Origin of the sequence: Enterobacter sp. RHBSTW-01064 (assembly GCF_014103035.1) — a bacterium.
GTDB classification, from domain to species: domain Bacteria; phylum Pseudomonadota; class Gammaproteobacteria; order Enterobacterales; family Enterobacteriaceae; genus Enterobacter; species Enterobacter mori.
Genome location: NZ_JABXOU010000002.1, coordinates 1 through 55,929 on the forward strand (window position 1 = coordinate 1; position 55,929 = coordinate 55,929).

A 55,929-nucleotide genomic window follows, 5' to 3' on the forward strand; every position below is an offset into this window, starting at 1 on the left:
GTGGGAGAGGGCTGGGGTGAGGGCATCATAAAACGCAGAAAACCAAGGAATGAGAATCGAACACCCCTAACATAACCTCCCCCCCCAATCTGCTAAAGTAGCCCAAACTCATTTTTCAGGAAGAAACCATGCGCCAACGTACCATTGTCTGCCCCATCATTCAGAACGACGGGGCCTATCTGCTGTGCAAAATGGCCGACGATCGCGGCGTATTTCCCGGCCAGTGGGCGCTGTCCGGTGGAGGGATGGAGCCGGGTGAAACGATGGAACAGGCGCTGCGCCGTGAGATCCGCGAAGAGCTTGGCGACGCGCTGGAGATTACCGAGGTAAAACCGTGGGCATTTCGCGATGACACTCGGGTGAAAACCTACGCTGACGGCACCACGGAAGAAATTTATATGATTTACCTGATCTTCGACTGCATCAGCGCCAACCGTGAGGTGACCTTCAACGAAGAGTTTCAGGAGATCGCCTGGGTTAATCCGGAATCGTTAAAACAGCTGGATCTCAACGAAGCCACGCGCATTACCTTCGCCCAAAAGGGCCTTCTTTAATTGCCCACTGCCCCGGCGTTTTACCGGTCCATGCTCTAAAAACCTCAATAAATGCGCTGACGCTGCTGTAGCCGCTGGACAGCGCAATCCACCCTACCGGCTTCCCCGCCGCCAGCCACTCCATTGCCCGCATGACGCGTGCCAGCTGCCGCCAGTTAACGAAGTTCATTCCGGTCTGGGCACTAAACCGACGGTTAAACGTACGCACGCTCATCCCGACATGGCTGGCATGACTCTCGACCGTCTGATTATCATCGACAAACTGCAGCAAATGGCTGACCACGTTCTTCAGACGCGGATCCGTCGGCACGGGCAGAGAAAAGTGAGCCTGGGGCGTCAGGGCAAGCTCATCCAGCAGCAAAGTCAGCTTTCGCGGATCGTACTCACTCTCTGCACCACATAAACGGCTAAACAGTGCATGGGTGAGAGCGTCGGGCTCGAACAGCGCGGGCGAATCGGGAAGCATTCCACACCAGGCGGGGTCCAGATAGATAGCGCAGCCTTCTATCGCGCTTTCAGAGAAGGCGGCGTGCTGCTGGCCCGGCGGGATCCAGCCGATATGTTTTGCCGGCACGACCGAGCGCGCCTGCTGCGTCTCAATGACAAGCAGCCCCGTTGCAATGCGCCACAGCTGGCCGGTGCGATGACTGTGCCGGGGCGTTCGATACCCGCCGGGATGAAGGAGCGTTTCAACACTGATCATATCATTTTGACCGAAAATCGTTATTCATCGACGCATTACAGGAACTACGTCTTCGGCTGTCAAGGATAATGACGATTCAACCATTTGAGGAGCCCGCATGAGCATTATCACATCCCTGGTAGCCCACCCTGACAACACCGTGCAGCGCAAGGAAATGGCTAGCCTGTTAACCAACTTATTCAAAGGCGACGTCGATCCGGCAGAGCTTTTTACGCCCGATTACCAGCAATTTACGGACGGTCACGCGCTTGATTATCAGGGTTTTGTGCAGCACCTGAACCACGTTCGATCGCAGATCCGCGAGATAGCATTCAGGGTAGAGGAGTTCACCTGTCACGATGGTCTTTTGGCAGACCGGCACTGGGTTACCGTAACATATCCGGATGGTCGGCAGGCAGAGATTGAGGTGTATATGTTTGCCGCACTGCGAGAAGGAAAAATCTGTCGTATCCATGAGGTCACGCTGGTGATTGGCGGAGAGGCATCAGACCGCGCGCTCGCCCACGCCACGCATTAAGCTCACCCTAAACGCGAACGGCGCATAACAGCATTTGCCGTTATGCGCCCCCTCTTACAGCGAGATTTTCAAACGTCGAACCGCTTCTATCAGCTGTTCATCCGTTGGCGTCACAAACGACATACGCAGCGTTGTCTGGTCAGGTTCGTTGCAGTAGAAGAACTCACCCGGTACAAACACCACGCCGTTGCTTAACGTCTTCTCCAGCCAGCGCGTGGTGTTCATGCCGTTGTTCATTTTCGCCCACAGGAACATGCCGCCCTTCGGTTTGTGGAACGACATCACATCGCCCAGCTCGGCCTCCAGCTCAGTGGCAAACGTCTGGTATTTCTGGCGATAGGCTTCGCGGATCATCTTAATCTGCCCCGCCAGACGACCGGTTTTCAGGTACTCATAGGTCATCAGCTGTGACAGCGTGCTGGTGTGCAGATCGGTGGTTTGCTTCAGATTAACCACCGCACGTTTCAGCCACTCGGGGACCAGCACCCAGCCCACGCGAGTTCCCGGTGCGAGGATTTTAGAGAAGGTGGAGGTGTACACCACGTTCTCTTCATTGCCGATATCTTTGGCGTGAGCTATCAACGGGCGGAACACTTCGTCGGTGTAATTAATTTCGCTGTACGGGTCGTCTTCGATAATCACGAAATCATAACGTTTTGATAATTCCACCAGCTGTTTACGGCGCGCTTCGGAAAGCGTCACGCCGCCGGGGTTACCAAAGGTTGGAACGATATAGACCGCTTTGATGGCTTTCTTTGCCACCAGCGCTTCAAGCTCATCCACCTTCATACCGTCGCCGTCAGTGCCAACGGATTCAAAGTTGGCCTGCGCCAGGCCGAAGACCTGCAGCGCGGCGAGATAGGTTGGACGCTCAACGACAACGGTGTCACCCGGGTTGATTAACGCACGCGCCAGCACGTCAAGTGATTGCTGCGAGCCGGAAGTAATAACGACATCATCGGCCTTACAGGCGATACCACGCCCCTCGCAGATGCGTTTAATTTCCTCGCGCAGCCCCGGGACGCCTTCCGTCAGGCCGTACTGGAACGCCTCGCCAAAATGCTGTGATAAGACGGAATCGGCAGCAATTTTAAGCCCTTCGTGATCGAACAGATCGGGATTAGGAATACCACCGCCCAGCGAAATCACCCCTGCCATTTTGCTATGTTTTAATAATTCACGGATGGCAGAGGATTGCAGGCCCTGCGCGCTGTTGGCGAGTTTGTTTGCAGACATTCTTTGATTACCTTCTTTTTTTATATTGTGCCCAATCTTAGCAGAATATGGGCGATAAATTCCGTAAGCTTAGGCAGTTGACGTAAATCCTGACGCCACAATAAATGCACCGGCCTCGGCGCGGGCGTGTACTGCTCCAGCACCCGCAACAGCCTGCCGCTTGCCAGCTCTTCCGCCACCAGCACCTCCGGTTGCAGCAGTAATCCTGCACCTGCCCGCGCCGCCATGCGTAATCCATAGCCATCGTTGCATCTTAAAATCGCATCGCGCTTCCAGCGCACTTCTCCTTCCATGCCCGGTAGCCGCCACTCGTTACGGGCGGTCCACACCGTGTGCGATAGACACAGATGATTCACCAGATCGGCAGGCGTCTGTGGCGTGCCGTAGCGCGCTAAATAGTCCGGCGCGGCGCAGATCACCATCCGGTAAGGGCAGAGGTACTTCGCTACCAGATCGTCGTTTTGAATGTCGCCAATGCGAATGGCCAGATCGACCCCTTCATCCACCAGATCGACCATCCGGTTGGTGAGATCCAGCTCCACACGCACCTCCGGATACCGCTGTAAATAGGTGGCGGTGAGCGGTGCAATCACGCAGCCACCAAACGACGTCGGTGCCGTGACGCGCAACGTTCCGGCAGGCGCAGCACGCAGCCGCTCGACTGCATTTTCAGCAATGGAGACCTGCTCCAGCACCCGCTTCGCCTCCTCGAAATAGACGCGCCCGGCGTCGGTCAGGCTTTGACGGCGCGTGTTGCGCTCCAGCAGTCGCGTGCCGAGCTGGGTTTCCAGCAGGGCAATATACTTCCCCACCATCACCGCCGACATCTCCAGACGTGATGCAGCACCAGTAAAGCTACCGCTTTCCACCACCGCAATAAACGTCTCCATACCGCGAAGCTTATCCATATTCCGAACCTCTGGTTAGCAATCTTCTAACGTTAGCCCAGTTTATCTGACTTTTTATTTATTAAAGAATGAAGTCTCACAACATAAGGAGTCTGCTATGAAAATCGTCATTATTGGTGCCAGCGGTACGGTCGGTCGTGCAGTAACGGAAGCGCTGAGTCGTCGTCACGAAGTCATCCGCGTGGGTCGCACGCAGGGCGACGAGCAGGTGGATATCACCTCGCAGGCGAGCGTCCAGGCGCTGTTTGAGAAAATCGGTCCGGTGGACGCGATTGTCTCCGCCAGCGGCAGCCTTCACTTTGGCCCCCTCGCGACCATGAAGGACAGCGATTTCAACCGGGGATTGCAGGATAAGCTTTTGGGGCAGGTGCGCCTGGCGCTGACCGGCCAGCACTACCTGAACGAAGGCGGCTCGATTACGCTGATAAGCGGCATTGTGGCGCACGAGCCGATTGCGCAGGGCGTGAATGCCACCACGGTCAATGCGGCGCTGGAAGGGTTTGTGCGCGCTGCAGCCTGCGAACTGCCGCGCGGGATCCGCATCAACCTGATTAGCCCGACGGTACTCACCGAATCCGTCGAAGCGTACGACGGCTTCTTCCCGGGCTTTGAGAGCGTTCCCGCCGCGACCGTGGCGCAGGCCTACCGCCGCAGCGTGGAAGGCGTGCAGAGCGGACGCGTGTATAAGGTGGGTTACTGAGCCTTACGGGCGGCGATCAGCACCAGCATCGGGCGCTCTGCCTCTTCGGCCAGCGCGGGCCAGGCGTCAATCTGCGCCTGCGTTGGCCCCCACTCGTTGACCTCGCTTATCGTTAACCCGGCCCCGATCAGCGCGTTAAGCGTGGTGCCCAGCGTGCGGTGATACTTGATAACGCCGTCCGCCAGCCAGTTGCTGACGCGTTTGCCTTCTTCCTGATAATGGTTCACGCTCCAGAACCGCTCGCCACTGTCGTCGGTCAGCCAGCCTTGACGGGTAGCGCAGGTGTAAATGGGGTGCTCCATGGAAAAGACCAGGCTGCCGCCGGGCTTAAGCGCGCGCTGAACCTTCGCAAACAGGGTATCCAGCGCCGGCAGGTAGTGCAGCGCCAGCGAGCTATAGACCAGATCGAGGCTGTTCTCGTTGAGCTCGAGTGATTCCAGATCGCTACGCTGATAGTGAATCTGTGGGTCAGCGGTAAGCTCCCCAGCGCGGGCGAGCATCTTTTCGGAGATATCAACGCCCGTGACGTCAGCAGCGCCCAGCTCGCGCGCCGCGCGGCAAAACCAGCCGTAGCCGCAGCCGAGATCGACAACCGATTTGCCGGTTAAATCAGGCAGCATGGCCTTAAGCGCGGGCCACTCCGGCGCGCCGTCGAGGCCCTGAACCGAGCGCGGAAGCTGGGCGTAGCCTTCGAAAAATGCCGGGTTGTCGTAGATGTTTTGTGCCATGGCAGATCCCTCTTAAAGAATGTGCATAGCAGTATACTGCATTGTCGGGTGGCGGCTTCGCCTTACCCGACCTACAAAATCTCCGAACCGTAGATACTGTTATGCTACGCAAGCATTTTCCTGATGCAACGTGGCATCGAACGGGCGTCCTGATTTCAGGACGCCATACGCCACCTGCGCCAGATTACGCATCATCGCTCCGATTATCAGCTTCGCACCCTTGCCGTTCTTTTCCAGACGCGCCCTGAACGCTTTTCCCCACGCCGTTTTGTACAGCGCCACCATCGCAGGCATATACAGCGCCCTGCGAAGCGACACATGTCCCGCCTTGCTCATCCTGCTGGCCCTGTTTACGCTGCTTCCTGACTCATGCTGCCGCGGCGTCAGCCCTGCGAACGCCGCGAACTGCCGCGCCTGACCGAACCTCTCCTTCAGACCCACATACGCCAGCAGCACCGCGGACGTCTTTTCACCGATACCCGGTATGCTGTCCAGCAGTTTTCGACGGTGTTTCAGGTCCGGGTCGTCATCCGTCAGGTCCTTTATCTATTTCTCCAGCCGCTTCAGCTCCGCTTCCAGCCACAGAAGGTGCGCATCGATGCTCGGCATCTGCACCTCCCGCGCCGTCTCACGGCGGTTCAGCTCCTGCGTGTGCATGTCTGTCAGGGACTGATGCCGCAGCACCAGTGCCCGCAGCGCACGCTCCACCGGGTGCGGCGCTTCCCACGCAACCGGACGCTTCTGCCGGCAGAACTCTGCCAGCATACGGGCATCGACAGCATCGGTTTTACTGCGCAGGCCTTCGCTCTGCGCAAAGGCTTTACCCAGAGCAGGGTTGATGATGGATACGATGAAACCGGCATCACTGAGGGACGCCGCGGCGTCTTCCATATAGGTGCTGGTCGCTTCCATGCAGACATGTGCCGGAGCCACATTATGGCTGCGGAGCCAGCTGAGCAGCTCCTCGTGACCTTTAGGTGTGTTAGTAAACTTTTTGCTGCGGTGACGGCCATCAGGTCGCAACACATCGACATCCAGCTTAGCTTTGGAGACATCGATACCAATAAAGTGAAGTTCCTGTTCCATAGTGAAACCAACCTTGTGAATGCGGATTACCGGGAAAACCGGTCCATGATACTGTCCGGTTTGTCACTTGTGGAGAAGGGGCAGTCCACTGCAGAGATCTACAATACAGGCTCGTGGCCTAAGGCCGGGTACGGCATGTGGACTGCCTGACAGAAAGAACTGGCCGGTTCTTTCTGCACGGGATGATAATACAAGGCCGGGTAAGCGCAGCGCCACCCGGCACCACATTAGCCCACCGAGCCCCAGACGAGGTTGCCCTTGTGGAACGTCGCGGTACGCGGTGAAATGCGCGCCACCGCTTCGGCGGAACAGGAGGCATCCACCAGCACAAAGCTGGCGTCGTCCTGCGCTTTCGGCCACACGCGCTCGCCTTTGTCGTTCAGCGGCAGCACGTCGCCGGTGGCGATACCGAGCGCGCGGGAGAGCGTCTGCTCGTTCGGGCGGATGTAGAGTTGCGCATAAAGATTCGCTTTTTCCAGCATGTCCCCCAGACCGTAGGGCGACCAGTGGTCGATCACGCTGTCGGTCCCCGTCATCACAAACACGCCCTTCTCGCGCAGCTGCTTCAGCGGCATATGCAGGGTGCCAATCGGCACGGTGGAGGCGATGGTCACCTGCTGCGCCGCCATGCGGGTGGCGATCTCATCCACCTGCTGCTCGTTGAGCGTCGCCAGCGCGAAGGCGTGGCTGATGGTCAGTTTGCCCTTCAGCTCCGGCGTTTTCTCCACGGTTTCGACCATGTAGTTCACCGCCGCCACGCCCGCCGGGCTGGTTTCGTGCAGGTGAATATCCACCCCTTTGTCGTAGTCCAGCGCGATCTGGAACATCAGATCGAGAGATTTCTCCATCGCTCCGTCAACGTTAGTCGGGTCCAGCCCGCCCACGTAGTGCGCCCCGGCCTGCATCGCCTCGCGCATCAGCCTTTCAGAATTCGACAGCAGCAGCCCATGCTGCGGGAAGGCGACGATTTCGCAGTCAAAACCCGCTTTGCGGCGCGCCAGCACTGCCTGCAGATTTTCCAGGTTTTTCAGGCCGGAAACCGGCTCAATATTGCAGTGGCTGCGGGCAATGGTAGAGCCTTTCGACTGGATCAGGTCGATCAGCTTTTCCGCGCGCTCCTGGGTGTAGGGCTGCAGCTCCGGCAGCATTTTTTGTTCCAGGCGGATCATGTCCTGAATCGTGGTACCTGCCGGACGGTTCAGCGAGCGCCACGGGCCGCCGTAAAAGGTTTTATCCAGGTGGATGTGCATGTCGCGCATCGCCGGGAGCATCAGCTTGCCGCCCGCGTCATAGTGCGGCAGCGTGGCGTCGGCATGGATTTTATTGTCGCGCAGGGCGACGATCTTCCCGTCGTTAATCTCCAGCGTTTTCAGCTCGGTGCGGGTGCTTGTCGCCACGCTAGCGTCGAAGTTGAACCCCGCCTCCAGCAGCACGTTGTCGAGGTAGTAATGCTTTGCGGTGATGCTCATCGGTTTGCCGGTCTCGCAGGTTGGCTTTGCGGTATCCGCAGCATACGCGACGGAGCCGGTAGCGCCAAACAGCGCGCAGGCGGTAACCATTTTGCCGCTCTGGCTAATAAACTCGCGGCGGCTTTTGTTTTCACTCATCTTATCTTCCTTCATTAACAATATGGGTACCGGTTTCCCCGCGCAGCGCCGCGGGCAGGCAGTCCGGCGAGGTGATGATCACCCGCCTGCCGCCGTGGTGTAAAAATTCCAGCGAGGCGACGATTTTGGGCAGCATGCTGCCCGCCGGGAAGTGACCCTCTTCCATGTAGCGCGCCATCTGCGCCACGGTTACGGCGTCCAGCGCCTGCTGGTTTGGCTTGCCGAAGTTGACGCACACCTTTTCCACCCCGGTGGTGATCACCAGCACGTCGGCGCGGATCTCGCGCGCCAGCAGCGCGGTGGATAGATCTTTATCAATCACCGCGTCGACGCTCTGATACTCCCCCTGCTCACTGCGAACAACGGGGATCCCCCCGCCGCCCGCGCCGATCACCACAAAGCCTTTTTGCGTCAGCGTTTTGATGGCGTCGGCCTCAACGATGCGCAGCGGCTGGGGTGAAGCCACCACGCGACGGTAGCCCCGACCGGAATCCTCAACAAAATGCCAGTCCGGGTGCGCGCTCTGCAGCTCGTCGCGCTGTGTCTCGCTGAAAAACGCACCGATCGGTTTCGTCGGGTGCGTAAAGCCGGGATCGTTTTTATCCACCTCTACCTGCGTGACGACCGTGACCGCTTTTTGCTCGCCGCGCGCGGCAAGCCGGTTGTTTAGCGCCTGCTGGATCAGGTAACCGATGCCGCCCTGCGTATCCGCCACGCAGTTTGCCAGCGGGGTCAGCGGCAGCCCTTCCCGCTCGTGGGCGATTTCGGCACGGCGCAGATCCAGCCCCACCTGGGGGCCGTTGCCGTGGGTGAGCACGATGTCATAGTCAGAGGCCAGCATTTCCAGCACCGACTCGGCCACCGCTTTCACCGCCTGCGCCTGATGTTCAACCGACTGGCTGGCGTTGTCTTTGATAATGCTGTTGCCGCCGATGGCGACGACCATAAGCTCTTTCATACGTTTTCCTTCGCAACGGTGCCAGATTCAGCGCTCGCAACTTCCCGGCTATCGAGAAAATGCTTCACCACAAACATGCCGCCCATCATCAGGTAGGCCGTGACGAACATCAGCGAACTGCCTTCGGCAAATCCCACCACCGGGGCATGGATCACCCCAAACAGCGCCAGCAGCGCCCCGCCCGCAGCGGCGACAGCCCCGCGCAGCGGTTTGTTGATGATGGCGAAGATGGCGATACAGCCCCACAGCATGCTGGCGAGCGGTGCGCCGTTACCGAGATGCATCAGCCCTTCGTAGTAGATCCCTTTGCTGTGCAGCACGTCGGTGCCGATTTTCCCCGCGCTGGTGCCTGCGGCGCTCATCACGCTGTTCATCATGGTCAGCGCCCAGTTGGCGATCCACGGGAACAGGCAGATGAAGATGACGGGCACCTCCACTTTGGGCGTTTCCCTCACCACCTGGTTGGCCGTCACGACGCCGATAAACACCAGAATCGGCACGATGGCGGTCATCGGTATGATGGCGAGCATAAACGCCCCTAGCCCGAACAGCGGCACGATGAACATGGTCACGCCCGAGGCCAGCGTGTAGCCGATGCTGGCTCCCATCGCTTTCCAGCCGGGATGGCCGACGTAGACCGTGACCGGGAACGGGTTCCCCATCAGGCATCCGAGCATGGAGGCCAGGCCGTTCGCCAGCATCACCTTGCGGGTCGGGTATTCATCCCCTGCCGCGTGGGCGCTTTCGATGTTCTCGAGGTCAAAGATGTAGTTCGCCAGCCCCAGCGGAACGGCCGATGCCAGATACGGCAGCGCGTGCGGCAGGCCCTGCAGGAAGCCTTCTACGTGCACCTGCGGCGGGTTAAAGCCGAACGATGACATGGACGCTTTAATCGCTTCCGGGCTTTGCAGACCCGAGAGCCACGCTAGCGCCGTTCCGGCAACCAGCAACAGCAGACCGGTCGGGATTTTGGCGAAAATGGGCTTTTTACCGAACCAGTTAATAAAGATGAGCAGCAGCACGATAAACGACACAGTCGGCGCTTCGAACGCCTGCAGCATCGGGTTCATCGCCAGCAGCAGCAGGCCCAAACCGGAGAGGCACGACAGCAGCACGGTGCGCGGGATCATCTTGCGGATGGTTTCCCCTAAAAACGAACCGCCCGCGAGGATCATCGCTTCTACGAAACACCACACTAGGCCAATCTGAATGGCGAACTCCGCATCGCCCGTTTGCTGATACACCGGCATCAGCACCAGGAAGGTCACGGTAAAAATTGACGGCGCGCTGGGGCCGGACGGCAGCGCGGTGACGTCCGTTCGCCCGGTGGCGCGCGCCATTTGCATGCCGAACCAGGCGTAGCAAATACTTGCGACCAGCACCGCCAGCCCGAAGGCCGGCGCGATGCGTCCATAAACAATCTCCTTCGGGATGCCGACGACAAAAATGAGCAGCCCCATCATGGTCAGCAAATTGGTCAGGTTGTTGGTCATCAACCCGAAATACGCCGCCCAGTCACCTCTTTTCCACTCCAGTTTCATGTTTTTCATGGATGCTTGCCTTATAAAAAGTAGCGATCGCGGAAGGTCAACAGCGCCTTTTCAAAACAGCTAAACGGCGGGTGAACGATGCCCGCCCCAATCATGCCGATGCCCGCGTCTTTATGGGCAATGGCGGTGTTAATCACCGGCAGAATGCCGCTGCCCGCGACTTTAGTGATGTCGATGGCGGTTGGGATGCCCATAAACGAGAGCAGCGGAATGGTGACGTTCGGGTTTTCGCCGAGGGTGATTTCGCGCATCTGACGGGAGAAGTCGATGGCTTCATCCACCGTCCCACCCACCAGCGCGACAATCGCCGGGGCCGTCGCCATCGCAAAGCCGCCAATGCCGTAGGTTTCGGTGATGGCGCTATCGCCGATATCCAGCCCGGAGTCTTCCGGCTTATAGCCCGCGAACATCGGACCGATCACCTGCTGCGCCGGGCCGGTGAACCACTGCCCCGGCAGGCCGGAAATGCGCAGGCCGAACTCGTAGCCGTTGCGCGCCATGGTGGTGACGACGGTGCTGTACTCAATGCCGTGCGCGGCGTCCAGCGCGGCCTTACACATCGCCATCCACGTCGGGCCGGAGAAGTAGTCGCTGCTGGCGACAAACTCGAATACCTCGCGCTGCTGCTCCACCGGATAGCCCGCCTGGATCAGCCCCGGCGTCAGCGCCTGGATCAGCAGCGTGGTGCCCGCGTTGTTGCGGTTGTGGCACTCGTCGCCCATGTGCAGCGCCTGTGCCAGCATCAGGCGCAGGTCGATTTCGCCAATAATCTTCATCGCGTCTCGCAGCATCGGGCCGAGCACGTCGCGCATCCAGTTCAGGCGCTCGATCACGCTCTGGTCGTTGGCTCCCATGCGCAGGATCTTCGCCATCTGCTCGCTGAGGTTGGTGAACGCGCGGTTGCCGTAGGTTTTGTTTTCAACGATGTGCATAAACATCGACGCGGAGGTGACGCCCGCCATCGAGCCCACGCAGTCATGCTCGTGGCACGGCGAGAACGTAATATCTCCGGAGGCGGCGAGCCTTGCCGCATCGTCCAGATCTTTCGCCAGCCCTTCAAACACCAGCGCCCCGGTGACCGCCCCCTTCATTGCCCCGCACATGTTTTCCCAGGAGACGGGCGGACCGGCGTGCAGAATGGTGGTGCGGGTCATGCCCGGCACAACGTTAATGGCCTGGTCATAGCCCACCAGCACCGGATGGGACTGAATAATGCGCTCAAGGGCGATGTGGTTAGCGGCGGCGATTTTCTTCGCCAGCGGTTTTTCCGCCAGCTGGTCGAGCGCCTCAACGACCTGCATATTGCCCTGCCCCGGCGGCGTCCAGTCGAGCTGGGTGACGGGAACGTGCTGTTTTTTGAGGTCATCGCTAAACATCGCAATGCCGACGTTAATGACGTTCAGCGGCTGGTTGAATAAGGTGGTCATTATGCTTTCTCCCCTTTGCAAACAAATTCGCGTGCCAGTAATCCGGTATTGGTGCTGCTGCTGGCCCAGATGACGCCTGCGTCGGTCAGCAGCTGGCACTGCTGCGCCAGCGACTGCGGATCCTGGTCGGTGCCGAGCACGTAGCCGAGAATGTCCAGAGGACGGTTATCCGCCTTCGCGATGGCCTGCGCCTCCTTAATGGCATCAAGCATCACCCCCACCGGATCCTCATGCGCGCCGAAGCCCAGCACGAAGTCCATCACGATGACGCCCACCTCAGGATCGCGAGCCTCCTGCAGCAGGCGGCTGATGCGGTTGGTCGGGTCGATCATCGGGTGCGGCTTGCCGTTGGTGAAGTCGTCGTCGCCAAAGTCGAGGAAGGTGTGGGCTTTACTGACGCTGATGTCACTCAGGCACCTGGCCGGATCAGGCTGAATGTTGCTGTAGACGTCGTCGAATTTCGCAAGCGCCGCAAACATCGCCTCGTCGCACAGGGTGCCGCCGCAGAACAGGCCGCGAATGTACTTCTGCTGCGGGGTCAGGCGGGCGCGCACCTCTTCAATCAATGGCCAGTTGAGCGGATGCAGGTCCAGGGACTCTTTTTTGATGCCGGTAAGCAGGACCGCCTTCAGCGCCGCCTCTTTGGTGCCGCGCGCAAACTGCAGGCCATCTTCATCGGCGGGCGGTTCGCTGCGGCCGAGGAAGCAGACGACCACCGGCTTGCGGCAGGCTCTGGCGCGGGCCAGCACTTTTTCTGCCACCGCAGGGGCCGGTGGCTTGGAGATGAGTGCAATCACCTGGGTGCCCTCGTCGGCTTCCAGCATGTCGATGGCGTCGAGCATCATCAGGCCGCCAATTCTCTCGCTGAGATCGCGCCCGCCAGTGCCAATCAGCTGCGACACGCCGCCGCCGAATTCGTGAATGCGCACGCTCAGCTCCTGGCTGCCGGTGCCGGAAGCGCCGACGATGCCAATCGAGCCGCGGCGCACCGCGTTAGCAAAGCACAGTCCCGCGCCGTTGATGATGGCGGTGCCGCAGTCCGGCCCCATCATCAGCAGCCCTTTCTGGTGCGCCAGCTGCTTCAGCGCCAGCTCGTCGTCGAGCGACACGTTATCGGAAAAGAGCATTACGTTAAGATCGTTTTCCAGCGCCTGGCGCGCTTCGCGGGCGGCGAAAGTACCGTTGACGGAAATCACCGCAAGGTTTGCGTCCGGGCGATGGGTTTTGGCGCTGGCAATCGTCGCGTAGCGCGCTTCATGGGATCCTGCGCTCTCTTTACGCGTGAACAGCGCTTCGATAGCCGCCAGCGTTTCATCATTCGCCGCGTCGCCTTTAATCACGATCATCAGGTCGCCGTTTTTGGCTTCCGCTAATTCCGGCGTTAATAGCCCGAGGTTTTTTAATACTCCTTTGTTCATTTCCGTTGCCATGGCCACAAACGCCTGCTCGACGCCCGGTAATTTATTGGCTTTGGTGGAAACGGACATTAATGATACGGAGTCGAAATAGGTGTTCTTTTTTATGACGATTTTCGTTGGCATTATTTTCTCCTGGATGCGGATAAAAGGGGGCCGCCGTCGTGCAAAATGCACGTCGGTTAAAATACTTTTTGAATTAACGGCCAGCCGGAAATGGCTGGCCGAATGCGTTATGCGCCTGCCGCCAGCAGCAGGTCGGCTATCGCATCGAAGCCTTTTTCTCGCGCCAGCTCGAGCGGGGTTTTGCCGTATTTGTCGGTCATGTGCGGGTTCGCGCCGTGATCCAGCAGCAGCTTGACGATCGCCTGCTGCTTCGCGCCGCCGTCGTTAAGCACGATCGCTTCCAGCAGCGGCGTCCAGCCGACAAAATTGGTGTGGTTGACGTTGATATCCGTTTTTTCCAGCAGCTCTCGCACAATCTCAACGTGCCCTTTTTCACTGGCTGGCGTAATGCCCACACCGCCAAAGCGCGTCAGGCGGTCAAGATCCGGGTTTGCCGGAAGCACAAGGCGCAGCAGGGTAATATCGTTGGTCAGGCAGCTAATCAGGAAGGGGTTAAAGCAGGTCTGGTCCTGTTTATCAATATCCGCACCGGCGGCAATTAATAGCTCCACGCAGGAATAATGCTTTTTCAGGCTGGCAATAATAACCGCGGTTCTTTTCTGGCGGTTGGTGGCGTTAATATCCACGCCTTTCTCCAGACAGGCTTTTAGCGCAACGCTGTTGCCCTCTTCTGCCGCCAGCAGAAATTCAGTAACGAGTTCGTTCGCAGACATATTCAGACTCCCGATGTTTTTATTTCTGTTGACCTGAGAATAGCAACAGCCTGGTCATAAAAGAATCCGCTTAAAAATGATTCATCGACAGTCAATTCATTGTTGAGTTAAATTCAATAAACCGGTTAAAACGTGCGTCTGTGCAACCTTTTTCTTATGTTACACCGCGTTTTAGCGCGCGAAGCTGCATTATGCTTATGCCTGACGAAGCCTTACCGAGTGCGGGCTGCGGCAAATAGTCAGAACTGTGACCGGCTTCAAATGCGTTGTAACACCGTTGTTAAAATATGTTCAAAACTGATGGCTGACGGGAGTGAGATATGAATTCCATCTTTACCGAAGAGAACCTGCTGGCCTTCACCACCGCGGCGCGCTTTGGCAGCTTCAGCAAAGCCGCCGCCGAACTGGGCGTGACGACCTCCGCCATCAGTTACACCATTAAGCGCATGGAGACCGGGCTGGACGTGGTGCTGTTTGTGCGCAACACGCGCAGCATCGAGCTGACCGAGTCCGGCTTTTACTTTTACCGCAAGGCTACCGACCTGCTAAACGACTTCCACGCCATCAAGCGCGGGATTGATACCATTTCGCAGGGCATCGAGGCGCGGGTGCGCATCTGTATTAATCAGCTTTTATACACGCCGCGCCACACCGCCAGGCTGCTGCAGGTGCTGAAAAAACAGTTTCCGACCTGTCAGATCACCGTCACGACCGAGGTCTACAACGGTGTCTGGGATTCTATTATCAACAACCAGGCCAATATCGCGATTGGCGCACCGGACACGCTGCTCGACGGCGGCGGGATCGATTACACCGAAATTGGCGCTATTCGCTGGGTCTTTGCCATCGCGCCGGAACATCCGCTCGCCTTTGTTCCCGAACCGATAGCGGAGAGCCAGCTGCGCCTGTATCCGAACATCATGGTGGAAGATACCGCGCATACCATTAACAAAAAGGTTGGCTGGCTGCTGCACGGTCAGGAGGCGATTCTGGTGCCGGATTTCAACACCAAATGCCAGTGTCAGATCCTGGGGGAAGGGATTGGCTTTTTGCCGGAATACATGGCGAGAGAGGCGGTGGAGGATGGACTCCTGGCGACGCGACGCATTAACAACCCGCGCCAGGATTCGCGCATGCTGCTCGCCACGCAGCATGCCGCGACCGGTCAGGTGACGCGCTGGATCAAACAGCAGTTTGGTCCAGAAGGTGTACTGACCGGGATCTACAGCGATTTACTCTGGCGTGCTTAGCTTTTGGTTTGCACCCAGAACGCGTGGATAAGGCCGGGGAAGTAGCCCAGAATGGTCAGCAGGATATTCAGAATAAATGCCCAGCCAAATCCTTTACCAAGCAGCACCCCCAACGGCGGGAGAATAATCGTAAAAACAACGCGCCAAAAACCCATAATGACTCCGTGCAAGCTAACTAATTGAATAAAAAGAGAACACTCTCTAAGCGTAGCCAGTTTACCCGGCTGTGCCATTACCCCGCCGTTCTTTTACCCTCTTTTACGATTTTGACACTGGCTTAACGCGCACCTTTACTTTAGTATTTACTTAATTAAGAAAACACTAAAATACCATGACTGAACTTGAACAGCTTCAGGCCAGCGCTGAGCAGGCCGCAGCATTGATGAAAGCGATGAGCAACCCGCACAGGCTACTGATCCTCTGCACACTTTGCGGCTCACCGAATACCAGCGCGGGCGATCTGGCGCGCGCGACGGGGCTGAGCGCGTCCGCCACGTCCCAACATCTTGCGCGCATGCGCGAGGAAGGCCTGATCGGCAGTACGCGGGATGCCCAACGCATTCTCTACGCCATTAAGAATGACGCTGTATATCAGATTATCAGCACCCTCAAACACCTCTATTGTCCGTAAGGAGCCGCCATGCCTCTTCCTCTGATTACGCCACAGCAGGCAACTGCGCTTATTGCTGAAGGCGCTAAACTGATTGATATTCGCGATACCGATGAATATGCCCGCGAGCATATTGCCCTCGCCCACTCCGTCCCGCTGGATTCCTTACCCGGCGCACTTCAGGCTCAGGCAGGGGAAACGGTGATTTTCCACTGTCAGTCCGGTGCGAGAACGTCGAACAACGCCGCGCGTCTGGTACAGGCGGCCTCTCCCGCGCGGGCATACGTCATTGAAGGTGGCATTCAGGGCTGGAAAAAGGCCGGGCTGCTGACCGTCGAAGATAAATCACAGCCTCTGCCCCTGATGCGGCAGGTACAAATTGCAGCGGGGCTGCTGATCCTGCTCGGCGTGGTGCTGGGCTACACGCTCTCAGACGGCTTTTTCCTGCTGAGTGGTTTTGTGGGGGCGGGCCTGCTGTTTGCCGGTCTGACCGGTTTTTGCGGCATGGCGCGGCTGCTGAAGATCATGCCGTGGAACCATCGTACCTCGTAAGCAGTACCAGACCGTTTAATGCTGTACCCTTTGCATGACGTGGGCTAAGGTGAAGATCGCTAAATGAGAGGAGGTACTATGTTTTCTGTTGGTGATTATGTGCAACCGCGTCAGGGCGGTCCAAAACTGAAAGTGCTCGACGTGAAGGACGACAGCATTGTGGTCGTGCAGGCCAGCAATGAACAGGGCGAGACATTTACCCTGAAAGCCGCAGAGGTGACGTTATATACCGAAGCCGGTGATTTTGGCGTCTGCTGAATGTAAAACCGGGCGGATACGTCCGCCCGGCTCAAGACTTAAATCAGAAAATCATCCAGTGTTTTACCGTTTGCCAGCGCATTGGCGATCGCCTTTGGCGTGCGGCCCTGGCCGGTCCACGTTTTCTCTTCGCCATTCACATCGATAAAGCGATATTTCGCTTCACGCACTTTGCGTTTTTTCGCCGGTTTGCCCGCCTGCACGCGTTCAGTACCGAGCAAATCGGAAGGTGAAATACCGTCGGCTTTCATCCGTTCCAGCAACGCATTAATTTTATCCTGCTGCTCTGCACGTTGCTGCTCGAATTCCGACTGCTCGTGTTGTTTTTCTTCAACAACGATCCTGACCTTCTCCAGCATTTCTTCCAGAATGTCGACGGATAATTCACGTGCCATTGCACGCAGCGTACGGATATTATTAAGATTCTGTAACGTCAAAGACATAATAATTAAAAACCTTTTCTTTGGAGTAAACCGGAAATCAGCCGACAGAATAATTCATTTTAAACGCAATATCTACCCATCAGCGCGACAGGACAATTTTGTAAATATTTTAAAATAAATAATTTATATATCTACCGAGAGAACCGCATGCGTCTCGGGAATAAATTGCCGCATCAATATATACGGTTACCTTTAAGCCAAATCGTAGAGTATCACGCGGTTCCCAGAGACGCGGTTACGGCCTCTGAAAGGGTTTTGCATAACCAATTGATTTATAGATATAAAAATACATTAAGGAGAGAAAATAACGAAGCGAGCAAAAAACAGACAAACTTAGAGCATTTTGTGGAAAAAATGCCAGCAAATAAAAATTTATCACTAGTTGTTAGTTCAAAGCCAGAGATATACGCTATACACGTCAAACAAACCAATCTAAATCACTAAGATTTACCGTTAAAACATCACCTTTTGTGCTTCTCAAGGAGTTCAGACATGTTCTCACCGCAATCACGCCTGCGCCATGCGGTAGCGGATACCTTCGCGATGGTCGTCTACTGTTCCGTCGTCAACATGCTGATTGAAATTTTCCTCTCTGGAATGACCTTTGAGCAGTCACTTTCATCTCGTCTGGTGGCCATCCCGGTCAACATCGTTATTGCCTGGCCTTACGGATTATATCGCGATGCGATTATGCGCTTTGCCCGTCGCATGAGTCCGGCAGGTTGGATTAAAAATCTGGCCGATGTGCTGGCGTATGTCACATTCCAGTCACCGGTTTATGTGGCTATTCTGCTGACCGTGGGCGCAGACTGGCATCAAATCGCGGCGGCGGTCAGCTCAAATATCGTGGTTTCGATGTTAATGGGTGCGGTCTACGGCTACTTTCTCGACTACTGCCGCCGTCTGTTTAAAGTCAGCCAGTACAGCCAGGCAAAAGCATGAGGTGGTGCGACTGGCTCATGCCAGTCGCAGACTTACTGAATGTCGCCAAACAGTCCCTTCAGAAAACGCTCCAGCGCCATCCGTGAACTGAAACCGTGCGGAATACCATAATGCTCATGCGTCTCACCGCCTAAATAGAGCGGAAATTGCTGATAATGATCGCAGGTTTTAATATCCGAGGCAGGCTCAGCAAAGGACAAACTTCTGTCTTTCAGGGTCGGGTGAATAATGAGAGCGGTACGCCCCATTCTCGCTTCACGGTTTACGTAAACATAATTCTCGCCACGGCGATATCCATACGCTTTAGATGTCACCTCATCCATGGTGAATCCCTCTTTTTCAAGAACGCGCGCCACCTCATCGGGTCGTAAATACATATCTCTTCCTCGTTATCTTTTCCTGCCCGGCAACCTTACAGTATTCAGCATTAGCAGGGCTTTCAGAATATTCCATAAACTGTTCAATAAGCCGTGACTCGCTTCAGATATTAAATTTCTGAACTAGACTAAACGGGAACGCAAAATTATGGAGGATCCTATGTTTAACAGACCGAACCGAAACGATATTAATGATGATGCGCAGGATATTCGTAATGATGTCAGCCAATTAGCGGACACGCTAGAGGAAGTGCTGAAGTCCTGGGGAAGTGACGCGAAGGATGAAGCAGATGCCGCAAAACGTAAGGCTCAGTCTCTGTTGCGTGAAACCCGTGCCCGGATGCATGGTCGTTCTCGCGCTACGCAGGCGGCCTGCGACGCGGTGAGCTGTGCCAATACCTTCGTCCGTGAAAAACCGCTTTGTGCACTGGGTACGGTTGCCGCCGTCGGTATTTTTGTTGGTGCCCTGCTCAGCCTGCGTAAGTAAACACGACTTATCAGCCCCGGTTGCCTCAGGCGCCGGGGCTTTTCTTTGTCCGAACGCCTGTAAAACCCGTACAGCACGCCCTGCCCCGTTGTGCTCATCACCCGGGCATTATCAATCTAAAATTCCCATATCTTGTATGGTTGATAATTATCATAACTACATCTAGTATTCCTTTAGCAGCAGAGACACAACCCGACGCGTTCAATCGCGCCGTTTTCTAATTCTAAATGGAAATACGAATCATGAGCATTATTATTTACACTCGTAACGATTGTGTTCAGTGCCACGCAACTAAACGTGCAATGGAGAGCCGCGGCGTCGCGTTTGAGATGGTGAATATCGACCTGGTGCCCGATGCCGCCGATACCCTGCGCGCGCAAGGTTTCCGGCAGCTTCCGGTGGTCGTTGCCGGAGAGACCAGCTGGTCTGGCTTTCGCCCGGACATGATCAACCGCCTCGCCGCTCAGGCCGCCCGTGCATGAGTGGGCTGGTTTTCTTCTCCAGCAGCTCGGAAAACACGCTCCGCTTTATCGAGCGCCTCGGGCTGCCTGCGACCCGCATCCCGCTTAACGAGCGGGAGCGAATTCAGGTAGACGAACCTTACATTCTGGTGGTGCCCAGCTATGGCGGCGGGGGTACGGCGGGGGCGGTTCCCCGTCAGGTGATCCGCTTTCTCAACGATCCCCATAACCGCGGGCTAATCCGAGGCGTGATCGCGGCGGGGAATCGTAATTTCGGCGATGCCTTTGGCCGCGCCGGGGATGTCATCTCTCAAAAATGCGGCGTGCCGTATCTCTATCGCTTCGAACTGATGGGGACACAGCAGGACGTAGAAAACGTGCGTAAAGGAGTGAACGAATTTTGGCAACGACAACCGCAGAACGCGTAATGCAGGCAACGCCTGATTACCACGCATTAAATGCGATGCTCAACCTCTATGACCGCGAGGGGCGCATCCAGTTTGGTAAAGACCATGATGCGGTGGACGCCTTTTTTGCCGCCCACGTTCGGCCTAACACGGTGACGTTTGGCAGCCAGCATGAGCGTCTCGACTATCTGGTTAAAGAAGGCTACTACGAAGAACGCGTGCTGACCCGCTACGACCGCACCTTTGTGGTGAAGCTGTTTGAACGCGCGCATGCCAGCGGTTTTCATTTCCAGACGTTTCTTGGCGCGTGGAAGTACTACACCAGCTATACCCTGAAGACCTTTGACGGCAAACGCTACCTAGAGAGCTTTGAAGATCGCACCGTGATGGTGGCGTTAACCCTGGCGCAAGGGGATGAAGCGCAGGCTGAACGCTTGATGGAGGAGATCCTCTCCGGCCGCTTCCAGCCCGCCACGCCGACCTTCCTCAACTGCGGCAAGGCCCAGCGCGGCGAGCTGGTCTCCTGTTTCCTGCTGCGCATCGAAGACAATATGGAGTCGATTGGCCGAGCGGTGAACTCGGCGCTGCAGCTCTCTAAACGCGGCGGCGGCGTGGCGTTTCTGCTCTCGAACCTGCGCGAAGCGGGCGCGCCGATCAAGCGCATCGAAAACCAGTCCTCCGGGGTTATCCCGGTAATGAAGATGCTGGAAGATGCCTTCTCCTATGCCAACCAGCTCGGCGCGCGTCAGGGCGCGGGCGCGGTTTACCTGCATGCGCACCACCCTGATATTCTGCGCTTTCTGGATACCAAGCGCGAAAACGCCGACGAAAAAACCCGCATCAAAACCCTGTCGCTCGGCGTCACGATCCCGGATATCACTTTCCGACTCGCCAAAGAGAATGCCGAGATGGCGCTCTTCTCGCCGTATGATATCGAGCGTATTTACGGCAAAGCCTTTGGCGACGTGGCGATAAACGACCTGTACGACGAGCTGGTGGCCAACGATCGCATTCGTAAAAAGTACATCAACGCCCGCGATTTCTTCCAGCGGCTTGCGGAGATCCAGTTTGAGTCCGGCTATCCCTACATCATGTACGAGGACACGGTGAACCGCGCGAACCCGATTGCCGGGCGCATCAACATGAGCAACCTGTGCTCGGAGATTTTGCAGGTCAACAGCGCCTCCACCTACGACGAAAACCTGGACTACGCGGACATCGGGAAAGATATCTCCTGCAACCTCGGCTCGCTGAATATTGCCCACACCATGGATTCCCCGGACTTTGGCCGCACGGTGGAGACCGCCATTCGCGGGCTGACGGCGGTGTCCGACATGAGCCACATCCGCAGCGTGCCGTCTATTGAAGCGGGCAACGCCGCGTCCCACGCCATCGGCCTGGGGCAGATGAACCTGCACGGGTATCTGGCGCGGGAAGGCATCGCCTACGGCAGTCCGGAGGGGCTGGATTTCACCAACCTCTATTTCTACACCGTCACCTGGCACGCGCTGCACACCTCGATGATGCTGGCGCGCGAGCGCGACCAGCGCTTCGCGGGCTTTGAGCAGTCGCGCTACGCGAGCGGAGAGTATTTCAGCCAATACCTTGAAGGCGACTGGCAGCCGAAAACCGAAAAAGTGCGCGAATTGTTTGCCCGCGCGGGGATCGTTCTGCCGACGCGCGAGATGTGGCAGCAGCTGCGTGACGAGGTGATGCGCTACGGCATTTATAACCAGAACCTGCAGGCGGTGCCGCCGACCGGATCGATTTCCTACATCAACCACGCCACGTCGAGCATTCACCCCATCGTGTCGAAAATTGAAATTCGTAAAGAAGGCAAAACCGGGCGCGTTTACTACCCTGCCCCGTTCATGACCAACGAGAACCTGGCGCTCTATCAGGACGCGTATGAGATCGGCCCGGAAAAAATCATCGATACCTACGCCGAGGCGACAAAGCACGTGGATCAGGGGCTGTCGCTGACGCTCTTCTTCCCGGATACCGCCACCACGCGGGATATCAACAGGGCGCAGATCTATGCCTGGAAGAAAGGCATCAAAACGCTCTACTACATTCGCCTGCGCCAGCTTGCGCTGGAAGGCACCGAAATCGAAGGCTGCGTGTCCTGCGCGCTGTAAGGAGAAAGGATGAAACTGTCACGCGTGAGTGCCGTTAACTGGAACAAAATCCAGGACGATAAAGACCTGGAGGTATGGAACCGCCTGACCAGCAACTTCTGGCTGCCGGAAAAGGTGCCGCTTTCGAACGATATTCCGGCCTGGCAAACGCTGAGCCACGCCGAGCAGCAGCTGACGATCCGCGTCTTTACCGGCCTGACGCTGCTGGACACCATTCAGAATACCGTCGGTGCGCCAGCGCTGATGAGCGACGCGCTGACGCCGCACGAAGAGGCGGTGATGTCGAACATCAGCTTTATGGAAGCGGTACATGCCCGCTCCTACAGCTCGATTTTCTCCACCCTGTGCCAGACCAAAGACGTGGACGCGGCCTATACCTGGAGCGAAGAGAGCGCGTCATTGCAGCGCAAGGCGGAGCTGGTGCTGGAGTATTACCGCGCCGACGAGCCGCTGAAGAAGAAGATCGCCAGCGTGTTCCTGGAATCTTTCCTCTTCTATTCCGGCTTCTGGCTGCCGATGTACTGGTCGAGCCGGGGCAAGCTCACCAACACCGCCGACCTGATCCGCCTCATCATTCGTGATGAAGCGGTGCACGGGTATTACATCGGCTATAAGTATCAGAAAGGGCTGGAGAAAGTCAGTCCGGAGAAACGCGAGGAACTCAACGATTTTGCCCTCGATTTGCTGATGGATCTGTACGACAACGAGTTGAGCTATACCGAAGAGCTGTACGCCGGAACGGGCTGGGAGGACGACGTGAAGGCGTTCCTCTGCTACAACGCCAACAAAGCGCTGATGAACCTGGGCTACGAGGCGCTGTTCCCGCCTGAAATGGCGGAGGTGAACCCGGCGATTCTGGCCGCGCTGTCGCCTAACGCCGACGAAAACCACGACTTCTTCTCCGGGTCTGGCTCGTCGTACGTGATGGGCAAAGCGGTGGAGACGGAAGATGAGGACTGGGATTTTTAATGTATGAATTAACGTTCATTAATTAAATATAAATCTCATTATTTCCATACCAATATTTCACCAGGCACTACACTGTAATTTCCCCGTCATATTCGCCTGAACCACACCGATTCAGGCGAAATTTCCCGATGCAGCAGCAAAAAATTGAGAAAAATTCAAAAAGCCCTCAGCCCTTTACTCATGGGAAATTCAGCCGTTTCGCTTGCGTCAAAATTCCGACTTCAGGCCACCTCAGGGTTGTCTCAGATTCTCAGTATGTTAGGGTTATGCCCGTTAACAATTTACCATGGTAATCATATCGACATAAACTAATAACAGGACACTCTCTATTGCATGGCAATTAAATTAGAAGTGAAAAATCTTTATAAAGTATTTGGCGAGCATCCGCAGCGCGCATTCAAATATATTGAGAAAGGCCTTTCGAAAGAGCAAATTCTGGAAAAAACCGGGCTATCGCTTGGCGTTAAAAACGCCAGTCTGGCCATTGAAGAAGGCGAGATTTTTGTCATCATGGGGTTATCCGGTTCGGGTAAATCCACTATGGTTCGCCTTCTCAATCGCCTGATTGAACCCACCCGCGGGCAGGTGCTGATTGACGGCGTGGATATCGCCAGAATATCAGACGCAGAGCTTCGCGAGGTGCGCAGAAAGAAGATTGCGATGGTGTTTCAGTCATTCGCGCTAATGCCGCATTTGACGGTGCTGGATAATGCCGCCTTCGGGATGGAATTAGCCGGTACGCCCGCTCAGGAACGGCAGGAAAAAGCCCTTGATGCACTGCGTCAGGTTGGGCTGGAAAATTATGCCCACGCGTATCCGGATGAACTTTCCGGCGGTATGCGTCAGCGCGTGGGATTAGCCCGCGCGTTAGCCATTAATCCAGACATCTTATTAATGGATGAAGCCTTCTCGGCGCTCGATCCGTTAATTCGCACCGAGATGCAGGATGAGCTGGTAAAATTACAGGCTAAACATCAGCGAACTATTGTCTTTATTTCCCACGATCTGGATGAAGCCATGCGTATTGGCGACCGTATTGCCATTATGCAAAACGGTGAAGTGGTACAGGTCGGCACCCCGGATGAAATTCTCAATAATCCGGCGAATGATTATGTCCGCACCTTCTTCCGCGGCGTGGATATTAGCCAGGTGTTTAGCGCCAAAGATATTGCCCGTCGAACCCCGAACGGCATTGTCCGTAAAACGCCAGGCTTCGGCCCGCGCTCGGCGCTGAAGCTGCTGCAGGATGAAGACCGTGAATACGGTTATCTGGTTGAACGCGGCAATAAATTTGTCGGCGTTGTCTCCATCGACTCCCTGAAAACGGCTCTCACTGAGAACCAGGGGATCGATGCGGCGTTAATTGACGCTCCGCTCGCCGTGGACGCAGAAACGCCGCTCAGCGAGTTGCTCTCTCACGTGGGTCAGGCGCCATGCGCCGTACCGGTCGTTGGTGAGGAACAACAGTACGTCGGCATCATCTCAAAACGGATGCTGCTGCAGGCTTTAGATCGCGAGGGGGCAAACAATGGCTGATCAATCTAACCCGTGGGGTACCACTGAAGCAGCGGACAGCGCTGCGCAATCTGCCGACGCGTGGGGTTCCACGCCAGCCCCGACCGATGGCGGCGGTGCGGCAGACTGGCTGAACAGCGCACCCGCGCCTGCGCCAGAACACTTCAATATTATGGATCCGTTCCACAAAACGCTGATCCCGCTGGACAGCTGGGTTACGGAGGGGATCGACTGGGTGGTCACCCACTTCCGTCCGGTCTTCCAGGGGATCCGCGTCCCGGTGGATTATATCCTGAACGGCTTCCAGCAGCTGATGCTGGGCATGCCAGCGCCGGTGGCGATTATCCTGTTCTCCCTGATCGCCTGGCAGTTCGGTAGCGCGGGCATGGGGGTCGCCACGCTGATCTCGCTGATTGCCATTGGCGCGATTGGCGCGTGGTCGCAGGCAATGATCACCCTGGCACTGGTGCTGACCGCCCTGCTCTTCTGCGTTGTCATCGGCTTACCGATGGGGATCTGGCTGGCGCGCAGCCCGCGGGCTGCGAAGATTATTCGTCCGCTGCTGGATGCGATGCAGACCACGCCGGCGTTCGTCTATCTGGTGCCGATCGTGATGCTGTTCGGCATCGGCAACGTGCCGGGGGTAGTGGTGACCATTATCTTCGCCCTGCCGCCGATTATCCGTCTGACCATTCTGGGGATTAACCAGGTGCCTGCAGATCTGATAGAGGCATCGCGCTCGTTCGGCGCCAGCCCGCGTCAGATGCTGTTCAAAGTTCAGCTTCCGCTGGCGATGCCGACCATCATGGCGGGCGTTAACCAGACGCTGATGCTGGCCCTGTCGATGGTGGTGATCGCCTCGATGATCGCCGTTGGCGGACTGGGCCAGATGGTGCTGCGCGGTATTGGCCGTCTCGATATGGGGCTGGCGACCGTCGGCGGCGTCGGGATTGTGATCCTCGCCATCATTCTTGACCGCCTGACCCAGGCTGTCGGTCGTGATTCACGCAGTCGCGGCAACCGTCGCTGGTACACCACCGGCCCCGTCGGGTTATTCACCCGCCCTTTCACGAAGTCAAAATAAGGAACAACGATGCGACATAACGTCCTTTTTGCCACAGCGTTTGCCACTCTTGTCTCCACCAGCACGTTTGCGGCTGAGCTGCCTGGTAAAGGCATTACCGTACAGCCGGTGCAGAGCACCATTTCGGAAGAGAGCTTCCAGACGCAGATCGTCAGCCGCGCGCTGGAGAAGCTGGGCTACACGGTCAACACGCCGAGTGAAGTGGATTACAACGTGGGCTACACCTCGATTGCCTCCGGTGACGCCACCTTTACCGCGGTTAACTGGCAGCCGCTGCACGACGACATGTATGCCGCCGCCGGTGGCGACAAGAAATTCTATCGCGAGGGTACCTTCGTGACGGGCGCAGCGCAGGGGTATCTGATCGACAAGAAAACCGCCGATCAGTACCACATCACCAATATTGAACAGCTGAAAGATCCGAAGATCGCCAAACTGTTCGACACCAACGGTGACGGTAAAGCCGACATGATGGGCTGCTCGCCGGGCTGGGGCTGTGAAGCGGTGATTAACCACCAGAACAAAGCCTTCGATCTGGCGAAAACCGTCGACGTGAGCCACGGCAACTACTCCGCGATGATGGCCGACACCATTGCCCGCTTCAAAGAGGGTAAACCGGTGATCTACTACACCTGGACGCCGTACTGGGTGAGCGACGTGCTGAAGCCGGGTAAAGACGTGGTGTGGCTGCAGGTGCCGTTCTCCTCCCTGCCGGGCGAGCAGAAAGATATCGACACCAAACTGCCGAACGGCATGAACTACGGCTTCCCGGTGAATACCATGCATATCGTCGCCAACAAAGCCTGGGCAGAAAAAAACCCGGCGGCGGCCAAGCTGTTCTCGGTGATGAAGCTGCCGCTGGCGGACATCAATGCCCAGAACGCGATGATGCATGCGGGTAAATCGTCAGAAGCGGATGTGAAAGGCCACGTGGACGGTTGGATCAAAGCCCACCAGCAGCAGTTCGACGGCTGGGTGAAAGAGGCGCTTGACGCGCAGAAGTAAAAAATACAACACAACCTTACCCCTCACCCTAACCCTCTCCCCAAAGGGGAGAGGGGACTTTATACACCCTCTCCCCTTTGGGGAGAGGGCTGGGGTGAGGGGATTAACCGCACAAACACACACATAACAATCCCCCAACATTCACCATCATTGGTTATTATGGTTTCCGGAAATATAATCACTCAACTAACGATTCCTGAAACTAATGACAAAAACAACTCAGGGGCTTAGCCCCGCACTCATCCTTTTAATGTCCGTGGCAACGGGTCTGGCAGTCGCCAGCAACTACTACGCGCAACCTCTTCTCGACACCATCGCCCGCGCGCTCAATCTCTCTGCCAGCTCCGCAGGCTTTATCGTCACCGCCGCCCAGCTTGGCTATGCCGCCGGGCTGCTGTTCCTGGTGCCGCTCGGCGATATGTTTGAACGCCGAATGCTGATCGTCTCCATGACCCTGCTGGCGGCCGGTGGGATGTTGATCACCGCCAGCAGCCAGTCGCTGACGATGATGATTATCGGTACCGCCCTGACGGGACTGTTTTCCGTGGTGGCGCAAATTCTGGTGCCGCTGGCGGCAACGCTCGCTTCACCGGAAAAGCGCGGCAAAGTGGTCGGCACCATCATGAGCGGCCTGCTGCTGGGGATTTTACTGGCGCGAACCGTCGCTGGGCTGCTGGCTAGCCTCGGCGGCTGGCGCACCGTTTACTGGGTGGCGAGCGTGCTGATGGTAGTGATGGCACTGGCGCTGTGGCGCGGGCTGCCGAAAGTGAAGCAAGAGAACCATCTTAACTACCCTCAGCTTCTGGCCTCCGTGTTCAGCCTGTTCACGCAGGATAAACTGCTGCGCACCCGCGCTCTGCTGGGGTGTTTCACCTTCGCCAACTTCAGCATTCTCTGGACGTCGATGGCCTTTCTGTTGGCCGCACCGCCATTTAACTATTCCGAAGGGGTGATTGGTCTGTTTGGTCTGGCCGGTGCGGCGGGCGCGCTGGGCGCACGACCGGCGGGTGGGCTGGCTGACAAAGGCAAGTCGCACATGACCACGACTGCCGGGCTGGTTTTACTTCTGCTCTCCTGGGCGGCTATCTGGTATGGGCACGTCTCCGTGCTGGCGCTGATCGTCGGTATTCTGGTGCTCGACCTGACCGTTCAGGGCGTGCATATCACCAACCAGACCGTCATTTACCGCGTGAAGCCAGAAGCGCGAAACCGCCTCACGGCCGGGTACATGACCAGCTACTTTATCGGTGGTGCTGCAGGTTCGTTGATTTCTGCTTCCGCATGGCAGCATGCGGGCTGGACAGGCGTGTGCGCCATCGGCGCCATCATGGCGGTGCTGAATCTGCTGGTCTGGTGGCGTGGCTATCACCGCCAGGAGGCAATTCACTAAGATTTACACTGCTTTAGGCCTCCTGGGGTGTAAAGGGGGCCTGCATCTGTTAATGTTAACGCAATTATTTATTCCAGAAATTTTAATGTGGGTGACATATTTAGTATACGCATGAATAGCTCAGACCCCCATCCTCACATCCCCTCTTCAACGGGTTCATACCCTACGCTTTCTGTGCTCACCGGGTCACGGACTTACCCGGCGCTTTCTGATGGTGACATACGTTTGGCGGATATAACCGCACAAATAATTCATTTACATTATTTGTCACTGTCGTTACTATATCGGCTGTAATTAATGAGGTTATGCCCAAAATGGATAGTTCGTTTACGCCCATTGAACAAATGCTTAAATTCCGCGCCAGTCGTCATGAGGACTTCCCTTATCAGGAAATCCTGCTGACTCGCCTGTGCATGCACATGCAGGGTAAGTTGCTGGAAAACCGTAATAAAATGCTGAAAGCTCAAGGGATTAACGAGACGTTGTTTATGGCGTTAATTACGCTGCAGTCTCAGGAAAACCACAGCATTCAGCCGTCTGAGCTGAGCTGCGCGCTGGGTTCATCCCGCACCAATGCGACCCGTATCGCTGATGAGCTGGAAAAACGCGGCTGGATTGAGCGCCGTGAAAGCGACAACGACCGCCGCTGTCTGCATCTGCAACTGACCGATAAAGGTCACGAATTCCTGCGTGAGGTGCTGCCACCTCAGCACAATTGCCTGCACAAACTCTGGTCTGTCCTCAGCACCGCCGAGCGCGACCAGCTTGAGCACATCACTCGCAAGCTGCTCACCCGTCTGGACCAGATGGATGAAGACGGCGCCATCCTTGAGGCGCTGCGCTAACGCGACGACACGCTCGAATATCCTGATTTAAAAAAGAAAACTGACAGGCCAGCACGTCAAACTGCTGGCCTTTCTGACAACAGGTCGGCTCAGCCGATGTGAAAATAAGAAGATCGTGGAGAACAACAATGAGCGCAAATGCGGAGAATACCAACCCGCAGCAACCGGCCAACAAGAAAGGCAAACGTAAGAGCGCCCTTCTTCTGTTGACCTTGCTCTTTATTATTATTGCCGTGGCATATGGGATCTATTGGTTTTTAGTATTGCGTCATGCTGAAGAGACTGACGATGCATACGTGGCAGGGAACCAGGTTCAAATTATGGCGCAGGTGTCGGGCAGCGTGACGAAAGTCTGGGCTGACAATACCGACTTTGTGCAAAAAGGGGATGTGCTGGTCACGCTCGATCCGACCGACGCCCAACAGGCATTCGAAAAAGCACAGACAGAGCTGGCCTCCAGCGTCCGTCAAACTCGCCAGCTGATGATCAACAGCAAACAGCTTCAGGCCAGCATCGACGTGCAGAAAACCGCACTGGCGCAGGCGCAGAGCGACCTCAATCGTCGTGTTCCTCTCGGCACCGCCAACCTGATTGGCCGTGAAGAGCTGCAGCACGCCCGCGACGCCGTTGCCAGCGCGCAGGCTCAGCTGGACGTGGCGATCCAACAGTACAACGCCAACCAGGCGATGGTGCTGGGCACCAGTCTGGAAAACCAGCCAGCCGTTAAGCAGGCGGCGACCGAAGTGCGTAACGCATGGCTTGCCCTGCAGCGTACCAAAATCGTCAGCCCGATGACCGGCTACGTCTCCCGTCGTTCCGTGCAGCCAGGCGCGCAGATTGGCACCACGACGCCACTGATGGCGGTCGTTCCCGCGAACAATCTGTGGGTGGATGCGAACTTCAAAGAGACGCAGCTTGCGCATATGCGTATCGGCCAGACCGCGACCGTTATCAGCGACATCTACGGCGATGACGTGAAGTACACCGGTAAAGTGGTCGGTCTGGACATGGGGACCGGCAGCGCCTTCTCCCTGCTGCCTGCGCAGAACGCCACCGGTAACTGGATCAAAGTGGTGCAGCGTCTGCCGGTGCGTATCGAGCTGGATGCCAAACAGCTGGCGGATCACCCGCTGCGTATCGGTCTTTCCACGCTGGTGACGGTCGACACCGCCAACCGCGACGGTCAGATCCTCGCAAGCCAGGTGCGCAGCAGCCCGGCTTATGAAAGTAACGCCCGTGAAATTAGCCTCGATCCGGTCAACAAGCTGATCGATGACATCGTGAAGGCAAACGCCGGTTAATCCGAAGGTGAGCGTTATGCAACAGCAAAAGCCGCAAAAACCGCTGGAAGGCGCGCAGCTGGTCATTATGACCATTGCGCTGTCTCTGGCGACATTCATGCAGGTGCTGGACTCCACCATCGCAAACGTGGCGATCCCGACTATCGCCGGGAACCTTGGCTCATCGCTGAGCCAGGGAACCTGGGTCATTACCTCGTTCGGGGTGGCAAACGCCATCTCCATTCCCATCACCGGCTGGCTGGCGAAGCGCGTCGGTGAAGTGAAGCTGTTCCTGTGGTCAACGGTATTGTTCGTTCTCGCCTCCTGGGCGTGCGGCATGTCCAACAGCCTGACGATGCTGATTTTCTTCCGCGTCATTCAGGGGATTGTGGCAGGGCCGTTGATTCCGCTGTCGCAGAGTTTACTGCTGAACAACTACCCGCCCGCCAAACGCTCCATTGCGCTGGCGCTGTGGTCAATGACCGTAATTGTCGCGCCGATTTGCGGACCGATTCTCGGTGGCTACATCAGCGATAACTACCACTGGGGCTGGATCTTCTTTATCAACGTACCGATTGGTGCGCTGGTCGTGTTGATGACCCTGCAGTCTCTGCGCGGTCGCGAAACGCGTACCGAGCAGCGGCGAATTGATGGCGTGGGGCTGGCGTTGCTGGTCGTCGGCATTGGTAGCCTGCAGATCATGCTCGACCGGGGTAAAGAGCTGGACTGGTTTGCCTCGTCGGAAATCATCGTCCTCACGGTCGTTGCCGTGGTCGCTATCAGCTTCCTGATTGTCTGGGAGCTGACGGACGACAACCCGATAGTCGACCTGTCGCTGTTTAAGTCGCGAAACTTCACCATCGGCTGTCTGTGTATCAGCCTCGCCTATATGCTCTACTTCGGCGCGATCGTTCTGCTGCCGCAGCTATTGCAGGAGGTATATGGCTATACTGCGACCTGGGCGGGGCTGGCCTCTGCGCCTGTGGGGTTAATACCGGTTCTGCTGTCGCCGATTATTGGTCGTTTCGCCCATAAGCTCGACATGCGCAGGCTGGTCACGTTCAGCTTCATCATGTACGCCGTCTGCTTCTACTGGCGCGCGTATACGTTCGAACCGGGAATGGACTTTGGCGCGTCCGCGTGGCCGCAGTTTATTCAGGGCTTTGCCGTGGCGTGCTTCTTTATGCCACTGACCACCATTACGCTTTCCGGCTTACCGCCTGAGCGCATGGCGGCGGCATCAAGCCTGTCGAACTTTACCCGAACGCTGGCGGGCTCCATCGGGACGTCGATCACCACGACGCTGTGGACCAACCGGGAATCATTGCACCATGCGCAGTTGACCGAAGCAGTGAACCCGTTCAACCCGAATGCTCAGCAGATGTATAGCCAGCTGGAGGGAATGGGGATGACGGAGCAACAGGCGTCCGGCTGGATTGCTCAGCAGATCACCAACCAGGGGCTGATTATCTCCGCAAACGAGATTTTCTGGATATCGGCGGGGATCTTTATCGTCCTGCTGGGGCTGGTGTGGTTTGCTAAACCCCCGTTTGGCGCCGGTAGCGGCGGCGGCGGTGCGCACTAGTCCTGTGCGCAGGTTGCCGGGTGGCGCTACGCTTACCCGGCCTACGATAACCGGGCCATCATTCGTAGGCCCGGTAAGCGTAGCGCCACCGGGCAACCGCCCCGGCTGTCCAGAACGCGACAGCAATTGTCAGTTTCGATAAAGCAGCGCGCCTGAAATCGATTCACGATAGTGAAAAGACAACAGGAGCGCATCATGCTGAACACACCCGCCGACAAGTACCAACCTTATCCCACGCTTTCCCTGCCCGACCGCCGCTGGCCGGAGCAACGCATCACCCGCGCGCCGCGCTGGCTCTCAACCGACTTACGCGACGGCAACCAGGCGCTTGCCGAGCCGATGGACAGCGCACGCAAGCTGCAGTTCTGGAACCTGCTGCTGGGCTGCGGATTCAAAGAGATTGAGGTGGCCTTCCCGTCCGCCTCCCAGACCGACTTCAATTTTGTGCGTCAGCTGATTGAAGAAAACCGCATTCCGGATGACGTCACGATTCAGGTGTTAACCCAGGCGCGGGAAGATCTCATCCGTCGCACTTTTGAATCCCTGCGCGGTGCGAAACAGGCCACCATCCATCTGTATAACGCCACCGCCCCGCTGTTCCGCCGCCTGGTGTTCGGCATGGAGAAAGCGCAAGTCGTCGAGCTGGCAACGCGCGCCACGCGCCTTATTCGTCAGCTGTGTGAAGAGAACCCGGATACCCGCTGGCAGTACGAGTACTCTCCAGAGACCTTCTGCTTTACCGAACCGGCGTTTGCGCTGGAGATTTGTGAAGCGGTGGCGGAGATCTGGCAGCCGTGCGATGCGCGGCCAATGGTGATTAATTTACCCGCAACCGTCGAAGTGAGCACGCCGAACGTCTACGCCGATCAGATCGAGTATTTCTGCCGCCACTTCAGCCGCCGTCGCGATGTCTGCATCAGCGTGCATCCGCATAACGACCGCGGCACAGGCGTCGCCAGCGCGGAGCTGGCCGTGATGGCAGGCGCAGACCGCGTGGAGGGCTGCCTGTTTGGCAACGGCGAGCGCACGGGCAACGTCTGCCTGGTGACGCTGGCGATGAATCTTTACAGCCAGGGCGTTAGCCCGAATCTGGACTTTAGCGACATGAACCGCGTAGTGGAAGTGGTGGAAGCCTGTAACCAGCTGCCTGTGCATCCGCGCCATCCGTGGGCGGGGCGGCTGGCCTATACCGCCTTCTCCGGCTCGCACCAGGACGCTATCAAAAAAGGCTTTGATGCCCGTCAGCCTGGCGAGCGCTGGGAGATGCCCTATCTGCCCGTCGATCCGCAGGATATCGGCTGTACCTATGAAGCGGTGATCCGCGTGAACAGCCAGTCGGGCAAAAGCGGCAGCGCGTGGCTCATCGAACAGAACCATGGCCTGAAATTACCCCGCGCCCTGCAGCAGGATTTCAGCCAGCACGTGCAGCAGGAAACCGATCGCCACGGGAAAGAGATGACGCAAAATGCGCTGTGGCAGCTGTTCCGCACCCGCTACGGCCTGATAGCGACACCGCAGTATGCGCTGCAATCCTACCGCAGCGACAGCCAGCAGGACGGCCAGCTGCACTTAACGGCAAGCATCTATACGCAGGGAGGAACGCGCCAGCTTGAGGGGCAGGGTAACGGTCTGCTTTCTGCCGCCGCTCAGGGCTTAAGCCGCTGGGTCAACGCCCCGTTCGTGATTAAGGATTACCACGAGCATACGTTAGGCGAACGCAGCGACAGCCGCTCGGTAGCCTACATCCGCTGTCTGTTCCAGGACGGCAGCAGCCGCTGGGGCGTGGGCATTGACAGCGACGTGGCGCGCGCGTCGCTTCAGGCGCTGTTCAACGCCGTCAGTCGTTCTTAAAGTAATCGCTGGGTGAAGTTCCCATCACCCGGCGGAACATCGCCGTAAAGGCGCTGTGACTGCCGTAACCCAGATCCAGCGCCACACGCAGCACCGGCTGGCCCTGCGCCAGCCGCACTAAGGCTTCCAGCAGGCGTGCCCTTCTCACCCACTCACCGTAGCTTAATCCTGTCTGCTGCTGAAAATGGCGGTTCAGGGTACGCTCGCTCATCCCTACCATGCTCGCGGCCTGCGCGCTGCTCCAGCTTTCCCCTGCGTTTTGCCGGATTTGCAGACACAGATGGCGTAATGCCTCACTTTCTGGCTCCGGCAGATAAAACGGCAATGCCGGCATCATGCGGATTTCATCGAGGATGAGCTCATAGACACGTTCATCCCGGCTGCCGGGTGAGTACGATTCAGGTAAAGCAAGGGAGACGAGGATCAGCTCGCGCAACAGCGGGGTGATCTGCACGATCTGGCAGGTGGCCGGGAGATCGGCGCGCGCCAACGGATCAATAAACAGCGTGCGGGCTGCGACATTGCCGGTGATTCGAAGAGAGTGCTGTGTCCCCGCAGGGAGCCAGACGCCGCGACCGGGCGGCACTACCCAGCAGCCGGATGCGGTATCGACCCGCACCACGCCAGTCAGGCTGTGCAACAGCTGAGCGCAGTCGTGCTGGTGCCACGGCTCGCTGTCGCCGTGAACGTAATCATGGGCAAACGGAACGAGGGGGCGATGGGTAAAGGAGAAGGTTGCGGTTGTGGTCATGAGGTTAAACCACCCTCACCCTACCCTCTCCCTGAGGGAGAGGGAAAAGGTGCACTAGATGTGCAGTTCCTGCAGTTTTTCTTTTGGCAGGGCCAGCTCGTCGTTGCTGTTCACGCGAACGTCGCGTTCGATGATGTGGCGCGCGATTTCCTGCGCTTCTTCCAGAGAGTGCATCTGGTAAGTCCCGCACTGGTAAACGTTCAGCTCAGGGATCTGGTTCTGCTCTTTCACCTTCAGCACGTCTTCCATCGCCGCTTTCCACGCATCTGCAACGCGCGTCTCGTCAGGCACACCAATCAGGCTCATGTAGAAACCGGTACGGCAGCCCATCGGAGAGATATCGATGATCTCAACGCCGTTGCCGTTCAGGTGGTCGCGCATGAAACCGGCGAACAGGTGCTCCAGCGTGTGAATGCCTTTCTCTGGCATCACTTCTTTATTTGGCACGCAGAAACGCAGATCGAAAACGGTGATCGTGTCGCCGTGCGGGGTGTGCATGGTCTTCGCCACGCGGACTGCAGGTGCTTCCATACGGGTATGGTCGACAGTAAAGCTATCTAATAACGGCATACGTCACCTCCGATAGTGATTTTTTTTAAAATAAACTGAACTCTTCTACAGAATGCGCGTCTGAGTATATGAAAGACGCGCATTTGTTATCATCATCCCTGAATTCAGAGATGTATATTTTGGCCACAGCGATGTGGCCTTTTTCTTTTTCAGCTCAAGCCTGCTTCGCCAGAAACGCCTCAAACGACTCGGTATCCGCCGCCTCGACCTCTTTCTGACGCACAACGGACGCATCGCGTTCCGCCACAAAATCCGCTTCGCTCAGCACTTCTAACGGCTCCTGCATCAGCATCTCACGGTACTCCGCTGAGAGTGAACGCCCTGTGCCGCCAATGCCCTGATCAATCATAGAACGCAGAATGCGTGCTGAGAACGTCAGTTCAGGATTATCAAAGCTTTCAACCAGCTGGTCGCAAACGGCCTGATACGCTTCACCACCGTATACGCTGTCCATCGTCTGGGCCACGCGCTTCAGGTCGTGGAACAGATCTTTACCCACCTTAGCGAGCGGGAACTGTGCCGTTTCACAGCCGATGCCTAACGTCAGGCCAGGCTTGCGCCCTTCCAGAATCACGCGATTCCAGTTGGTGCGGGTACAAAGCAGTTCGTCTGAACTCATTTCCGGCGCATCCGCCAGCACGCACCAGACCATAAACAGATCGAGGAAGCGAACCTGCTGCTCGTCGACGCCAATCGGCGAGAACGGGTTGATATCCAGCGAGCGTACTTCAATGTATTCGATCCCGCCGCGCTGCAGCGCGTCCGACGGCGTTTCACCGCTGCGGGTAACGCGTTTTGGACGAATCGGCGCATACAGCTCGTTTTCAATCTGCAGCACGTTACTGTTGATTTGCAGGCGCTTGCCGTCTTTTTCGAGGCCGATTTTCTCGTACTCTTCGGACGGGGTTTTGATCGCCCGCTTCAATCCTGCCACATACTCGTGCAAATCGTTAAACGTAATACCGAGATTGCTTTGCGATTTATTGGTATAGCCAAGGTCGCTCAGGCGCAGAGAGGTCGCGTAGGGCAGGTAATACATCCCGCACTCGGTTTTCTCGAACGGCAGCGTGGTCGGTTTTCCCTGCAGGAAGGAAGAACAGATCGCCGGAGAAGCACCAAACAGATACGGAATGATCCAGCCAAAACGATAATAGTTGCGGATCAGGCGGAAGTAGCCCGCTGAGATCGCGTCTTTATCGGTTTCGCCGCATTTTGCCTGCCAGAACGCCATTGGCAGTGAGAAGTTGTAATGCACGCCTGAAATCGTCTGCATCAACGCGCCGTAGCGGTTTTTCAACCCTTCGCGATAAAGCGTCTTCAGTTGACCGATATTGGACGTGCCGTATTGTGCCAGCTCAATCTCCTGCCCCTGCTCGATATAGCACGGCATGCTGAGCGGCCACATGCGCTCATCGCCCATGTTACGGGCAGTAAAGCGATGAATGTCACGCAAAATGGAAAGCATATGATCAACATCACCTTCCACCGGCGTGATGAATTCCAGCAGCGCCTCAGCAAAATCGGTTGTGATCCATTTATGTGTCAGCGCCGAGCCTAACGCCTTCGGGTGACCCGTCGTCGCTAAGCTACCGTCCGCGTTAACGCGCAGCGTTTCACGCTCAAGACCACGCTGAATACCCTTCAGAGCCTGAGGGTGGTTTTCCAGCCAGGCCAGCGCCTGAGATACGTCCGGGATCAAATTGACCTCCCGCCTGTCAAAGTAATGTTACTCAGCATAATTGTAATGGTTGACGATTGAAGGTCGCGTATTCATTCCACCAATTAGTGCCACCACGTCATACCCTGTAGTGTTGCCCACGCCACGAGAACATAGCGCAACGCCTTGCCAAGGCACAAAAAAAAGAGCACCGGTCCCCAGGAGATGCGCATCCATCCCGCCAGCAGACACAGTAAATCGCCTATTACAGGCATCCAGCTTAATAACAGCGTGGCAGCGCCATAGCGTTTTAGCCAGCCGACTGCCTTTTCCTGCCAGCGCGACTTTTCGCGCAGCGGAAAGAAACGCCCAAGAATAACGTTAGTCAGCCCCCCAAGGCTATTACCCATTGTTGCTATTAATACAAGCAGCCAGGGCTGACTCACGCCGGACAACAGCATCGCCACCAGTACCACTTCCGAATTTCCCGGTAACAGCGTGGCGCTTAAAAAACTGCTGGCAAATAATGAGGCGAGTGACAGCGCGTCACTCACAGTAAGCGCACATCCACCGCGTCCATTCCGGCATCACGCGCGGCCTGGATACCGAAATCGGCATCTTCAAACACAACGCATTTTGCCGCCGGGACGCCCATTAACTCTGCGCAGAGCAGGAAGGTGTCCGGTGCGGGCTTGTGATGTTTAACATGATCGGCGGCAACCACGGCAGAAAAATAGTGGCGAAGGCCAAGATGGTTGAGTAATGCCTCAGCAATCGCACTTTCGCTACCCGTTCCTACCGACATCGGACGACGCCCGTGCCACTCTTTTACCACGTCAATCAGCGGCAGAGGGCGTACGGTATCTAAAAGCATGGCTTTTACCGCATCGGTTTTTTCACGTGCGAGCAGGTGCGGGTCGAGATCGGCCTGATTCAGTTCAATCACGGCCTGCGCAATACGCCAGGTGGGGGATCCGTTGAGGGCAATCATCGCCTGAAGGTCGAAACGCATACCGTAGCGGCCCAGAACGTCAGTCCAGGCTTTACGATGCGTAGGTTCGGTATCCAGAAGAGTGCCATCCATATCGAAGATCAAACCGTCATACTGTGCGTACATCGTGCTCTCGCTAACCGATTAACAAAGCATTACTTTATCGTAAATGGTGGTTTTTGTCGCTGATTGCGAAGTGATAACTACGAGAGTGATTAAGAACTAAACATCGAAGGGAATAACAGAAGAGATGGTGCATCCGGGAGGATTACTCGGCTTACGCCTCGCCCTGCGGGCCGTTGCTGAAGCAACGTTATCCTCCCTGGTGCTTGCGATTAACTCGCAGACCTTGAAACAACAGCGTTGCTATTATCTCGGAGAATATGGTGCATCCGGGAGGATTCGAACCTCCGACCGCTCGGTTCGTAGCCGAGTACTCTATCCAGCTGAGCTACGGATGCATCAGGGAAATGCTTTAGAAACAGTAAATGGTGCATCCGGGAGGATTCGAACCTCCGACCGCTCGGTTCGTAGCCGAGTACTCTATCCAGCTGAGCTACGGATGCATCAGGGAACTGCTTTCAGAAATAGTAAATGGTGCATCCGGGAGGATTCGAACCTCCGACCGCTCGGTTCGTAGCCGAGTACTCTATCCAGCTGAGCTACGGATGCATCGGGATTTACTACTGTACTGCTCGATATTCATATCACTTCTAAAGCAATATGAAGTAATAGATGGTGCATCCGGGAGGATTCGAACCTCCGACCGCTCGGTTCGTAGCCGAGTACTCTATCCAGCTGAGCTACGGATGCAAAATGGCGGTGAGGCGGGGATTCGAACCCCGGATGCAGCTTTTGACCGCATACTCCCTTAGCAGGGGAGCGCCTTCAGCCTCTCGGCCACCTCACCACACAACGCCTCTTTCGAGTGCTTCGAGTAACTCGTTAAGAGCTTCTCGTCGCTGCGTGGCGCATATATTACTTTCTGGGACTTATAAGTCAAACAATTTTCCACAACCTTTTATCGTTTGCACAAATCGCACGCAATTCGCATGTAAAAGCCGCAAAGAGGGTGTTTTATAAGCGGATTTTGCAGACATCTTCACAGAAAACTCTTGTAAGAAACACGCAGTCAGGACGAGATAAGAGTGAGGGAGTGGTTAAAAACAGAGCGATTGAAATAGAACGGTAACTTTATGCAGGAAAAATGGCAGGAGGGTTGCGTCTCGCCCGACAGCGAGACGCGACAATATCAGTAACTGGACTGCTGGGATTTTTCAGCCTGGATACGCTGGTAGATCTCTTCACGGTGGACAGATACTTCTTTAGGAGCGTTAACACCAATACGTACCTGGTTACCCTTTACCCCTAAAACTGTCACGGTGACCTCATCCCCAATCATGAGGGTCTCACCAACTCGACGAGTCAGAATCAGCATTCTTTGCTCCTTGAAAGATTAAAAGAGTCGGGTCTCTTGTATCCCGGCATTATCCATCATATAACGCCAAAAAGTAAGCGATGACAAACACGTAAAGTGTAAGCAGTCACGGCATCACATTCTGTTAAACGTAAGTTTAGCCGATATACACAAACTCAACCTGACTTTATCGTTATCGATAGCGCAGTGAACAAGACGCCATAACGTTACCGCTATGGCGTCTGCTTGTGCTTTGTAGTTATTACAGTTTCGCGCTTACCCAGCTTTCAACGCTGGCCAATGCCGCAGGAAGTGCCGCCGCATCCGTACCACCGGCTTGCGCCATGTCCGGACGACCGCCACCTTTGCCACCCACCTGCTGGGCGACCATACCAATCAGCTCCCCTGCTTTGACGCGGTCGGTCACATCCTTAGACACGCCCGCAATCAGAGAAACCTTACCTTCTGCCACTGTCGCCAGCACGATAACGGTAGAACCAAGCTGGTTCTTGAGATCGTCGACCATAGTGCGCAGCATCTTAGGCTCAACGCCCGCCAGATCGCTGACCAGCAGTTTGACGCCCTTAATGTCTACAGCCTTGCTGGAGAGGTTTGCACTCTCCTGCGCCGCAGCCTGCTCTTTCAGCTGCTGCAGCTCTTTTTCCAGCTGACGCGTACGCTCCAGCGCAACGCGCACTTTCTCGCCCAAGTTCTGGCTATCGCCTTTCAGCAGTTGCGCGATGTCGTGCAGCTGATCGCTCTGCGCATGCAGGCTGGCGATTGCGCCTTCACCGGTCACCGCTTCAATACGACGCACACCTGCCGCCGTACCTGATTCGGAAACAATGCGGAACAGGCCGATGTCGCCGGTGCGCGATGCGTGCGTACCGCCACACAGCTCGGTAGAGAAGTCGCCCATGCTCAGCACGCGAACGCGGTCGTCATATTTCTCGCCAAACAGCGCCATCGCACCTTTTTTCTTCGCGTCCTCGAGCTCCATGATGTGGGTCTCGATTGGCAGGTTACGACGGATCTGCGCGTTCACCAGATCTTCCACCGCGCGGATTTCAGACGGTTTCATCGCTTCAAAATGCGAGAAGTCGAAACGCAGCACTTTGTCGTTAACCAGAGAACCTTTCTGTGCAACGTGGGTACCCAGCACGTCGCGCAGGGCAGCGTGCATCAGGTGGGTTGCAGAGTGGTTCAGACGAATGCGCGCGCGGCGTACTTCATCAACGTTAGCCTGTACGCCCTCGCCCACTTTCAGAGAACCGGAAACCAGTTTGCCCTGATGACCAATCGCCTGACCGTATTTCTGGGTGTCGCTAACGTTGAAGCTAAAGCCGTTGCCTTTCAGTTCGCCCTTATCGCCAACCTGGCCGCCGGATTCCGCGTAGAACGGCGTTTTGTCCAGAATGACAACCGCATCCTGACCCGCGCTGATGCTGTCCACGGCTTTACCGTCAACAAACAGGGCGGTCACTTTGCCGGTCAGTTCCAGCGCGTCATAACCTTTGAATTCTGATGCGCCATCAACGCGGATCATCGCGTTATAGTCTGCGCCGAAACCGCTGGATTCACGCGCACGACGACGCTGTTCTTCCATCGCGGCTTCGAAGCCCGCTTCGTCAACTTTGATGTTGCGCTCGCGGCAGACGTCTGCCGTCAAGTCAACCGGGAATCCGTAGGTGTCGTACAGGCGGAAAGCGGTTTCGCCATCCAGCGTGTCGCCTTTAAGCTTCGCCAGTTCTTCGTCCAGCAGCGCCAGACCGCGCTCCAGGGTACGAGCAAACTGTTCTTCTTCAGTTTTCAGAACCTGTTCAACCTGCGCCTGCTGGCGTTTCAGCTCATCACCGGCAGCACCCATCACGCCAATCAGTGGCCCAACGAGTTTATAGAAGAAGGTGTCCTTCGCGCCCAGTATGTTGCCGTGACGGATGGCACGACGAATGATACGACGCAGCACGTAGCCACGGTTTTCATTCGACGGGATAACGCCATCGGCAATCAGGAACGCGCAGGAACGAATGTGGTCTGCGATAACGCGCAGCGATTTGTTGCTGAGGTCGGTCGCACCGGTCACTTCTGCAACGGACTTGATCAGCGTGCTGAACAGGTCAATGTCATAGTTGGAGTTAACGTGCTGCAGCACTGCGGCAATACGTTCCAGACCCATACCGGTATCAACGGACGGCTTCGGCAGCGGCTCCATGGTACCGTCAGCCTGACGGTTGAACTGCATGAAGACGATGTTCCAGATCTCAATGTAGCGGTCGCCATCTTCTTCAGCGCTTCCCGGAGGGCCGCCCCAGATGTGGTCGCCGTGATCGTAGAAGATCTCGGTGCACGGACCGCAAGGACCGGTATCCCCCATCTGCCAGAAGTTGTCAGACGCATAAGGTGCGCCTTTATTATCGCCGATACGAATAATACGTTCGCGTGGGATACCGACTTCTTTTTCCCAGATTTCGAACGCTTCGTCATCGGTTTCGTAAACGGTAACCCACAGACGCTCTTTCGGCAGGTTGAACCAGTTTTCACCGGTCAGCAGTTCCCATGCGTACTGGATAGCATCGTGTTTGAAGTAGTCGCCGAAGCTGAAGTTACCCAGCATTTCGAAGAAAGTATGGTGACGCGCGGTGTAACCGACGTTTTCCAGGTCGTTGTGTTTACCGCCCGCACGCACGCAACGCTGTGAGGTTGTGGCGCGGGAATAATTACGCTTGTCGAGACCAAGGAAAACATCCTTGAACTGGTTCATCCCGGCGTTGGTAAACAGCAGAGTCGGATCATTGTTCGGTACCAGGGAGCTGCTGGCAACAACCTGGTGTCCCTTACTATGGAAAAAGTCGAGAAACGCCTGACGGATCTCAGCGGTGCTCTTGCTCATAATTATCCTGAAATCAAGCTAACGAAATGTCGCAGCAGGTCTGTATCGGTAAACCGTTGGACAGACCAGCTACTGGAAAAAGTGGGAATAAGATAAGTTTTCTTGGGTGGGAAGTAAAATCCCGCATGCGTTCAATCGGCAAAATTACGCCAGATATCCTGAATATCTTCCATCAGAAAGCCGCGGTAGAGCAAAAAGCGTTGGATTTTGACTTTTTCTGAAAATTCACGCGGCAGCGGTTCACCGTATTTCCGAATCGCCTGTTCTTTTGCCAATTCGCACCAGTCGGTATCGCATTCGCGCATCGCTTTTTCAATCGATTCACGGGCAACCCCTTTCTGGTTCAGCTCCTGCCGAATGCGCGCGGGCCCGTATCCTTTGCGGCCACGGCTGGCGAGAAAGCGAGAAGCAAAGCGCTCGTCGTCAAGATAGTGATGCTCATAGCACCAGGCGATCACGCGGTCGTAATCTTCTGCTGTGGCATCAATGTCTTCCGGTCCGTTTTTGCTCATCACGGGTGCAGACAGTTTTCGCCGTAGCTCTTGTTCGCTGTGGTCACGCACGGCAAGGATGCGCACCGCACGGTCCAGTAAGCGTGCATACGCGGGTCGACGTGATGTGGATTCACTCATAAAAAACCTGCAGATTCAGAAATGCAAAAAGGGCCGCATCAGCAGCCCTTCATCTTTACACGAGAGACTTAAAAGTCTTCGTTGGTTTCTTCAGCATCCGCGGCGTCCACCACGAAATCAGGTTTGGAGTCCTGGTTATTCAGCAGAAGCTCACGCACCTTTTTCTCAATCTCTTTCGCTGCAGCCGGGTTCTCTTTCAGCCAGGAGATAGCATTAGCTTTACCCTGACCAATTTTGTCACCGTTGTAGCTGTACCATGCGCCCGCTTTTTCAATCAGCTTTTCTTTCACACCCAGATCAACCAGCTCGCCGAGGAAGTTGATGCCTTCGCCGTAGAGGATCTGGAACTCAGCCTGTTTAAACGGCGCGGCGATTTTGTTCTTCACAACCTTCACGCGGGTTTCGCTACCGACCACGTTCTCGCCCTCTTTCACCGCGCCGATACGGCGGATATCCAGACGGACAGAAGCGTAGAATTTCAGGGCGTTACCACCGGTAGTGGTTTCCGGGTTACCGAACATCACACCAATTTTCATACGGATCTGGTTGATGAAGATCAGCAGCGTGTTGGACTGCTTCAGGTTACCGGCCAGCTTACGCATCGCCTGGCTCATCATACGTGCCGCGAGGCCCATGTGAGAGTCACCGATTTCACCTTCGATTTCCGCTTTTGGCGTCAGTGCCGCAACGGAGTCGACGATGATCACGTCAACCGCACCAGAACGCGCCAGCGCGTCACAAATTTCCAGTGCCTGCTCGCCGGTATCCGGCTGGGAACACAGCAGGTTGTCGATATCAACACCCAGTTTACGGGCATAGACAGGGTCCAGCGCGTGCTCAGCATCGATAAACGCACAGGTTTTACCTTCGCGCTGCGCCGCTGCAACAACCTGCAGGGTCAGGGTGGTTTTACCCGAGGATTCCGGTCCGTAGATTTCTACGATACGGCCCATCGGCAAACCGCCAGCGCCCAGTGCGATATCCAGAGAAAGCGAACCGGTGGAGATAGTTTCCACGTCCATGGAACGGTCTTCACCCAGGCGCATGATGGAGCCTTTACCGAATTGCTTTTCGATCTGGCCCAGTGCTGCCGCCAACGCTTTCTGTTTGTTCTCGTCGATAGCCATTATTACTCCTGTCATGCCGGGAGAAGCGACTGCGCTTCACCGTGGATTTCTGTTCTGTTGGTGCAATTATACTGTATGGTCATACAGTATCAAGTATTTTGTAGAAATTGTTGCCAGAGCGTTTTCAATGCGTATTCCGTTGCCTGGCGACGTACGCTTTCGCGGTCGCCGCTGAAGCACTCCCGGCGGGTGATCCCCTCGCCTTTGGCGGTGGCAAAACCAAACCAGACGGTGCCGACAGGCTTCACGTCGCTGCCGCCGTCCGGGCCCGCAATGCCGCTAATGGAAATCGCGTAATCTGCCCGCGCCTCTTTCAGCGCGCCAATGGCCATCTCAATCACCACCGGTTCGCTCACCGCGCCATGCTGTTCGAGTGTCGATTCACGCACGCCAATCATCTGTGCTTTAGCTTCGTTACTGTAGGTCACAAAACCGCGTTCAAACCAGGCGGAACTCCCGGCAATGTCGGTAATCACTTTGGCAACCCAACCGCCAGTACAGGACTCTGCCGTTGTGAGGGTCGCACCACGCTGTTTCAGCGCCAACCCTACCACTTCGCTAAGCTGCATCAATTCATGGTCAGTCATTCTCGCTCCAGGCTTCGGAAAAACGTGCTGCACAAGATAGCACTTTCTCGTTAGATATGGGGATGAGCTTGCGGTTTTACGAGGGGGCTTCAGAAAAAAGCCGATGCAGGCGCACCGGCTCTGGACATGTTATTTCATGCTGTTCGCAATCGTATCGACATTGTGACGAAACGCCTTAACGTAGGTATCTGCTACGCCGCCTTTTGACGACAGCGCTTCCGGGTAGAGTTCGCCGCCCGGCTGCGCACCCGTGGCGCTGGCAATCTGTTTCACCAGTCGCGGGTCAAGCTGGTTTTCCATAAACCAGGTTTTTACGCCGTCGGCTTTTATCTGATTAATGATCTCAGCCACCTGCGCCGCGCTGGCCTCGCTCTCTGACGACAGCCCCTGCGGGGCAATAAACGTCACGCCGTAGGCGCGACTGAAATAGCCGAACGCATCATGGCTGGTCAGCACCTTGCGCTTATCCTTCGGGATCGCGCTAAAACGCGTTTTGGCCCAGCTATCCAGCTGGTTAAGCTGTGCGATATAGGGTTTTCCGGAAGCTTCCAGCGCAGCTTTATCTTCCGGGTCAGCTTTCACCAGCCCGTCCAGAATATTTTGTGCATACAGCGCCCCGTTCGCCGCGCTGTTCCACGCGTGCGGATCGGTCACGGTTTTTCCCTCTTCCTCAAGCGTGTGGGTTTTCACCCCGGTCGACGCCACCACCAGTTGGCCTTTAAATCCTGAGGCCTTCACCAGCCGGTCGAGCCAGCCCTCCAGCCCCAGACCGTTGACCACCACCACATCGGCCTTATTCAGCGCCGCGCTGTCTTTCGGTGACGGTTCGAAGGTATGCGGGTCGCCGTCCGGCCCTACCAGCGTCGTCACTTTCACGTGGTCTCCTCCCACTTCCTGAGTCAAGTCACCCAATATTGAAAAACTGGTCACCACGTTGAGCGTTTTCGCCATCACACCGTGCGACATCATCCCCAGCGCGAGCGCCACAGCTAACCCTGTACGTTTCATCATTTCCCCTTGCGTTAAAAAAGCGCCCGCAGGCTGCCAGCCAGCCTGCTGCGCGTACCAAATAAAACAGAGATAAAGAACAGCGCGCTGGCGGTGAGCACGATGGATGGCCCCGCAGGCAAACTCGCCGCCCAGGAAAGGCTGAGCCCGAGCCACGCACAGAAAATACCGCTGATGCCCGCCATCAATAACAACCCAGGTAACGTGCGTACCCAGCAGCGTGCTGCCACTGCGGGAAGCATCATCAGCCCGACGGCCATCAGCGTGCCAAGCACCTGAAACCCGGCCACCAGGTTAAGCACCAGCAGCGCCAGAAACAGTCCATGCAATAAGCCAGGTAACCCGCGAGCATTCACCTGCAGCCAGGCGGTATCAAAGGCCTCTGTCACCAGCCCGCGATAGAAAATCGCCAGCGTGATAAGCGTGACGATGCATACGCCGGTGACGAACAGCGCGGCGTCGTTGTCTACCGCAAGAATGGAGCCAAACAGCAGATGCAGTAGATCGACATTCGAGCCGCGCAGCGAGACCAGCGTGACGCCCAGCGCCAGCGAGCCAAGATAAAATCCGGCAAAGCTGGCATCTTCTTTGAGCGGCGTGCGGCGGCTGACCAGACCGGCCACCAGCGCCACGGTAATTCCCGCGATAAAACCGCCAATACTCATCGCCAGCAGCGACATTCCGCTGAGCAAATACCCCACGGCGACACCCGGCAAAATGGCGTGAGAAAGCGCATCCCCCATCAGGCTCATCCGACGCAGCTGAAGAAACACGCCGAGCGCGGTGGTACTGACGGAGAGCGCCAGGCAAACCACCAGCGCGCGGCGCATAAACCCGTATTCGATAAACGGCTGGAAAAATGTATGCCAGATCATGCCACCCTCACCCGTTCGGTTTTCCACTGGGGAACGTCAGCATCCAGCCGTAAGGTTTGCGGGAAGTGGCGCGACACGCGCTCGCTGTCGTGTAAAACCGCGAGCAGCGTTTGCCCCTGCATATACATCTCCAGCATCAGGTCCATCAGCACGTTGCAGGTGGCTTCATCGACCCCGGTAAAGGGCTCATCCAGCATCACCAGCGGCGCCTGCTGCACCAGGACGCGTGCAAACAGCATGCGCTGAAACTGTCCGCCGGAGAGTTCATCGATGGTGGATAACGCCATGGATCCCAGCCCGACGCGCTCAAGCGCGCTGGCAATCCGCAACCGCGTCTCGCGACGAAAACCGGAAAAAAGCGATATGCGCGGCCAGCAGCCCATGCTTACTACGTCCTGTACGGTCAGCGGAAACTGTGCCTCCAGCGCGTGACGCTGTGCCAGCCAGCCGATTACCGGGCGCTTACCCTGCCAGCGGAAGCCGCCGCTGACGGGAGGAATAAACCCTGCCAGCGTTTTCAGCAGCGTCGATTTCCCGCAGCCGTTAGCGCCGATAATGGCGGTCATGCTCCCCCGTTCGATCACCCCCGAAAGAGGATGCGTAACGGGCTGGCGGTCATAGCCCGCGACCAGTTCGTTCATCACGATCATGGCAATGCCACCGCCCAGCGCACGGCCAGCCCGATAAAGACAACCAGCACCAGCGCCAGCAACAGCCGAACCAGAGCAGACAGAGAAAAAAGGGACGTTGACATTTTGATACCGAATTTAATGTTATAACATAACAATAATGAAAGACGGTTAAGATGTAAATGGCGGGTTTGAAAAGGGAGTGTGGCGAAATGTTTCTGCAAAACGTCCCTCTCCCATGGGAGAGGGTCAGGGTGAGGGCATCAGACCGCACCGTGCATGCAGCCATGCCGGGTGGCGGCGTTGCCTTACCCGGCCTACCCGTCGGAGCGGCTTACTGACTAAACGGCGACGCTGCCGGCACGCGAGCCTGCGATACCGCCAGCCCCAGCTGCCATACGGCCATCGCATAGTGAGTGCTGTGGTTATAGCGGGTGATGGTGTAGAAGTTCGGCATGCCGTACCAGTACTGATACCCGGTTCCCACGTCCAGACGCAGCAGGCTCACCTGCTCGACATTGCCCAGCGGCTGCGTTGGCGTTAAGCCTGCCGCTGTCAGCTGTGCAACGCTGTATTTGGTTTTGAAGCCGTTTTCCAGACCAAACGCCTCGCCGTTTGCCTGCACCGCAACTTGCCCACCCGGCGTCCAGCCGTGCGCTTTAAAGTAGTTCGCCACGCTGCCGATGGCATCCACCGGATCCCACAGGTTAATATGACCATCCCCGTTAAAGTCGACCGCGTACTGCTTATAGGAGGACGGCATAAACTGGCCATAGCCCATCGCGCCGGCAAACGACCCTTTCAGATCCAGCGGATCGTCCTGTTCGCTGCGCGCCATCAGCAGGAAGGTTTCCAGCTCGGAAGAGAAATACTCCGCGCGGCGCGGGTAGTTAAAGGAGAGCGTCGCCAGCGCGTCGAGGATGCGGGTTTTACCCATCACGCGGCCCCAGCGGGTTTCCACGCCGATGATCCCGACGATGATTTCAGGCGGTACGCCGTACACCTGCCACGCGCGGTTGAGCGCATCTTCATACTGATTCCAGAACACCACGCCGTTTTGCACGTTGTCCGGGGTAATAAACTGTTTGCGATAGCGCAGCCACGCGCCGTTTGGCCCGGTCGGCACCTGTGCCGTCGGTGCCTGGCGGTCCATCAGGCGCAGCACGTAGTCCAGACGCTTGGCCTGAGACAAAATTTCGTGCAGCTGCTGTCTGTCAAAGCCGTGTTTGCTCACCATTTTATCGATGAACTGTTCGGCCGCCGGGTTATTGGCGAAGTCGCCGCCCATCTGCATCATATTATGCTGCGGCTCCAGCAGGAATCCTCCGGAAGGCGCACCCGCCGTTTGCTGAACGGCTTCGGTCTTAGGTTTGCTACTACAGGCAGACAGCAGAATAAGCGCAGGCAACAGCGCTGCATAACGACGCTTGAACATGAGACATCCATTTAACGGGTTCGATAAGAACCCAGTATGGTAAAGCATCCGCAACACCTCAAGGAAGCGGTACGCACTCCCCCAACGCAAATCCGCGCTTTTTTCCACCGATAACCATTGCCCCCATCAATAAACTTTCAAAATAATCTATTTGTCTTTCATTGCGAGATCTAATTAACACTTTAAAACCTTTCAAAGTGATTATTATTAGCCTGTCAGACAAAAACAAAAAAGCCCCCACAGGAGAGAAGAATGATAGAAACCATCACCCACGGCGCCGAGTGGTTCATCGGGCTGTTTCAGAAAGGCGGAGAAGTGTTCACCGGCATGGTGACCGGGATCCTGCCCCTGCTGATCAGCCTGCTGGTGATCATGAACGCGCTGATCAACTTTATCGGCCAGCAGCACATTGAACGCTTCGCCCAGCGCTGTGCCGGGAATCCGCTGTCCCGCTATCTGGTATTACCGTTCATCGGCACCTTCGTGTTCTGTAACCCGATGACCTTAAGCCTCGGCCGCTTCATGCCGGAAAAGTACAAGCCGAGCTACTACGCCGCCGCCTCCTACAGCTGCCACTCCATGAATGGCCTGTTCCCGCACATCAACCCCGGAGAGCTGTTTGTCTATCTCGGGATCGCCAGCGGTCTCACCACCCTTGGCCTGCCGCTCGGCCCGCTGGCGGTGAGCTATCTGCTGGTCGGCTTGGTCACCAACTTCTTCCGCGGCTGGGTGACGGACCTCACCACCGCCATTTTTGAGAAAAAAATGGGCATCCAGCTTGAACAGAAAGTCCATCTTTCAGGAGCCACAGCATGAACCGGATCCGCATTGAGAAAGGCACGGGCGGCTGGGGCGGCCCGCTGGAGTTCGACGCCACCGAAGGCAAAAAGATCGTTTACATCACCGCGGGCACGCGCCCGGCGATCGTTGACAGGCTGCGTGAGCTGACCGGCTGGGAAGCGGTCGACGGCTTTAAGGAAGGCGAACCGCCGGAGGCGGAAATCGGTGTGGCGGTGATCGACTGCGGCGGCACGCTGCGCTGCGGTATCTATCCGAAGCGCCGAATTCCGACGGTGAATATTCACTCCACCGGAAAATCCGGCCCGCTGGCGCAGTACATCCTTGAGGACATTTATGTCTCAGGCGTGAAAGAGGACAACATCACGCTGGTAAATGGCACTGCCGCGCCGCAAAAAGCGGCCCCGCGCGAGTACGACACCAGCAAGAAAATCACCGAGCAGAGCGACGGCCTGCTGGCGAAGGTCGGGATGGGCATGGGTTCCGCCGTGGCGGTGCTGTTCCAGTCCGGGCGCGACACCATCGACACGGTACTGAAAACCATCCTGCCCTTTATGGCGTTCGTCTCGGCGCTGATCGGCATCATCATGGCGTCCGGCCTGGGCGACTGGATTGCCCACGGCCTCGCCCCGCTCGCCAGCCACCCGCTCGGGCTGGTCACGCTGGCGCTGATCTGCTCCTTCCCGCTGCTGTCGCCGTTCCTCGGCCCTGGCGCGGTGATTGCCCAGGTCATCGGCGTGCTGATTGGCGTGCAGATTGGTCTGGGGAACATCCCTCCGCACCTCGCCCTGCCCGCCCTGTTTGCCATTAACGCCCAGGCAGCGTGCGACTTTATCCCCGTTGGGCTGTCGCTGGCCGAGGCGCGCCAGGACACCGTGCGCGTAGGCGTGCCGTCCGTGCTGGTGAGCCGCTTCCTGACGGGCGCGCCGACGGTGCTGATTGCCTGGTTTGTCTCCGGCTTTATTTATCAATAAGAGGTTCCTGCGATGACCGTCATTTACCAGACCACCATTACCCGCATCGGCCAGAGCGCGGCCGACGCGCTGAGCGACCAGATGCTGATCACCTTCCGCGAAGGGGCGCCTGCGGATATCGAAGAGTTTTGTTTTATCCACTGCCACGGCGAGCTGAACGGTGAGCTGAAGGCAGGAAGCCAGCTGGAGCTGGGCGAAGCGCGCTATGCCGTCACCGCCGTTGGCGACGTGGCCGAGCAAAACCTGCGCGAGCTGGGCCACATCACCCTGCGTTTCGACGGCCAGTCGCAGGCCGAATATCCCGGCACGGTTCACGTAGCGGGCCCGGTTCCGCAGGCTGTCACCCCAGGCTGCACGTTAAAATTTGTTGCGTAATTAAGGAGAAACACATGAGTCAGGTTGCCGTTGTCATTGGTGGGGGACAAACCTTAGGCGAGTTCCTCTGCCGTGGGCTTGCCGCAGAGGGTTACCGCGTGGCGGTAGTGGACATTCAGAGTGAAAAAGCCGCCCGCGTGGCGGACACCATCAATACCGAGTTTGGCGAAGGGATGGCGTACGGGTTTGGTGCCGACGCCACCAGCGAGCAGAGCGTGATGGCGCTGGCCCGCGGCGTGGACGAAATTTTTGGGCGTACCGATCTGCTGGTCTACAGCGCCGGGATTGCGAAAGCGGCCTTTATCAGCGATGTCGAACTGGGAGACTTTGACCGTTCGCTGCAGGTGAACCTGGTGGGCTATTTCCTCTGCGCCCGCGAGTTTTCCCGCCTGATGATCCGCGACGGCATTCAGGGGCGCATCATTCAGATCAACTCAAAATCAGGGAAGGTAGGCAGCAAGCACAACTCCGGCTACAGCGCGGCGAAGTTTGGCGGCGTGGGGCTGACGCAGTCTCTGGCGCTGGATCTGGCCGAATACGGCATTACCGTTCACTCGCTGATGCTGGGCAACCTGTTGAAATCGCCGATGTTCCAGTCCCTGCTGCCGCAGTACGCCACCAAGCTCGGCATCAAGGCTGAGGAAGTGGAGCAGCACTACATCGATAAAGTGCCGCTGAAGCGCGGGTGCGATTATCAGGACGTGCTGAACATGCTGCTGTTTTACGCCAGCCCGAAAGCCTCGTACTGCACCGGGCAGTCGATTAACGTCACCGGTGGGCAGGTCATGTTCTAAGTCCCTTCCCCGGTGGCGCTGCGCTTACCGGGGCTACAATACCCGTAGGCCGGGTAAGGCGCAGCCGCCACCCGGCATTGAAGGAGTGAAATATGGTAACCGCACTCATCACCGTCGCCGCCCTCGCCTGGCTGTGCCAGACGGCGTTTGGCGGCTGGCAAATCCACCAGTTTAACCGCGCGTTTGATGCCCTGTGCCAGAAAGGTCGCGTCGGGGTCGGGCGTTCCGGCGGACGCTTCAAACCGCGCGTGGTCGTCGCCGTTGCGCTGGATGAAAACAATAACGTCTGCGATTCCCTCATCATGCGCGGTATGACCGTCTTCGCCCGTCCGGTGAAAATCCAGGCAATCAACGGCATTTCGCTGCAGGAATTACGGCCTGATGTGATCTTTCCCCATGATCCACTCTGTCAGAATGCACTATCATTAGCGCTTAATCTGAAACATGGATAATTTCGTTGTGAAAGCTATAGACTTGCGAAATTATCATTTCGCAACCTAAGGAACGAAGCGCCTATGAAACCTCGTCAGCGGCAGGCGGCCATTCTCGAACATCTGCAAAAGCAGGGAAAATGTTCGGTAGAGGATCTGGCCCACTACTTTGACACCACCGGCACGACAATACGCAAGGACCTGGTATTGCTCGAAAACTCTGGCGCCGTCATTCGAACCTACGGCGGCGTGGTGCTCAATAAAGACGAAGCGGACCCGCCTATCGATCACAAAACGCTGATCAATACCCACCAGAAAGCGCTCATTGCCGAAGCTGCCGTAAAATTTATCCAGGACGGTGATTCCATCATTCTGGATGCAGGCAGTACCGTCCTGCAGATGATCCCGCTGCTCAGCCGCTTTAACAACATCACGGTGATGACCAACAGCCTGCACATCGTCAACGCCCTGTCGGAGTTCGACAGCGAGCAGACCATCCTGATGCCCGGCGGCACCTTCCGCAAAAAATCGGCGTCGTTTCACGGCCAGCTGGCGGAGAATGCCTTCGACCACTTCAGCTTTGATAAACTCTTTATGGGCACCGACGGCATCGACCTGAACGCGGGCGTGACGACGTTCAACGAGGTGTTCAGCGTCAGTAAAGCGATGTGCAACGCCGCGCGGGAAGTGATTTTGATGGCAGACTCGTCGAAGTTTGGCCGCAAGAGTCCCAACATTGTCTGTAGCCTTGAAAGCGTTGATAAGCTGATTACCGACGCGGGTATCGACCCGGCGTTCAAGAAAGCGCTGGAAGAGAAAGGAATCGACGTGATCGTAACCGGAGAAAGAGATGAGTGATTTTCTGTTAGAAACGGGCCGCCAGACGCTGATGCTGGAACTGCAGGAAGCCAGCCGCCTGCCGGAACGTCTGGGCGAGGATTTTGTCCGCGCGGCCAACACCATTATCCACTGCGAAGGCAAAGTGATCGTGGCGGGCATCGGTAAATCTGGTCATATCGGCAAAAAGATTGCCGCGACGCTCGCCAGCACCGGCACCCCGGCGTTCTTTGTGCATCCGGCAGAAGCGCTGCATGGCGATCTCGGGATGATTGAAAGCCGCGACGTGATGCTGTTTATCTCCTACTCCGGTTCGGCCAAAGAGCTGGACCTGATTATTCCACGCCTGCAGGAAAAATCGGTCGCCCTGCTGGCGATGACCGGGAAATCCCGCTCGCCGCTGGCGCTGGCCGCCAAAGCGACGCTGGATATTTCCGTTGAGCGTGAAGCCTGTCCGATGCACCTCGCCCCGACCTCCAGCACCGTTAACACCCTGATGATGGGCGACGCGCTGGCGATGGCGGTGATGCAGGCGCGCGGCTTTAACGAAGAAGATTTCGCCCGTTCGCATCCGGCAGGTGCGCTCGGCGCACGCCTGCTCAATAAGGTTCACCACCTGATGCGCACCGACGATGCCATTCCGCAGGTCAAACTCGATACCAGCGTCATGGACGCGATGCTGGAGCTCAGCCGCACCGGTCTGGGGCTGGTTGCGGTCTGCGATGACAACGGGAGCGTCAAAGGCGTGTTCACCGACGGCGACCTGCGCCGCTGGCTGGTGGGCGGCGGCAGGCTGGAAACCAACGTGTCGGACGCCATGACCAAAGGCGGGCTGACGCTCAACGCCGAGAGCCGCGCCATTGAAGCCAAAGAGGTGCTGATGAAGCGCAAAATCACCGCCGCTCCGGTGGTGGATGATGCCGGCAGGCTGTGCGGTGCTATCAACCTGCAGGATTTTTATCAGGCCGGAATAATCTAGCCCTTCAGTCCCAGACGCTTCGCCAGCCTGTGCAGGTTGGCGACGTCCATCTCCAGCGCCCGGGCGCACGCCGCCCAGCTGCGGTTATTCTGGTCCAGCGCGCGGGTAATCATCTGACGCTGAAACGCCTCCGTGGCTTCACGCAGATTTTCATTCGCTATCTCTGGTGCCGCCTGCGCGACAGCCGGTGCGGTTTCATCCTGAAACGCAAAATGCCGCGCGTGGATCACTACCTCGTCACCCGAGCGCGTCGCACGCGCCAGCACCACCGCGCGGTGGATCGCATGCTCCAGCTCGCGTACGTTGCCTGGCCAGCCGTAGCTCAGCAGATGCGACCTCGCCCCCGGGCTCAGCACCACGCGGGAAAGCCCCATCCTGAGACGGCACTGCTCGCAGAAAAAGCCCGCCAGCAGCACCACGTCGTCCCCGCGCTCGCGCAGCGGCGGCACGGTAAGCGGGAACACGCTCAGGCGATGGAACAGGTCGGCGCGGAACTGCCCTGCCAGCACCGCTTCACGCAGGTCACGGTTGGTGGCCGCCAGCACGCGAACGTCCACTCTGTGGCTGCGGTCATCCCCTACGCGCTGGATGTCGCCGTACTGCAACACGCGCAGCAGCTTGGCCTGCAGCGACAGGGAAAGCTCGCCGATTTCATCCAGAAACAGCGTGCCGTTATCCGCCATTTCAAACTTGCCGCTGCGGTTGCTGATGGCCCCGGTAAACGCCCCTTTAACGTGACCAAACAGCTCGCTTTCCGCCACGCTCTCCGGCAGCGCGGCGCAGTTGAGGTACACCAGCGGGTTCACCGCGCGCGGCGAGGCTTCGTGAATGGATTTCGCCACCAGCTCCTTACCGGTGCCGGTTTCCCCGAAGATCAGCACGTTTAAATCTGAGGCGGCAACAATCTCAATCTCTTTTTTGAGCTGCGCCATGCCCGGAGAAAGGCCGATCATCTCCGTGTGCGTTACCTGCTCAAACGCCGCCGGGCTGCCGGGAAGAATGTTCTGGCTCTCCAGCTGTTCAATCAGCAGGGCATTGTTCAGCGCCCCGGCGGCCAGGGCGGCAATCAGGCGCAGCTCTTCATCGCTAAAGGTGTCGAACTGGTCCGGCGACAGGCCGTCGAGGGTCAGTGCACCAATCAGGTTTTGTCCGGCAAACAGCGGCAGGCCGATACAGGCGTGCACCTTCAGGCTCTCCTGTCCGGGAATAAGCCCGTCGTACGGGTCAGGCAAATCGCTGTCCGCCGGGAAGCGCACCACGTCACCCGCGCGGGCGATAGTTTCCAGACGCGGATGGCCTTCAAGGGTAAAACGCCGCCCGAGCACGTCCTTCGCCAGCCCGTCGATAGCCAGCGGAATAAACTGCCGCCCTTCATAGCGCAGCAGCGCCGAGGCGTCACACGCCAGCACGTGGCGCAGCGTGGAGATCAGCCGCTGAAAGCGGTCCTGATGGCCGATACCGGTCTGCAGCTCAATGGCGATCTTCGCCAGCACGTCTACGGAAAAGCTCATATTGACCTCGCTGTCATTTTGACAATGCATGTTGTCATATTGACACTTTTTTTGATAGTCAAAATGACTACCCACTACGGATCATAAAAATATTAATCAAGCAAAATCAATAAATTAAAAGTTGGCACGCAACTTGATATAGGCAAACCATCTTTTTTAAACATGCTGTATTACGTAGAGGTTGCTATGTCTATTCTGGTTAAAAATAACATTCATTGGGTGGGTCAACGTGACTGGGAAGTACGCGATTTCCACGGGACGGAATACAAAACGCTGCGCGGCAGCAGCTACAACAGCTATCTCATCCGCGAAGGAAAAAACGTGCTGATCGATACCGTCGATCACAAGTTCAGCCGCGAGTTCGTGCAGAACCTGCGCAGCGAAATCGACCTGGACGCCATCGACTACATCATCATCAACCACGCGGAAGAAGATCACGCCGGTGCGCTGACCGAGCTGATGTCTTACATTCCGGACACCCCGATCTACTGCACCACCAACGCCATCGACTCGATCAACGGCCACCACCACCATCCGGAGTGGAACTTCCACACCGTTAAAACCGGCGACGCGCTGGATATCGGCAACGGCAAACAGCTGATCTTCGTGGAAACCCCGATGCTGCACTGGCCGGACAGCATGATGACCTACATGACCGGCGACGCGGTGCTGTTCAGCAACGATGCCTTCGGCCAGCACTACTGCGACGAGCGCCTGTTCAACGACGAAGTGGACCAGACCGAGCTGTTCGAGCAGTGCCAACGCTACTACGCCAACATCCTGACCCCGTTCAGCCGTCTGGTCACGCCAAAAATCACCGAAATCCTCGGCTTTAACCTGCCGGTGGACATGATTGCCACCTCCCACGGCGTGGTGTGGCGTGAGAACCCGACCCAGATCGTCGAGCTGTACCTGAAGTGGGCGGCGGACTATCAGGAAGACCGCATCACGATCTTCTACGACACCATGTCCAACAACACCCGC

General features: G+C 56.9%; 57 protein-coding genes, 5 tRNA genes and 1 pseudogene (1 of these 63 only partly in view). 29 read left to right on the forward strand and 34 right to left on the reverse strand.

Translation table 11 applies throughout. The features are described from left to right. Positions 1–128 precede the first annotated feature (128 nt). A complete protein-coding gene (gene nudI, locus HV355_RS05885) occupies positions 129–554 on the forward strand; it encodes a nucleoside triphosphatase NudI (RefSeq protein WP_108416440.1) in 426 nt (141 codons plus the stop codon). On the opposite strand, the gene HV355_RS05890 is transcribed toward nudI, so the two are convergent. Further along, a complete protein-coding gene (locus HV355_RS05890; RefSeq protein ID WP_182401254.1) occupies positions 526–1,257 on the reverse strand; it encodes a helix-turn-helix transcriptional regulator in 732 nt (243 codons plus the stop codon). The genes nudI and HV355_RS05890 overlap by 29 nt on opposite strands. 97 nt (positions 1,258–1,354) lie before the next feature. On the opposite strand from HV355_RS05890, the gene HV355_RS05895 reads away from it, so the two are divergent. After that, complete coding sequence (locus HV355_RS05895; protein WP_126817182.1) at positions 1,355–1,774, forward strand: nuclear transport factor 2 family protein; 420 nt, start codon at positions 1,355–1,357, stop codon at positions 1,772–1,774. 54 nt (positions 1,775–1,828) lie between these two features. Here HV355_RS05895 and HV355_RS05900 read toward each other — a convergent pair whose 3' ends face one another. Together HV355_RS05900 and HV355_RS05905 are read right to left on the reverse strand one after the other, a co-directional pair. Continuing rightward, positions 1,829–3,010, reverse strand: a complete 1,182-nt coding sequence (locus HV355_RS05900; protein WP_182401256.1) for a PLP-dependent aminotransferase family protein — start codon at positions 3,008–3,010, stop codon at positions 1,829–1,831. Between the two features lie 20 nt (positions 3,011–3,030). Then, positions 3,031–3,918 carry a LysR family transcriptional regulator gene (locus tag HV355_RS05905; RefSeq protein WP_182401258.1) on the reverse strand — a complete coding sequence of 296 codons (888 nt, stop codon included), beginning with the start codon at positions 3,916–3,918 and terminating at the stop codon, positions 3,031–3,033. A 97-nt stretch (positions 3,919–4,015) separates the two neighbouring features. Between HV355_RS05905 and HV355_RS05910 the strand changes: the two genes are divergently transcribed. Continuing rightward, the gene (locus HV355_RS05910) at positions 4,016–4,618 is read left to right on the forward strand and encodes a short chain dehydrogenase (RefSeq protein WP_108416435.1); all 603 of its coding nucleotides are present in this window, start codon (positions 4,016–4,018) and stop codon (positions 4,616–4,618) included. On the opposite strand, the gene HV355_RS05915 is transcribed toward HV355_RS05910, so the two are convergent. The 8 genes and pseudogenes from HV355_RS05915 to HV355_RS05950 form a co-directional block, all read right to left on the reverse strand. Next, positions 4,612–5,346 (reverse strand): class I SAM-dependent methyltransferase, encoded by a 735-nt coding sequence (locus HV355_RS05915; protein ID WP_108416434.1) that lies wholly within the window; start codon positions 5,344–5,346, stop codon positions 4,612–4,614. The two genes, HV355_RS05910 and HV355_RS05915, sit on opposite strands and share 7 nt — an antisense overlap. 99 nt (positions 5,347–5,445) lie before the next feature. Next, positions 5,446–6,432: pseudogene (locus tag HV355_RS05920) on the reverse strand (transposase). 227 nt (positions 6,433–6,659) lie between these two features. Next, positions 6,660–8,039 carry an amidohydrolase family protein gene (locus tag HV355_RS05925; RefSeq protein ID WP_182401260.1) on the reverse strand — a complete coding sequence of 460 codons (1,380 nt, stop codon included), beginning with the start codon at positions 8,037–8,039 and terminating at the stop codon, positions 6,660–6,662. Position 8,040: 1 nt separating this feature from the next. Continuing rightward, entirely contained in the window at positions 8,041–8,997 is a 957-nt protein-coding gene (locus HV355_RS05930; RefSeq protein ID WP_182401262.1) for a carbamate kinase family protein, read from the reverse strand. Beyond that, positions 8,994–10,547, reverse strand: coding sequence for a xanthine permease (locus HV355_RS05935; protein WP_182401264.1), 1,554 nt, complete (start codon positions 10,545–10,547; stop codon positions 8,994–8,996). Before HV355_RS05935 ends, HV355_RS05930 begins: the two co-directional genes overlap by 4 nt. A gap of 11 nt (positions 10,548–10,558) precedes the next feature. Then, positions 10,559–11,974, reverse strand: coding sequence for a DUF1116 domain-containing protein (locus HV355_RS05940; RefSeq protein WP_182401266.1), 1,416 nt, complete (start codon positions 11,972–11,974; stop codon positions 10,559–10,561). After that, positions 11,974–13,515, reverse strand: coding sequence for an acyl-CoA synthetase FdrA (gene fdrA / locus HV355_RS05945; protein ID WP_182401268.1), 1,542 nt, complete (start codon positions 13,513–13,515; stop codon positions 11,974–11,976). The genes HV355_RS05940 and fdrA overlap by 1 nt, the downstream gene beginning before the upstream one ends. A 107-nt stretch (positions 13,516–13,622) precedes the next feature. Continuing rightward, positions 13,623–14,228: an ankyrin repeat domain-containing protein gene (locus HV355_RS05950; RefSeq protein ID WP_182401269.1), complete on the reverse strand. Its 606-nt coding sequence runs from the start codon at positions 14,226–14,228 to the stop codon at positions 13,623–13,625. Positions 14,229–14,548: 320 nt separating this feature from the next. On the opposite strand from HV355_RS05950, the gene HV355_RS05955 reads away from it, so the two are divergent. Next, on the forward strand, positions 14,549–15,478 hold the full coding sequence (locus tag HV355_RS05955) for a LysR substrate-binding domain-containing protein (RefSeq protein WP_100166249.1): 930 nt from the start codon (positions 14,549–14,551) through the stop codon (positions 15,476–15,478). Here HV355_RS05955 and HV355_RS05960 read toward each other — a convergent pair. Continuing rightward, positions 15,475–15,633 (reverse strand): YqaE/Pmp3 family membrane protein, encoded by a 159-nt coding sequence (locus tag HV355_RS05960; RefSeq protein WP_010434321.1) that lies wholly within the window; start codon positions 15,631–15,633, stop codon positions 15,475–15,477. The genes HV355_RS05955 and HV355_RS05960 overlap by 4 nt on opposite strands. A gap of 176 nt (positions 15,634–15,809) precedes the next feature. Between HV355_RS05960 and HV355_RS05965 the strand changes: the two genes are divergently transcribed. The 3 genes from HV355_RS05965 to HV355_RS05975 all read left to right on the forward strand — a co-directional run bounded on the left by HV355_RS05965 (position 15,810) and on the right by HV355_RS05975 (position 16,898). Then, complete coding sequence (locus HV355_RS05965) at positions 15,810–16,109, forward strand: metalloregulator ArsR/SmtB family transcription factor (RefSeq protein WP_089598175.1); 300 nt, start codon at positions 15,810–15,812, stop codon at positions 16,107–16,109. A 9-nt stretch (positions 16,110–16,118) separates the two neighbouring features. Next, entirely contained in the window at positions 16,119–16,640 is a 522-nt protein-coding gene (locus tag HV355_RS05970) for a rhodanese family protein (protein WP_182401271.1), read from the forward strand. 78 nt (positions 16,641–16,718) lie between these two features. Continuing rightward, on the forward strand, positions 16,719–16,898 hold the full coding sequence (locus HV355_RS05975) for a hypothetical protein (RefSeq protein WP_010434327.1): 180 nt from the start codon (positions 16,719–16,721) through the stop codon (positions 16,896–16,898). Between the two features lie 38 nt (positions 16,899–16,936). Here the strand turns inward: HV355_RS05975 and stpA are convergent, their stop codons facing one another. Continuing rightward, a complete protein-coding gene (gene stpA / locus HV355_RS05980; protein ID WP_148400990.1) occupies positions 16,937–17,341 on the reverse strand; it encodes a DNA-binding protein StpA in 405 nt (134 codons plus the stop codon). A 492-nt stretch (positions 17,342–17,833) separates the two neighbouring features. Here stpA and alaE point away from each other — a divergent pair, with 492 nt between their 5' ends. Continuing rightward, positions 17,834–18,283: an L-alanine exporter AlaE gene (alaE, locus tag HV355_RS05985; protein WP_148400992.1), complete on the forward strand. Its 450-nt coding sequence runs from the start codon at positions 17,834–17,836 to the stop codon at positions 18,281–18,283. A 32-nt stretch (positions 18,284–18,315) separates the two neighbouring features. Here the strand turns inward: alaE and HV355_RS05990 are convergent, their stop codons facing one another. Beyond that, positions 18,316–18,660: a DUF2002 family protein gene (locus HV355_RS05990; RefSeq protein ID WP_010434335.1), complete on the reverse strand. Its 345-nt coding sequence runs from the start codon at positions 18,658–18,660 to the stop codon at positions 18,316–18,318. A 160-nt stretch (positions 18,661–18,820) separates the two neighbouring features. On the opposite strand from HV355_RS05990, the gene HV355_RS05995 reads away from it, so the two are divergent. From HV355_RS05995 to leuA, 13 genes are all read left to right on the forward strand, one after another. Beyond that, positions 18,821–19,147 (forward strand): DUF883 domain-containing protein, encoded by a 327-nt coding sequence (locus HV355_RS05995; RefSeq protein ID WP_010434339.1) that lies wholly within the window; start codon positions 18,821–18,823, stop codon positions 19,145–19,147. Positions 19,148–19,389: 242 nt separating this feature from the next. Beyond that, a complete protein-coding gene (gene nrdH / locus HV355_RS06000) occupies positions 19,390–19,629 on the forward strand; it encodes a glutaredoxin-like protein NrdH (protein WP_010434342.1) in 240 nt (79 codons plus the stop codon). Then, on the forward strand, positions 19,626–20,036 hold the full coding sequence (gene nrdI, locus HV355_RS06005; protein WP_108416425.1) for a class Ib ribonucleoside-diphosphate reductase assembly flavoprotein NrdI: 411 nt from the start codon (positions 19,626–19,628) through the stop codon (positions 20,034–20,036). Before nrdH ends, nrdI begins: the two co-directional genes overlap by 4 nt. Further along, positions 20,009–22,153: a class 1b ribonucleoside-diphosphate reductase subunit alpha gene (gene nrdE / locus HV355_RS06010; RefSeq protein ID WP_182401273.1), complete on the forward strand. Its 2,145-nt coding sequence runs from the start codon at positions 20,009–20,011 to the stop codon at positions 22,151–22,153. The genes nrdI and nrdE overlap by 28 nt, the downstream gene beginning before the upstream one ends. A 9-nt stretch (positions 22,154–22,162) precedes the next feature. Then, complete coding sequence (gene nrdF / locus HV355_RS06015; RefSeq protein ID WP_182401275.1) at positions 22,163–23,122, forward strand: class 1b ribonucleoside-diphosphate reductase subunit beta; 960 nt, start codon at positions 22,163–22,165, stop codon at positions 23,120–23,122. A 333-nt stretch (positions 23,123–23,455) separates the two neighbouring features. After that, positions 23,456–24,658, forward strand: a complete 1,203-nt coding sequence (gene proV / locus HV355_RS06020) for a glycine betaine/L-proline ABC transporter ATP-binding protein ProV (RefSeq protein ID WP_182401277.1) — start codon at positions 23,456–23,458, stop codon at positions 24,656–24,658. Beyond that, on the forward strand, positions 24,651–25,721 hold the full coding sequence (gene proW / locus HV355_RS06025; protein WP_108416422.1) for a glycine betaine/L-proline ABC transporter permease ProW: 1,071 nt from the start codon (positions 24,651–24,653) through the stop codon (positions 25,719–25,721). The genes proV and proW overlap by 8 nt, the downstream gene beginning before the upstream one ends. A gap of 9 nt (positions 25,722–25,730) precedes the next feature. Further along, positions 25,731–26,726, forward strand: a complete 996-nt coding sequence (gene proX / locus HV355_RS06030; RefSeq protein WP_100166255.1) for a glycine betaine/L-proline ABC transporter substrate-binding protein ProX — start codon at positions 25,731–25,733, stop codon at positions 26,724–26,726. A gap of 205 nt (positions 26,727–26,931) precedes the next feature. Next, positions 26,932–28,116: an MFS transporter gene (locus tag HV355_RS06035; protein WP_182401279.1), complete on the forward strand. Its 1,185-nt coding sequence runs from the start codon at positions 26,932–26,934 to the stop codon at positions 28,114–28,116. Positions 28,117–28,430: 314 nt separating this feature from the next. Next, positions 28,431–28,961 (forward strand): transcriptional repressor MprA, encoded by a 531-nt coding sequence (gene mprA, locus HV355_RS06040; RefSeq protein WP_089601288.1) that lies wholly within the window; start codon positions 28,431–28,433, stop codon positions 28,959–28,961. A gap of 128 nt (positions 28,962–29,089) precedes the next feature. Continuing rightward, the gene (gene emrA, locus HV355_RS06045) at positions 29,090–30,262 is read left to right on the forward strand and encodes a multidrug efflux MFS transporter periplasmic adaptor subunit EmrA (protein WP_042714077.1); all 1,173 of its coding nucleotides are present in this window, start codon (positions 29,090–29,092) and stop codon (positions 30,260–30,262) included. A 16-nt stretch (positions 30,263–30,278) separates the two neighbouring features. Beyond that, the gene (emrB, locus tag HV355_RS06050) at positions 30,279–31,826 is read left to right on the forward strand and encodes a multidrug efflux MFS transporter permease subunit EmrB (RefSeq protein WP_089601284.1); all 1,548 of its coding nucleotides are present in this window, start codon (positions 30,279–30,281) and stop codon (positions 31,824–31,826) included. A 195-nt stretch (positions 31,827–32,021) separates the two neighbouring features. Then, complete coding sequence (gene leuA / locus HV355_RS06055; protein WP_182401281.1) at positions 32,022–33,677, forward strand: 2-isopropylmalate synthase; 1,656 nt, start codon at positions 32,022–32,024, stop codon at positions 33,675–33,677. Here the strand turns inward: leuA and HV355_RS06060 are convergent. From HV355_RS06060 to mltB, 19 genes are all read right to left on the reverse strand, one after another. After that, positions 33,664–34,428, reverse strand: coding sequence for a helix-turn-helix transcriptional regulator (locus HV355_RS06060; RefSeq protein ID WP_120159324.1), 765 nt, complete (start codon positions 34,426–34,428; stop codon positions 33,664–33,666). The two genes, leuA and HV355_RS06060, sit on opposite strands and share 14 nt — an antisense overlap. A 54-nt stretch (positions 34,429–34,482) precedes the next feature. Further along, positions 34,483–34,998 (reverse strand): S-ribosylhomocysteine lyase, encoded by a 516-nt coding sequence (gene luxS / locus HV355_RS06065; RefSeq protein ID WP_010434381.1) that lies wholly within the window; start codon positions 34,996–34,998, stop codon positions 34,483–34,485. A 154-nt stretch (positions 34,999–35,152) separates the two neighbouring features. Next, the gene (gshA, locus tag HV355_RS06070; RefSeq protein WP_042716438.1) at positions 35,153–36,697 is read right to left on the reverse strand and encodes a glutamate--cysteine ligase; all 1,545 of its coding nucleotides are present in this window, start codon (positions 36,695–36,697) and stop codon (positions 35,153–35,155) included. Positions 36,698–36,780: 83 nt separating this feature from the next. Further along, complete coding sequence (locus tag HV355_RS06075; RefSeq protein WP_008499541.1) at positions 36,781–37,209, reverse strand: YqaA family protein; 429 nt, start codon at positions 37,207–37,209, stop codon at positions 36,781–36,783. Beyond that, positions 37,206–37,772, reverse strand: a complete 567-nt coding sequence (gene yqaB / locus HV355_RS06080; RefSeq protein ID WP_120159325.1) for a fructose-1-phosphate/6-phosphogluconate phosphatase — start codon at positions 37,770–37,772, stop codon at positions 37,206–37,208. The genes HV355_RS06075 and yqaB overlap by 4 nt, the downstream gene beginning before the upstream one ends. A 258-nt stretch (positions 37,773–38,030) precedes the next feature. Further along, positions 38,031–38,107 (reverse strand) — tRNA-Arg (locus HV355_RS06085). A gap of 28 nt (positions 38,108–38,135) precedes the next feature. Next, positions 38,136–38,212, reverse strand: a tRNA-Arg gene (locus HV355_RS06090). Positions 38,213–38,241: 29 nt separating this feature from the next. Beyond that, positions 38,242–38,318, reverse strand: a tRNA-Arg gene (locus HV355_RS06095). Positions 38,319–38,382: 64 nt separating this feature from the next. Then, a tRNA-Arg gene (locus HV355_RS06100) sits at positions 38,383–38,459 on the reverse strand. Between the two features lie 4 nt (positions 38,460–38,463). Beyond that, positions 38,464–38,556, reverse strand: a tRNA-Ser gene (locus tag HV355_RS06105). Positions 38,557–38,898: 342 nt separating this feature from the next. Further along, positions 38,899–39,084, reverse strand: coding sequence for a carbon storage regulator CsrA (gene csrA, locus HV355_RS06110; RefSeq protein ID WP_000906486.1), 186 nt, complete (start codon positions 39,082–39,084; stop codon positions 38,899–38,901). Between the two features lie 241 nt (positions 39,085–39,325). Beyond that, entirely contained in the window at positions 39,326–41,953 is a 2,628-nt protein-coding gene (gene alaS, locus HV355_RS06115; RefSeq protein ID WP_182401283.1) for an alanine--tRNA ligase, read from the reverse strand. A gap of 131 nt (positions 41,954–42,084) precedes the next feature. Beyond that, positions 42,085–42,585 (reverse strand): recombination regulator RecX, encoded by a 501-nt coding sequence (gene recX, locus HV355_RS06120; RefSeq protein ID WP_010434398.1) that lies wholly within the window; start codon positions 42,583–42,585, stop codon positions 42,085–42,087. Between the two features lie 68 nt (positions 42,586–42,653). Then, positions 42,654–43,712, reverse strand: coding sequence for a recombinase RecA (gene recA, locus HV355_RS06125; RefSeq protein WP_028014189.1), 1,059 nt, complete (start codon positions 43,710–43,712; stop codon positions 42,654–42,656). Between the two features lie 89 nt (positions 43,713–43,801). Next, positions 43,802–44,299, reverse strand: coding sequence for a nicotinamide-nucleotide amidase (pncC, locus tag HV355_RS06130; RefSeq protein ID WP_042713547.1), 498 nt, complete (start codon positions 44,297–44,299; stop codon positions 43,802–43,804). Positions 44,300–44,428: 129 nt separating this feature from the next. Then, positions 44,429–45,307: a metal ABC transporter substrate-binding protein gene (locus HV355_RS06135; RefSeq protein ID WP_182401774.1), complete on the reverse strand. Its 879-nt coding sequence runs from the start codon at positions 45,305–45,307 to the stop codon at positions 44,429–44,431. 14 nt (positions 45,308–45,321) lie between these two features. Next, positions 45,322–46,182 (reverse strand): metal ABC transporter permease, encoded by an 861-nt coding sequence (locus tag HV355_RS06140; RefSeq protein WP_010434409.1) that lies wholly within the window; start codon positions 46,180–46,182, stop codon positions 45,322–45,324. After that, positions 46,179–46,832: an ATP-binding cassette domain-containing protein gene (locus tag HV355_RS06145; RefSeq protein WP_182401285.1), complete on the reverse strand. Its 654-nt coding sequence runs from the start codon at positions 46,830–46,832 to the stop codon at positions 46,179–46,181. The genes HV355_RS06140 and HV355_RS06145 overlap by 4 nt, the downstream gene beginning before the upstream one ends. A 313-nt stretch (positions 46,833–47,145) precedes the next feature. Further along, the gene (gene mltB / locus HV355_RS06150) at positions 47,146–48,246 is read right to left on the reverse strand and encodes a lytic murein transglycosylase B (RefSeq protein WP_174340992.1); all 1,101 of its coding nucleotides are present in this window, start codon (positions 48,244–48,246) and stop codon (positions 47,146–47,148) included. A gap of 252 nt (positions 48,247–48,498) precedes the next feature. Here mltB and srlA point away from each other — a divergent pair, with 252 nt between their 5' ends. The 7 genes from srlA to gutQ all read left to right on the forward strand — a co-directional run bounded on the left by srlA (position 48,499) and on the right by gutQ (position 53,434). Continuing rightward, the gene (gene srlA, locus HV355_RS06155; RefSeq protein WP_182401287.1) at positions 48,499–49,062 is read left to right on the forward strand and encodes a PTS glucitol/sorbitol transporter subunit IIC; all 564 of its coding nucleotides are present in this window, start codon (positions 48,499–48,501) and stop codon (positions 49,060–49,062) included. Beyond that, positions 49,059–50,018, forward strand: a complete 960-nt coding sequence (locus HV355_RS06160) for a PTS glucitol/sorbitol transporter subunit IIB (protein WP_023308950.1) — start codon at positions 49,059–49,061, stop codon at positions 50,016–50,018. The genes srlA and HV355_RS06160 overlap by 4 nt, the downstream gene beginning before the upstream one ends. Before the next feature lie 12 nt (positions 50,019–50,030). Next, entirely contained in the window at positions 50,031–50,393 is a 363-nt protein-coding gene (gene srlB / locus HV355_RS06165; protein WP_182401289.1) for a PTS glucitol/sorbitol transporter subunit IIA, read from the forward strand. 14 nt (positions 50,394–50,407) lie between these two features. Beyond that, positions 50,408–51,187, forward strand: a complete 780-nt coding sequence (srlD, locus tag HV355_RS06170; protein ID WP_148401014.1) for a sorbitol-6-phosphate dehydrogenase — start codon at positions 50,408–50,410, stop codon at positions 51,185–51,187. 92 nt (positions 51,188–51,279) lie between these two features. Continuing rightward, positions 51,280–51,639: a transcriptional regulator GutM gene (gutM, locus tag HV355_RS06175; protein WP_182401291.1), complete on the forward strand. Its 360-nt coding sequence runs from the start codon at positions 51,280–51,282 to the stop codon at positions 51,637–51,639. 63 nt (positions 51,640–51,702) lie between these two features. Then, positions 51,703–52,476: a DNA-binding transcriptional repressor gene (locus HV355_RS06180; protein WP_010434430.1), complete on the forward strand. Its 774-nt coding sequence runs from the start codon at positions 51,703–51,705 to the stop codon at positions 52,474–52,476. Beyond that, complete coding sequence (gene gutQ / locus HV355_RS06185) at positions 52,469–53,434, forward strand: arabinose-5-phosphate isomerase GutQ (protein WP_029742068.1); 966 nt, start codon at positions 52,469–52,471, stop codon at positions 53,432–53,434. The genes HV355_RS06180 and gutQ overlap by 8 nt, the downstream gene beginning before the upstream one ends. Here the strand turns inward: gutQ and norR are convergent. Continuing rightward, a complete protein-coding gene (norR, locus tag HV355_RS06190; RefSeq protein WP_108416410.1) occupies positions 53,431–54,945 on the reverse strand; it encodes a nitric oxide reductase transcriptional regulator NorR in 1,515 nt (504 codons plus the stop codon). The two genes, gutQ and norR, sit on opposite strands and share 4 nt — an antisense overlap. Positions 54,946–55,131: 186 nt before the next feature. Between norR and norV the strand changes: the two genes are divergently transcribed. After that, positions 55,132–55,929, forward strand: partial view of an anaerobic nitric oxide reductase flavorubredoxin gene (norV, locus tag HV355_RS06195; protein ID WP_182401293.1) — the 5' portion only. 651 nt of this gene lie beyond the right edge of the window; the window shows 798 of its 1,449 coding nt (coding positions 1–798); it begins with the start codon at positions 55,132–55,134; the stop codon falls past the right edge of the window.

Excerpts from the sequence above, each read along its gene's own strand:
- nudI (WP_108416440.1), top strand. The coding sequence starts at position 129 with ATGCGCCAACGTACCATTGTCTGCCCCATCATTCAGAACGACGGGGCC.
- HV355_RS05890 (WP_182401254.1), bottom strand. The coding sequence starts at position 1,257 with ATGATCAGTGTTGAAACGCTCCTTCATCCCGGCGGGTATCGAACGCCC.
- HV355_RS05895 (WP_126817182.1), top strand. The coding sequence starts at position 1,355 with ATGAGCATTATCACATCCCTGGTAGCCCACCCTGACAACACCGTGCAG.
- HV355_RS05900 (WP_182401256.1), bottom strand. The coding sequence starts at position 3,010 with ATGTCTGCAAACAAACTCGCCAACAGCGCGCAGGGCCTGCAATCCTCT.
- HV355_RS05905 (WP_182401258.1), bottom strand. The coding sequence starts at position 3,918 with ATGGATAAGCTTCGCGGTATGGAGACGTTTATTGCGGTGGTGGAAAGC.
- HV355_RS05910 (WP_108416435.1), top strand. The coding sequence starts at position 4,016 with ATGAAAATCGTCATTATTGGTGCCAGCGGTACGGTCGGTCGTGCAGTA.
- HV355_RS05915 (WP_108416434.1), bottom strand. The coding sequence starts at position 5,346 with ATGGCACAAAACATCTACGACAACCCGGCATTTTTCGAAGGCTACGCC.
- HV355_RS05925 (WP_182401260.1), bottom strand. The coding sequence starts at position 8,039 with ATGAGTGAAAACAAAAGCCGCCGCGAGTTTATTAGCCAGAGCGGCAAA.
- HV355_RS05930 (WP_182401262.1), bottom strand. The coding sequence starts at position 8,997 with ATGAAAGAGCTTATGGTCGTCGCCATCGGCGGCAACAGCATTATCAAA.
- HV355_RS05935 (WP_182401264.1), bottom strand. The coding sequence starts at position 10,547 with ATGAAAAACATGAAACTGGAGTGGAAAAGAGGTGACTGGGCGGCGTAT.
- HV355_RS05940 (WP_182401266.1), bottom strand. The coding sequence starts at position 11,974 with ATGACCACCTTATTCAACCAGCCGCTGAACGTCATTAACGTCGGCATT.
- fdrA (WP_182401268.1), bottom strand. The coding sequence starts at position 13,515 with ATGCCAACGAAAATCGTCATAAAAAAGAACACCTATTTCGACTCCGTA.
- HV355_RS05950 (WP_182401269.1), bottom strand. The coding sequence starts at position 14,228 with ATGTCTGCGAACGAACTCGTTACTGAATTTCTGCTGGCGGCAGAAGAG.
- HV355_RS05955 (WP_100166249.1), top strand. The coding sequence starts at position 14,549 with ATGAATTCCATCTTTACCGAAGAGAACCTGCTGGCCTTCACCACCGCG.
- HV355_RS05960 (WP_010434321.1), bottom strand. The coding sequence starts at position 15,633 with ATGGGTTTTTGGCGCGTTGTTTTTACGATTATTCTCCCGCCGTTGGGG.
- HV355_RS05965 (WP_089598175.1), top strand. The coding sequence starts at position 15,810 with ATGACTGAACTTGAACAGCTTCAGGCCAGCGCTGAGCAGGCCGCAGCA.
- HV355_RS05970 (WP_182401271.1), top strand. The coding sequence starts at position 16,119 with ATGCCTCTTCCTCTGATTACGCCACAGCAGGCAACTGCGCTTATTGCT.
- HV355_RS05975 (WP_010434327.1), top strand. The coding sequence starts at position 16,719 with ATGTTTTCTGTTGGTGATTATGTGCAACCGCGTCAGGGCGGTCCAAAA.
- stpA (WP_148400990.1), bottom strand. The coding sequence starts at position 17,341 with ATGTCTTTGACGTTACAGAATCTTAATAATATCCGTACGCTGCGTGCA.
- alaE (WP_148400992.1), top strand. The coding sequence starts at position 17,834 with ATGTTCTCACCGCAATCACGCCTGCGCCATGCGGTAGCGGATACCTTC.
- HV355_RS05990 (WP_010434335.1), bottom strand. The coding sequence starts at position 18,660 with ATGTATTTACGACCCGATGAGGTGGCGCGCGTTCTTGAAAAAGAGGGA.
- HV355_RS05995 (WP_010434339.1), top strand. The coding sequence starts at position 18,821 with ATGTTTAACAGACCGAACCGAAACGATATTAATGATGATGCGCAGGAT.
- nrdH (WP_010434342.1), top strand. The coding sequence starts at position 19,390 with ATGAGCATTATTATTTACACTCGTAACGATTGTGTTCAGTGCCACGCA.
- nrdI (WP_108416425.1), top strand. The coding sequence starts at position 19,626 with ATGAGTGGGCTGGTTTTCTTCTCCAGCAGCTCGGAAAACACGCTCCGC.
- nrdF (WP_182401275.1), top strand. The coding sequence starts at position 22,163 with ATGAAACTGTCACGCGTGAGTGCCGTTAACTGGAACAAAATCCAGGAC.
- proV (WP_182401277.1), top strand. The coding sequence starts at position 23,456 with ATGGCAATTAAATTAGAAGTGAAAAATCTTTATAAAGTATTTGGCGAG.
- proW (WP_108416422.1), top strand. The coding sequence starts at position 24,651 with ATGGCTGATCAATCTAACCCGTGGGGTACCACTGAAGCAGCGGACAGC.
- proX (WP_100166255.1), top strand. The coding sequence starts at position 25,731 with ATGCGACATAACGTCCTTTTTGCCACAGCGTTTGCCACTCTTGTCTCC.
- HV355_RS06035 (WP_182401279.1), top strand. The coding sequence starts at position 26,932 with ATGACAAAAACAACTCAGGGGCTTAGCCCCGCACTCATCCTTTTAATG.
- mprA (WP_089601288.1), top strand. The coding sequence starts at position 28,431 with ATGGATAGTTCGTTTACGCCCATTGAACAAATGCTTAAATTCCGCGCC.
- emrA (WP_042714077.1), top strand. The coding sequence starts at position 29,090 with ATGAGCGCAAATGCGGAGAATACCAACCCGCAGCAACCGGCCAACAAG.
- emrB (WP_089601284.1), top strand. The coding sequence starts at position 30,279 with ATGCAACAGCAAAAGCCGCAAAAACCGCTGGAAGGCGCGCAGCTGGTC.
- leuA (WP_182401281.1), top strand. The coding sequence starts at position 32,022 with ATGCTGAACACACCCGCCGACAAGTACCAACCTTATCCCACGCTTTCC.
- HV355_RS06060 (WP_120159324.1), bottom strand. The coding sequence starts at position 34,428 with ATGACCACAACCGCAACCTTCTCCTTTACCCATCGCCCCCTCGTTCCG.
- luxS (WP_010434381.1), bottom strand. The coding sequence starts at position 34,998 with ATGCCGTTATTAGATAGCTTTACTGTCGACCATACCCGTATGGAAGCA.
- yqaB (WP_120159325.1), bottom strand. The coding sequence starts at position 37,772 with ATGTACGCACAGTATGACGGTTTGATCTTCGATATGGATGGCACTCTT.
- csrA (WP_000906486.1), bottom strand. The coding sequence starts at position 39,084 with ATGCTGATTCTGACTCGTCGAGTTGGTGAGACCCTCATGATTGGGGAT.
- alaS (WP_182401283.1), bottom strand. The coding sequence starts at position 41,953 with ATGAGCAAGAGCACCGCTGAGATCCGTCAGGCGTTTCTCGACTTTTTC.
- recX (WP_010434398.1), bottom strand. The coding sequence starts at position 42,585 with ATGAGTGAATCCACATCACGTCGACCCGCGTATGCACGCTTACTGGAC.
- recA (WP_028014189.1), bottom strand. The coding sequence starts at position 43,712 with ATGGCTATCGACGAGAACAAACAGAAAGCGTTGGCGGCAGCACTGGGC.
- pncC (WP_042713547.1), bottom strand. The coding sequence starts at position 44,299 with ATGACTGACCATGAATTGATGCAGCTTAGCGAAGTGGTAGGGTTGGCG.
- HV355_RS06135 (WP_182401774.1), bottom strand. The coding sequence starts at position 45,307 with ATGAAACGTACAGGGTTAGCTGTGGCGCTCGCGCTGGGGATGATGTCG.
- HV355_RS06140 (WP_010434409.1), bottom strand. The coding sequence starts at position 46,182 with ATGATCTGGCATACATTTTTCCAGCCGTTTATCGAATACGGGTTTATG.
- HV355_RS06145 (WP_182401285.1), bottom strand. The coding sequence starts at position 46,832 with ATGATCGTGATGAACGAACTGGTCGCGGGCTATGACCGCCAGCCCGTT.
- mltB (WP_174340992.1), bottom strand. The coding sequence starts at position 48,246 with ATGTTCAAGCGTCGTTATGCAGCGCTGTTGCCTGCGCTTATTCTGCTG.
- srlA (WP_182401287.1), top strand. The coding sequence starts at position 48,499 with ATGATAGAAACCATCACCCACGGCGCCGAGTGGTTCATCGGGCTGTTT.
- HV355_RS06160 (WP_023308950.1), top strand. The coding sequence starts at position 49,059 with ATGAACCGGATCCGCATTGAGAAAGGCACGGGCGGCTGGGGCGGCCCG.
- srlB (WP_182401289.1), top strand. The coding sequence starts at position 50,031 with ATGACCGTCATTTACCAGACCACCATTACCCGCATCGGCCAGAGCGCG.
- srlD (WP_148401014.1), top strand. The coding sequence starts at position 50,408 with ATGAGTCAGGTTGCCGTTGTCATTGGTGGGGGACAAACCTTAGGCGAG.
- gutM (WP_182401291.1), top strand. The coding sequence starts at position 51,280 with ATGGTAACCGCACTCATCACCGTCGCCGCCCTCGCCTGGCTGTGCCAG.
- HV355_RS06180 (WP_010434430.1), top strand. The coding sequence starts at position 51,703 with ATGAAACCTCGTCAGCGGCAGGCGGCCATTCTCGAACATCTGCAAAAG.
- gutQ (WP_029742068.1), top strand. The coding sequence starts at position 52,469 with ATGAGTGATTTTCTGTTAGAAACGGGCCGCCAGACGCTGATGCTGGAA.
- norR (WP_108416410.1), bottom strand. The coding sequence starts at position 54,945 with ATGAGCTTTTCCGTAGACGTGCTGGCGAAGATCGCCATTGAGCTGCAG.